At 62.7% G+C, this 56,145-nt stretch carries 53 protein-coding genes (2 of these 53 only partly in view); 42 read left to right on the top strand and 11 right to left on the bottom strand.

Going from position 1 to position 56,145, the window contains the following annotated elements:
• The 7 genes from doeA to BSY16_RS28660 all read left to right on the top strand — a co-directional run.
• Positions 1-153, top strand: the 3' portion of a protein-coding gene (doeA, locus tag BSY16_RS28690) for an ectoine hydrolase DoeA (protein ID WP_069063158.1). It extends 1,029 nt beyond the left edge of the window; the window shows 153 of its 1,182 coding nt (coding positions 1,030-1,182); the start codon falls outside the window, past its left edge; the stop codon is at positions 151-153.
• 3 nt (positions 154-156) lie between these two features.
• Positions 157-1,164 carry a N(2)-acetyl-L-2,4-diaminobutanoate deacetylase DoeB gene (doeB, locus tag BSY16_RS28685; protein ID WP_069063157.1) on the top strand — a complete coding sequence of 336 codons (1,008 nt, stop codon included), beginning with the start codon at positions 157-159 and terminating at the stop codon, positions 1,162-1,164.
• Between the two features lie 612 nt (positions 1,165-1,776).
• Positions 1,777-2,613 (top strand): substrate-binding periplasmic protein, encoded by an 837-nt coding sequence (locus BSY16_RS28680; RefSeq protein WP_069063156.1) that lies wholly within the window; start codon positions 1,777-1,779, stop codon positions 2,611-2,613.
• 57 nt (positions 2,614-2,670) lie between these two features.
• Positions 2,671-3,336, top strand: coding sequence for an amino acid ABC transporter permease (locus BSY16_RS28675; protein ID WP_069063155.1), 666 nt, complete (start codon positions 2,671-2,673; stop codon positions 3,334-3,336).
• Positions 3,333-3,992: an amino acid ABC transporter permease gene (locus BSY16_RS28670; RefSeq protein ID WP_069063154.1), complete on the top strand. Its 660-nt coding sequence runs from the start codon at positions 3,333-3,335 to the stop codon at positions 3,990-3,992. The genes BSY16_RS28675 and BSY16_RS28670 overlap by 4 nt, the downstream gene beginning before the upstream one ends.
• Complete coding sequence (locus tag BSY16_RS28665; RefSeq protein WP_069063153.1) at positions 3,989-4,771, top strand: amino acid ABC transporter ATP-binding protein; 783 nt, start codon at positions 3,989-3,991, stop codon at positions 4,769-4,771. Before BSY16_RS28670 ends, BSY16_RS28665 begins: the two co-directional genes overlap by 4 nt.
• Positions 4,772-4,776: 5 nt before the next feature.
• Positions 4,777-5,481, top strand: a complete 705-nt coding sequence (locus BSY16_RS28660) for a GntR family transcriptional regulator (RefSeq protein ID WP_083243163.1) — start codon at positions 4,777-4,779, stop codon at positions 5,479-5,481.
• 34 nt (positions 5,482-5,515) lie between these two features.
• Here BSY16_RS28660 and BSY16_RS28655 read toward each other — a convergent pair whose 3' ends face one another.
• The 3 genes from BSY16_RS28655 to BSY16_RS28645 form a co-directional block, all read right to left on the bottom strand.
• The gene (locus BSY16_RS28655; RefSeq protein ID WP_286157278.1) at positions 5,516-6,892 is read right to left on the bottom strand and encodes a mannitol dehydrogenase family protein; all 1,377 of its coding nucleotides are present in this window, start codon (positions 6,890-6,892) and stop codon (positions 5,516-5,518) included.
• An 83-nt stretch (positions 6,893-6,975) separates the two neighbouring features.
• Positions 6,976-8,196: a mannonate dehydratase gene (gene uxuA / locus BSY16_RS28650; protein WP_069063150.1), complete on the bottom strand. Its 1,221-nt coding sequence runs from the start codon at positions 8,194-8,196 to the stop codon at positions 6,976-6,978.
• 194 nt (positions 8,197-8,390) lie between these two features.
• On the bottom strand, positions 8,391-9,866 hold the full coding sequence (locus tag BSY16_RS28645; protein ID WP_069063149.1) for an MFS transporter: 1,476 nt from the start codon (positions 9,864-9,866) through the stop codon (positions 8,391-8,393).
• 100 nt (positions 9,867-9,966) lie between these two features.
• On the opposite strand from BSY16_RS28645, the gene BSY16_RS28640 reads away from it, so the two are divergent.
• A complete protein-coding gene (locus BSY16_RS28640; RefSeq protein WP_069063148.1) occupies positions 9,967-10,530 on the top strand; it encodes a TetR/AcrR family transcriptional regulator in 564 nt (187 codons plus the stop codon).
• A 12-nt stretch (positions 10,531-10,542) separates the two neighbouring features.
• Here the strand turns inward: BSY16_RS28640 and BSY16_RS28635 are convergent, their stop codons facing one another.
• The gene (locus tag BSY16_RS28635; protein ID WP_069063147.1) at positions 10,543-11,460 is read right to left on the bottom strand and encodes a GntR family transcriptional regulator; all 918 of its coding nucleotides are present in this window, start codon (positions 11,458-11,460) and stop codon (positions 10,543-10,545) included.
• 134 nt (positions 11,461-11,594) lie between these two features.
• On the opposite strand from BSY16_RS28635, the gene BSY16_RS28630 reads away from it, so the two are divergent.
• The 8 genes from BSY16_RS28630 (at position 11,595) to BSY16_RS28595 (ending at position 20,979) form a co-directional block, all read left to right on the top strand.
• Positions 11,595-12,779, top strand: a complete 1,185-nt coding sequence (locus BSY16_RS28630; RefSeq protein ID WP_069063146.1) for a C45 family autoproteolytic acyltransferase/hydrolase — start codon at positions 11,595-11,597, stop codon at positions 12,777-12,779.
• Positions 12,761-13,702, top strand: a complete 942-nt coding sequence (locus tag BSY16_RS28625; protein ID WP_069063145.1) for an ABC transporter permease — start codon at positions 12,761-12,763, stop codon at positions 13,700-13,702. Before BSY16_RS28630 ends, BSY16_RS28625 begins: the two co-directional genes overlap by 19 nt.
• Before the next feature lie 17 nt (positions 13,703-13,719).
• Positions 13,720-14,532, top strand: a complete 813-nt coding sequence (locus BSY16_RS28620) for an ABC transporter permease (protein WP_502696036.1) — start codon at positions 13,720-13,722, stop codon at positions 14,530-14,532.
• Between the two features lie 4 nt (positions 14,533-14,536).
• Entirely contained in the window at positions 14,537-16,219 is a 1,683-nt protein-coding gene (locus tag BSY16_RS28615) for an ABC transporter ATP-binding protein (RefSeq protein WP_069063144.1), read from the top strand.
• Between the two features lie 22 nt (positions 16,220-16,241).
• On the top strand, positions 16,242-17,093 hold the full coding sequence (locus tag BSY16_RS28610; RefSeq protein ID WP_069063143.1) for a hydrolase: 852 nt from the start codon (positions 16,242-16,244) through the stop codon (positions 17,091-17,093).
• 33 nt (positions 17,094-17,126) lie between these two features.
• Positions 17,127-18,671 carry an ABC transporter substrate-binding protein gene (locus BSY16_RS28605; protein ID WP_069063142.1) on the top strand — a complete coding sequence of 515 codons (1,545 nt, stop codon included), beginning with the start codon at positions 17,127-17,129 and terminating at the stop codon, positions 18,669-18,671.
• A 127-nt stretch (positions 18,672-18,798) separates the two neighbouring features.
• Positions 18,799-20,034, top strand: coding sequence for a cysteine desulfurase-like protein (locus BSY16_RS28600; protein WP_069063141.1), 1,236 nt, complete (start codon positions 18,799-18,801; stop codon positions 20,032-20,034).
• A 123-nt stretch (positions 20,035-20,157) separates the two neighbouring features.
• Entirely contained in the window at positions 20,158-20,979 is an 822-nt protein-coding gene (locus tag BSY16_RS28595; RefSeq protein ID WP_069063140.1) for a helix-turn-helix transcriptional regulator, read from the top strand.
• A gap of 38 nt (positions 20,980-21,017) precedes the next feature.
• On the opposite strand, the gene BSY16_RS28590 is transcribed toward BSY16_RS28595, so the two are convergent.
• A complete protein-coding gene (locus BSY16_RS28590; protein ID WP_069063139.1) occupies positions 21,018-22,130 on the bottom strand; it encodes an aminotransferase class I/II-fold pyridoxal phosphate-dependent enzyme in 1,113 nt (370 codons plus the stop codon).
• Between the two features lie 185 nt (positions 22,131-22,315).
• On the opposite strand from BSY16_RS28590, the gene BSY16_RS28585 reads away from it, so the two are divergent.
• From BSY16_RS28585 to BSY16_RS28565, 5 genes are all read left to right on the top strand, one after another.
• Positions 22,316-23,128, top strand: a complete 813-nt coding sequence (locus BSY16_RS28585) for a transporter substrate-binding domain-containing protein (protein ID WP_069063138.1) — start codon at positions 22,316-22,318, stop codon at positions 23,126-23,128.
• 66 nt (positions 23,129-23,194) lie between these two features.
• Positions 23,195-23,890, top strand: coding sequence for an ABC transporter permease (locus BSY16_RS28580; RefSeq protein ID WP_069063137.1), 696 nt, complete (start codon positions 23,195-23,197; stop codon positions 23,888-23,890).
• Positions 23,887-24,579, top strand: a complete 693-nt coding sequence (locus BSY16_RS28575; protein WP_069063136.1) for an ABC transporter permease — start codon at positions 23,887-23,889, stop codon at positions 24,577-24,579. Before BSY16_RS28580 ends, BSY16_RS28575 begins: the two co-directional genes overlap by 4 nt.
• Complete coding sequence (locus tag BSY16_RS28570; protein ID WP_069063135.1) at positions 24,579-25,316, top strand: amino acid ABC transporter ATP-binding protein; 738 nt, start codon at positions 24,579-24,581, stop codon at positions 25,314-25,316. The genes BSY16_RS28575 and BSY16_RS28570 overlap by 1 nt, the downstream gene beginning before the upstream one ends.
• A gap of 8 nt (positions 25,317-25,324) precedes the next feature.
• Positions 25,325-26,113 (top strand): inositol monophosphatase family protein, encoded by a 789-nt coding sequence (locus BSY16_RS28565; RefSeq protein ID WP_069063134.1) that lies wholly within the window; start codon positions 25,325-25,327, stop codon positions 26,111-26,113.
• Between the two features lie 120 nt (positions 26,114-26,233).
• Here BSY16_RS28565 and BSY16_RS28560 read toward each other — a convergent pair whose 3' ends face one another.
• Positions 26,234-27,118 (bottom strand): sugar phosphate isomerase/epimerase family protein, encoded by an 885-nt coding sequence (locus BSY16_RS28560; protein WP_069063133.1) that lies wholly within the window; start codon positions 27,116-27,118, stop codon positions 26,234-26,236.
• Between the two features lie 30 nt (positions 27,119-27,148).
• Complete coding sequence (locus tag BSY16_RS28555; RefSeq protein ID WP_069063132.1) at positions 27,149-28,114, bottom strand: Gfo/Idh/MocA family protein; 966 nt, start codon at positions 28,112-28,114, stop codon at positions 27,149-27,151.
• A gap of 163 nt (positions 28,115-28,277) precedes the next feature.
• On the opposite strand from BSY16_RS28555, the gene BSY16_RS28550 reads away from it, so the two are divergent.
• Positions 28,278-29,102: a helix-turn-helix domain-containing protein gene (locus BSY16_RS28550; protein ID WP_069063131.1), complete on the top strand. Its 825-nt coding sequence runs from the start codon at positions 28,278-28,280 to the stop codon at positions 29,100-29,102.
• Positions 29,103-29,133: 31 nt separating this feature from the next.
• Here the strand turns inward: BSY16_RS28550 and BSY16_RS28545 are convergent, their stop codons facing one another.
• Positions 29,134-29,823: a hypothetical protein gene (locus BSY16_RS28545; protein ID WP_069063130.1), complete on the bottom strand. Its 690-nt coding sequence runs from the start codon at positions 29,821-29,823 to the stop codon at positions 29,134-29,136.
• A gap of 400 nt (positions 29,824-30,223) precedes the next feature.
• On the opposite strand from BSY16_RS28545, the gene BSY16_RS28540 reads away from it, so the two are divergent.
• From BSY16_RS28540 to BSY16_RS28485, 12 genes are all read left to right on the top strand, one after another.
• Positions 30,224-32,026 carry a thiamine pyrophosphate-binding protein gene (locus BSY16_RS28540; protein WP_069063129.1) on the top strand — a complete coding sequence of 601 codons (1,803 nt, stop codon included), beginning with the start codon at positions 30,224-30,226 and terminating at the stop codon, positions 32,024-32,026.
• 94 nt (positions 32,027-32,120) lie between these two features.
• The gene (gene hisD / locus BSY16_RS28535; RefSeq protein ID WP_069063128.1) at positions 32,121-33,434 is read left to right on the top strand and encodes a histidinol dehydrogenase; all 1,314 of its coding nucleotides are present in this window, start codon (positions 32,121-32,123) and stop codon (positions 33,432-33,434) included.
• Positions 33,435-33,496: 62 nt separating this feature from the next.
• Positions 33,497-34,744: an ABC transporter substrate-binding protein gene (locus BSY16_RS28530; protein ID WP_069063127.1), complete on the top strand. Its 1,248-nt coding sequence runs from the start codon at positions 33,497-33,499 to the stop codon at positions 34,742-34,744.
• A 67-nt stretch (positions 34,745-34,811) separates the two neighbouring features.
• Positions 34,812-35,705 (top strand): carbohydrate ABC transporter permease, encoded by an 894-nt coding sequence (locus BSY16_RS28525; RefSeq protein WP_069063126.1) that lies wholly within the window; start codon positions 34,812-34,814, stop codon positions 35,703-35,705.
• A complete protein-coding gene (locus tag BSY16_RS28520; protein ID WP_069063125.1) occupies positions 35,698-36,573 on the top strand; it encodes a carbohydrate ABC transporter permease in 876 nt (291 codons plus the stop codon). The genes BSY16_RS28525 and BSY16_RS28520 overlap by 8 nt, the downstream gene beginning before the upstream one ends.
• Positions 36,574-36,577: 4 nt before the next feature.
• Positions 36,578-37,678: an ABC transporter ATP-binding protein gene (locus BSY16_RS28515; RefSeq protein ID WP_069063124.1), complete on the top strand. Its 1,101-nt coding sequence runs from the start codon at positions 36,578-36,580 to the stop codon at positions 37,676-37,678.
• Between the two features lie 8 nt (positions 37,679-37,686).
• Positions 37,687-39,189, top strand: a complete 1,503-nt coding sequence (locus BSY16_RS28510; protein ID WP_069063123.1) for an FAD-dependent oxidoreductase — start codon at positions 37,687-37,689, stop codon at positions 39,187-39,189.
• A 14-nt stretch (positions 39,190-39,203) separates the two neighbouring features.
• Complete coding sequence (locus tag BSY16_RS28505; RefSeq protein WP_069063122.1) at positions 39,204-40,835, top strand: GMC family oxidoreductase; 1,632 nt, start codon at positions 39,204-39,206, stop codon at positions 40,833-40,835.
• Positions 40,836-40,943: 108 nt separating this feature from the next.
• The gene (locus tag BSY16_RS28500) at positions 40,944-41,573 is read left to right on the top strand and encodes an HAD family hydrolase (protein ID WP_069063121.1); all 630 of its coding nucleotides are present in this window, start codon (positions 40,944-40,946) and stop codon (positions 41,571-41,573) included.
• Positions 41,570-42,352, top strand: coding sequence for a DeoR/GlpR family DNA-binding transcription regulator (locus BSY16_RS28495; RefSeq protein WP_069063120.1), 783 nt, complete (start codon positions 41,570-41,572; stop codon positions 42,350-42,352). Before BSY16_RS28500 ends, BSY16_RS28495 begins: the two co-directional genes overlap by 4 nt.
• Before the next feature lie 72 nt (positions 42,353-42,424).
• On the top strand, positions 42,425-43,390 hold the full coding sequence (locus BSY16_RS28490) for a glycoside hydrolase family 3 N-terminal domain-containing protein (protein WP_286157277.1): 966 nt from the start codon (positions 42,425-42,427) through the stop codon (positions 43,388-43,390).
• 41 nt (positions 43,391-43,431) lie between these two features.
• Positions 43,432-44,640, top strand: a complete 1,209-nt coding sequence (locus BSY16_RS28485) for an MFS transporter (protein WP_069063118.1) — start codon at positions 43,432-43,434, stop codon at positions 44,638-44,640.
• 25 nt (positions 44,641-44,665) lie between these two features.
• On the opposite strand, the gene BSY16_RS28480 is transcribed toward BSY16_RS28485, so the two are convergent.
• Positions 44,666-45,727, bottom strand: a complete 1,062-nt coding sequence (locus BSY16_RS28480; RefSeq protein WP_069063117.1) for an aldo/keto reductase — start codon at positions 45,725-45,727, stop codon at positions 44,666-44,668.
• Between the two features lie 82 nt (positions 45,728-45,809).
• Positions 45,810-46,895, bottom strand: a complete 1,086-nt coding sequence (locus BSY16_RS28475; protein WP_069063116.1) for a LacI family DNA-binding transcriptional regulator — start codon at positions 46,893-46,895, stop codon at positions 45,810-45,812.
• 196 nt (positions 46,896-47,091) lie between these two features.
• On the opposite strand from BSY16_RS28475, the gene BSY16_RS28470 reads away from it, so the two are divergent.
• From BSY16_RS28470 to BSY16_RS28445, 6 genes are all read left to right on the top strand, one after another.
• A complete protein-coding gene (locus BSY16_RS28470) occupies positions 47,092-48,114 on the top strand; it encodes an ABC transporter permease (RefSeq protein ID WP_069063115.1) in 1,023 nt (340 codons plus the stop codon).
• A gap of 30 nt (positions 48,115-48,144) precedes the next feature.
• A complete protein-coding gene (locus BSY16_RS28465) occupies positions 48,145-49,155 on the top strand; it encodes a substrate-binding domain-containing protein (protein ID WP_069063768.1) in 1,011 nt (336 codons plus the stop codon).
• A 75-nt stretch (positions 49,156-49,230) separates the two neighbouring features.
• The gene (locus BSY16_RS28460; protein ID WP_069063114.1) at positions 49,231-50,799 is read left to right on the top strand and encodes a sugar ABC transporter ATP-binding protein; all 1,569 of its coding nucleotides are present in this window, start codon (positions 49,231-49,233) and stop codon (positions 50,797-50,799) included.
• Positions 50,796-51,830 (top strand): ABC transporter permease, encoded by a 1,035-nt coding sequence (locus BSY16_RS28455; protein WP_069063113.1) that lies wholly within the window; start codon positions 50,796-50,798, stop codon positions 51,828-51,830. Before BSY16_RS28460 ends, BSY16_RS28455 begins: the two co-directional genes overlap by 4 nt.
• 23 nt (positions 51,831-51,853) lie before the next feature.
• Positions 51,854-52,855, top strand: coding sequence for a dihydroxyacetone kinase subunit DhaK (locus BSY16_RS28450; RefSeq protein ID WP_069063112.1), 1,002 nt, complete (start codon positions 51,854-51,856; stop codon positions 52,853-52,855).
• A gap of 10 nt (positions 52,856-52,865) precedes the next feature.
• A complete protein-coding gene (locus BSY16_RS28445; protein WP_069063767.1) occupies positions 52,866-53,507 on the top strand; it encodes a dihydroxyacetone kinase family protein in 642 nt (213 codons plus the stop codon).
• Between the two features lie 54 nt (positions 53,508-53,561).
• On the opposite strand, the gene BSY16_RS28440 is transcribed toward BSY16_RS28445, so the two are convergent.
• Positions 53,562-54,626 (bottom strand): GlxA family transcriptional regulator, encoded by a 1,065-nt coding sequence (locus tag BSY16_RS28440; RefSeq protein ID WP_069063111.1) that lies wholly within the window; start codon positions 54,624-54,626, stop codon positions 53,562-53,564.
• A 170-nt stretch (positions 54,627-54,796) separates the two neighbouring features.
• On the opposite strand from BSY16_RS28440, the gene BSY16_RS28435 reads away from it, so the two are divergent.
• Together BSY16_RS28435 and BSY16_RS28430 are read left to right on the top strand one after the other, a co-directional pair.
• Positions 54,797-55,678 (top strand): ABC transporter substrate-binding protein, encoded by an 882-nt coding sequence (locus BSY16_RS28435; protein ID WP_069063110.1) that lies wholly within the window; start codon positions 54,797-54,799, stop codon positions 55,676-55,678.
• Positions 55,679-55,747: 69 nt separating this feature from the next.
• Positions 55,748-56,145, top strand: partial view of an amino acid ABC transporter ATP-binding protein gene (locus BSY16_RS28430; RefSeq protein ID WP_069063109.1) — the 5' portion only. Its footprint extends 355 nt past the window's final position; the window shows 398 of its 753 coding nt (coding positions 1-398); its start codon is at positions 55,748-55,750; the stop codon falls past the right edge of the window.

Here is a 56,145-nt window from a genome sequence, read left to right as displayed (position 1 = left end):
AGGAGCGAATTGAAACCCGGCATGACCTTCCACTTCATGACAGGCCTCTGGCTCGAAGACATGGGTTTCGAGACGACGGAAAGCATCCTGATCACCGAAACCGGGGTCGAATGCCTGGCCAACGTGCCGCGCAAGCTTCTCGTGAAGGACTGAGCCATGCCGGAACGCACACTCCGCCCCTCACCAATCAGCCCGACGGTCGATTTTTCGGCCGACGGCGTGCAGCACGGCTTTCTGCGCCTGCCTTACAGTCGCGACGATTCCGCCTGGGGCTCGGTGATGATCCCGGTGACCGTGGTGAAAAACGGGGAGGGGCCGACGGCCCTTCTCACCGGCGGCAACCATGGCGACGAGTATGAGGGGCCGATCGCGCTCTTCGATCTCGCCCGGACGCTGAAGGCAGAGAATGTAACGGGCCGCGTGATCATCGTGCCGGCGATGAACTACCCGGCGTTTCTGTCGGGCACGCGCACCTCGCAGATCGACAAGGGCAACATGAACCGCAGCTTTCCGGGATCGCCGGACGGGACCGTCACCCAGAAAATCGCCGACTATTTCCAGCGCACGCTGCTGCCGCTTGCGGATATCGTGCTCGACTTCCATTCGGGCGGCAAGACGCTCGACTTCCTGCCGTTCTGCGCGGCCCATATTCTACCCGACAAGGTGCAGGAGGCAAAGGCCTTCGACCTCGTCCGCGCCTTTGGCGCACCCTGGTCGATGAAGATGCTGGAGATCGACGCCGTCGGCATGTACGACACGGCGGCCGAGGACATGGGCAAGATCTTCATCACCACCGAACTCGGTGGCGGCGGCACGGCCACCGCCAAAAGCGCCGCCATTGCCAGAAAGGGCGTTGCCAATGTGCTGAAGGCGGCGGACATCCTCAAGGGCACGGTCGAAACGGGGCAGACCACCTGGCTCGACATGCCGGACGGCAATTGCTTCTCCTTCGCCGAGGACGGCGGGCTTATCGAGCCACTCTTCGATCTCGGCGATGAGTTGAAGAACGGTGACATCGTTGCCCGCATCTATCCCGTCGGCCGCACCGGTGCCCAACCGCTGGAGGTGAAGGCAAAAATGGGCGGCATTCTCACCGCCCGGCATTTTCCGGGCCTGGTGAAATCCGGCGACTGCGTCAGTGTGTTGGCGACTGTCGTGGCGTGAAAAGCGCAGTGGGCGGCAAGGCGTTGGGTTGACCCTGTACGTCAAGTTGCCCGCTGTCTCGCTTAGCAGAAATGATACTTCGAAGCGCAAACGGCATATCAGCTGGGCAGTCTGATCGGCTGATCCCGTTGCGGGATCAGATCGGGGCTGATGCCCATCATTATTCTCCTTCACCAAGAGGGCCGGAGAATAGCTCGCCTAAACGTCTCGCAGCCTGCATTCGCGGGAAATGCGGTTTGATGGGGACTTTGCGTAAGCACGAAGCTCCGCGTCGTCTATTTTCCCGCTTTTTCGACCAGGATCGACGATTTCAGCTCTGCCGGCGCGGCCTTGCGCCCGGCTTGGTGTTCCCCCGCCAGTAGCAATCCCGTCTCAGCCGAGATGTGAAGGAGTTCGGCTACCGTCGCGTCGCCACCCTCCAGATGGGCAGCCTTTGGCCTTGCGCGGCCTCATTCCGGCACCGCAAAAGGTCGGTTCCGGGTGCCGCGCTTGCAGCCCTAAAACCATCTCCAGTGAATCTTTTCGGCGCAGCTTGCCTTTGTGTTTCATCTTGTATACTAGAAAACATCATGCGCCTGGGGAGGATCCAACAGGCCCCATAGGGAGAGGACTATGACTCATTTGAGCAAGATTCGTATCGTCGCCAGTGCCGCCGCTGGTTTGGCGTTCATGGCGTCTGCGGCTTTCGCGCAGGAAGTTCCGGCCGCCGGAACAAGTGCGCGCATCGACGCGATCAAGGCATCGGGCGAGCTTCGCGTGGGCGTGCTGGCGAACCCGCCGTGGCTCGTCGAAGACACGACCGGCGCAGGCGAGCCCTGGCGTGGCCCGGCCTGGACCCTTGCGAATGCCTATGCCGAAAAGCTGGGCGTCACGCTTGTGCCGATTGCGGTTTCCCACGAAACCAAGGTGCCGGTTCTGGCGGCCAATCAGGTCGACATGACGATCTCCCCGCTGTCGATGACGAAGAAGCGCATGGAAGTTGTCGACTTCGTCACCTATTCGCGCACTTCGCTGTGCGTCTTCGGCAAGGCCTCGAACCCGAAGGTCGCCAATGCCAAGTCAGTGGACGACTTCGACAATCCCGACGTCACCATCGCCTATTTCACGGGCGGCGGCGAAGAGAACTGGGTCAAGGAGCGCTTCCCGAAGGCCACCCTGCGTGGCGTGACGAGCGCCGGGACGGCCGCTCCCGTAGAAGAAATCATGGCCGGCCGCGCCGACGTCGCGCCGATCAACCGTATTCCCTACCTCGCGCTGGTGCGCAAGGTTAAGGGCCTGGAGGCGCTGCCGCGCGAGAACAATTGCCAGGGCAGCACGGAAGCCGTGAACGAGATCGGCCTCGCCGTCGACAAGAACCAGCCAGAATATGTGGAATGGCTGCGCGGGTTCGCCGAAAAGATGCTGCCTGAGCTGCAGGCTGAAGAGGAAGCCGAAGTCGCCAAGATGTAGGCGACTACGAGGCGCGGCCGCTGATAGCACCGGCCGCGCTCCTTTCGGAGAGAGACCATGGAACTGAACCTTTCCGCCGTGCTGGACAGTTGGCGCTTTCTTCTCAGCGGGCTCGGGGTCACCCTTCTGCTCGCTGCCGGAGTGGCGGTGCTCAGCACGGTTTGCGGCACGTTGCTGACGCTTGGGCGGCTCTACGGCCCGCGCTGGCTGAGCGCTGTCATTATCTTCTACATCGACTCGATGCGGGCGATCCCGGTCCTCGTGGTGCTCATTTGGGTCTATTTCGCGCTGCCGATCGCCACGGGCCTCAGCCTTCCGCCCTTCTGGTCGGCCTTGCTGTCGCTTTCTGCCCATCTTGCGGCCTATGTCGCTGAAGTCATGCGGGCTGGCATCCAGTCCGTCCGGCCTGGGCAGGTCCGCGCCGGCATGGCGCTCGGCATGACGCGCGCACAGATCCTGCGCAAGATCGTCATGCCGCAGGCGGTCGTGAGAATGCTGCCGGCCTTCGGCTCGCTGCTCTCGCTTGCGGTCAAGGATACGGCCATCGCCACGGTCATTGCAGTCCCGGAACTCATGCGCCGCGCCGACGCGGTCGCCGGCCAGACCTATGCGCCGGTTGAGGTCTTCACCACGGTGATGATCTTGTATTTCCTCGTAATTTTCCCTCTCACCAGAGGCGTTGACATGATCTATCGCCGCATTTCCTTCCTGGGGCGGTCATGACGTTTGATTGGGCCATAATCTGGCAAAGCATGGGGGCTCTCTGGCAGGGAGCGCTCGTCACCATCGCCCTGACCGTGCTGACGATGGTGATCGCCGTCCCCTGCGGCATCGTCGTGGCGCTGCTGCGGGAATCCCGGTCGAAACCGTTGTCCACGCTCGCGACGGGCTACGTGGAACTGATGCGGAACGTTCCCATCATCCTGGTCGTCTACTGGGCCTTCTATGTGCTTCCGATTCTCACGGGCGTCGGTTTTTCTCCCTTCCTCACCGGGTTGGTGGCGCTCGTCCTCAACAACGCGGCCTACAATTCGGAAACCTTTCGCTCGGGCATCCGCTCGATCCGCAAGGGCCAGACCGAGGCCGGGCTGGCGCTCGGCATGAGCGAGGGCGAGGCGTTCCGAAAGATCGTGCTGCCGCAGGCCTGGCGCCGCGTGCTGCCGATCCTGGCGACCACCTGGGTCACGCTCTTCAAGGACACCTCGCTGGTCTCGGTCATTGCCGTCGGGGATCTCGCGCATACCGCGCTCCAGATCCGCTCGCAGTCCTTCCGGGTCATCGAAATGCTCACCGCGATGGCTGCTATCTACTGGCTGCTCGGCTATCCGCAGGCCAAAATCGTGGATTGGATCCACCGCAAATACGGGGTCACCGAATGACTGACACGCCCGCAAATCTCACGCAGGGCTCCGCGCTTCCCGATGTCGTGATCGAATACCGCGACGTCCGCAAGCAATATGGCGATTTCGTCGCGCTCGCCGGGGTTACTCTGGACGTACGTCGCGGCCAGGTCGTCTGCCTGATCGGCCCGTCGGGATCGGGAAAATCCACGCTGCTGCGCTGCACCAACGGCCTTGAGACCATGACCTCGGGTGAGGTTTATTTCGATGGCATGCCGCTCTCCAAGGACCCGCGAAAGACGCGGTTCATCCGCCAGCGCATGGGTATGGTGTTCCAGAATTTCGAGCTTTTCCCGCACAAGACCGCTCTCGGCAATATCATGATGGGGCCGACGACAGTGCTCGGCCTCAGCGAGGAGAAGGCCCGCGAGCGTGCAGAGGCCCTGCTCGTCAAGGTCGGTCTTTCCGACAAGGCGGACAGCTACCCCGCCAACCTCTCGGGTGGCCAGCAGCAGCGCGTCGCCATCGCCCGTGCCCTTGCAATGGAACCTGAAGTCATGCTCTTTGATGAGCCGACATCGGCACTCGACCCGGAAACGATCGGCGAGGTCCTGAACGTGATGAAGCGGTTGGCGGATGACGGCATGACGATGGTGGTGGTAACGCATGAAATGACCTTTGCCCGCCGGGTCGCCGACCATGTGGTCGTTTTCGCGAACGGGCAGATCGTGGAGCAGGGGCCGCCGCAGCAGATATTCGATGCGCCGCAGACGACCCGAACCCGCGACTTCCTCAGCCATCTAGGTTGGGACGGGTGAACCGCATGCCGGTACAGCGCCAACCAGGCAGGAGCAGCGATGTCGCCGGTATGCCGTCGAGCGTCAACGACATTCACGGCATCATCCGCAACGAAATCATCACCCTGCAGCTGATGCCGGGCGCCAAGGTTTCCGAGAATGAGCTGGCGCGCCGGTTTCATACCAGCCGCACGCCGGTTCGCGAGGCTCTGCTACGGCTTGTCGACGAGGGGCTGGTCGAGGTCTGGCCGCAGCGCGGCACACTGATAACCCCGATATCGCTGCGTGCCGTGTGGCGCGCACGTTTCGTGCGTGAAGCCATCGAGGTCGCCGTGTTCCGCAAGGCCGCGAGTGACGGCCTGCCGGCTGACGTGCTGGCGAAACTCGACGGCATCATCAGGGAGCAGCGCGAGGCCGGCGAGGATCCTGTCCGCTTCACCGAAGCAGACGACGCCTTTCACCAGGCCTTTGCCGATGGAATAGCCGTTGGCGACATTTGGGCCGTGCTCGAGCGCGAAAAAGCACAATTCGACAGGCTGCGCTTCCTCAGTCTCCCGAACGTAACGCCCGTTACGGTCCTGATCGACCAGCATGAACGGATGATCGCCGCCGTTCGCGCTCGCGACCCGGAAGCCGCGGAGAAAGCGGTCCGCAACCATCTCTCGGAAGTTCTGAAGGTGACGGAACAGCTTTCCGCCCGTTACCCGGGCCTCATCATCAACGACATTTGACGCCGGCCTTCCCGTCCGAGCGATTGGGCGGGTCCTATTCGGTTTCGGCGGCAATCGCCTTCACCATGCCGAGCCCGAGAATCCGCTCCAGACGCCCGATTGTCGCTTCGGCAAATTCCCCTTGAGCAAGCTGCTCGGGCAGAAAGTCGGGTATCGCGGCCAGGGCCGAAAAGACCGTCGCCGGGCTTTCTGTCGTGATGCTTGCCAGTGCCGCCTGAATCTCCCCCTCGCGCGGGTCGTTCAACGGATAGGATTGCCCCGCATCATTCCGACCGAGCGCGTAGCGCATCCAGGCGGCCGTGGTGAAGGCGAAGGGAGCAAGGTCTCCACCACGCTGGAGCATCTCGAAGGCGGGTGCGAATATGCGCTGCGGCAGTTTCTGCGTCCCGTCCATGGCGATCTGCCGAGTCTCATGGGCGATGGCCGGATTGGAGAAACGCTCACAAAGCGATGTCGCGTAGGCCGCAAGATCCATCGCGACTGTCGGCAATGTCGCTGCTGCTGCCTCCATATGCCGGCGGACAAGCCTGCTCAGATCGGCATCCGCCATGACGTCGCAGACATAGGTCTTGCCGCTCAGGAAGCCCGCATAGGCGAGCATTGAATGGCTGCCGTTCAGCATCCGCAGCTTCATCTTCTCGTAGGGTGCGACATCCGGCACGAAAATCGCACCGGCGTCCTGCCACGATGGGCGGCCGGACGGGAAATAGTCCTCGATCACCCATTGGCTGAAGGGTTCCGTCTCAATTGCCGCCTGGTCCTCATAGCCGGTCAGCGCGGCGGCATCCGCCCGCGTCCGTGTCGTCGCGGCCGGGGTGATGCGGTCGACCATCGTGGAAGGGAAGGAGACCTCGGCGGCGATCCGCTCGGCGAGGGCCGAACCATGCGCGTGGCGCGCGAAGTCTATCACCGCCGCACGAAGCAATGCGCCGTTTTCCGGCAGGTTATCGCAGCATAGCACGGCGCAGGGCGCGAGGCCGTTTGCAAACCGCAGTGCCAGGCCCTGGGCAATCAGGCCCAGCGCGCCCCGGGGGGATGACGGGTTCAACAAATCGGCAGCGACAGCCGGATGGCTGACGTCGCACCCGCCGCTTCTGAGCAAGCCATAGCCCTTTTCCGTGACGGTAATGCTGACAATCCGGCAGGTGGGGTTCGAGATTGCCTCAAGCACGCGCTTGCTCAGGTCGTTACCGGCAATCACACCGGCAATCGACGCGACGACGCGCGCCGTGGGCGTCTCTCCCCGCTCGATGAGCGTGTAGCGGCCATCCTGCACGTTTAAGGTATTCGCCACGTCCTCGCCGCGCAACGATACCCCCGTGATCCGCCAGTCACCCCCGGCGACCGCAATCGCCCCGTCGGTGTAAGCGGCGATATGGGCGCGCGCGAAAGCGCCGAGACCGAGATGCACAATCCCCTTCCCGGTTTGCTCGGGCCGATAGCTCGGCCAGCGTGCCGGATGGCCCACCAAGGGCGTTGCTGCCGCCGAAAGCCTCACGTAGCCACACCGCGTGTGGACGGGTGATCCAGCGCGGTCATGATGCCGCGAAGTTCGGCCAGCCCCTTCAGGCGCCCAATCGCCGGATATCCCGGCTGCGCCTTCCGCTTCAAGTCGTCGAGAATGTCCTGCCCGTGGTCTGGTCGCATCGGAATTTCCCAGTCAGCCCGGCCGGCGGCCTTTCGGGCTCGCTCTTCGGCAAGGATCGCACCGATCATGGCTACCATGTCCGTGCCGCCTTCGAGATGCCCCGCTTCGTGGAAGGAACCGCCGAAATGCGGCGTTTCGAGGAGGACATTGCGCAGATGCAGGAAGTGCACGCGGCTGCCCAGCCGCTTCATCATGCCCGGCAGATCGTTGTCGTGCCGTGCCCCGAGTGACCCGGTGCACAGCGTGATGCCGTTTGCCGGCAGGTCGACCGCTTTCATGACCCGACTATAATCCGCCTCGGTCGACATGATGCGCGGAAGGCCCAGAAGCGGGAATGGTGGATCGTCCGGGTGGCAGCAAAGCCGTACGCCAAGTTCCTCGGCAAGCGGCGCCACTTCGGCGAGGAAATCGATCAGGTGCGCCCGAAGGCGGTCCTCGCTGATGGTGTCGTATACGGCCAGATGCGCGCTTACGTCCTCGAGCGTGAAGGATTCAGCAGCCCCCGGCAGGCCGAAGACGACATTGCCGGCAAGCTGGCTGCGGCGATTGTCATCCATTTCCGCGAAACGCCGGGCGGCCTCCTCGACGACGGCGGCGGGGAAGCTCTCCGCAGCGCCGGGCCGGGCGAGGATGTGGATATCGAAGGCAGCGAAATCGACGACGTCGAAACGCATGCAGGTCGCACCGGAGGGCAGGCGATACGCCAGATCGGTACGGGTCCAGTCGAGGACCGGCATGAAGTTGTAGCAGATGACCTCAATCCCGGCCCGGGCGAGGTTCGTCATGCTCTCCTTCCAGGCGGCGATATGTGCCTTCCAGTCGCCTATCCGCTTCTTGATATCTTCCGACACCGGAAGACTTTCGACGACTTCCCAGGCAAGCCCTGAAGGCGCACCGTCCGACATCAGCCCGATGACGCGCTGGCGCTCGGCGATCTCCACAGGCGTCCACACCGAGCCGGTCGGCACATGATGGAGCGCCGACACGACCGCCTCGACGCCCGCCTGCCGCATATCGTCGGTTGAGACGAGGTCCTTCGGACCAAACCACCGCCACGCCTGACGCATATCATTCCCCTGTCGAACGCTTGCAATATGTTCGCAGCTCTAGCATTTGGTTTACTAGTATGCAAGTGTGCATGAAAGCGCGACGCTCATGCATTTCCCGAATGCTGAAACGGCCTCGGGAGAGCGTGGTCACATGAATAGAAGCATTGCCAGATGCCTGTGGCGCGGGTTTCGGCCTTCTTCTCTCGGATACGCTACCGTGTTGAAGTCTTCCAGCGAACGATGAGAGAGACGCTGACCAGCAACAGAGCCGCTGCGAAGACCACCCCGACAAAAGCAGAGTCGAATGCACTGCGGGCGAGCGTGATGATCCGGTCAGCCTGTCCGGGGTCGAGCCGGTCGGCGAGCATCAGGGCTTCGTCCAGGCTGTCGCGCGCCTGCGTGGCGTGTTCGGTTCCTGCGGGCAGGATCATCGAGCGTGAATATAGGGCGGACATCAGGCTGCCCAGCAATGCGATGCCGAGCGCGCCGCCGAGTTCGAAGGATACTTCCTCCACGGACGCGGCCATGCCGGCCCGTTCCTCGGGGGCGGAGAGCATGATCACTGTGGATGCGGCCGTCATGGATGCGCCGACACCGAAGCCCATCACCGCGAGTGCAGCGAGCCAGAATACTGTCGGCCCATTGTGAATGGCAAGGAACACGGCGAGCGCGAGGCCTGTCAGCAGAAGGGAGGCCCACAGTACGCGTTCGCCACCGAGACGCGGCAGCGCCAGCCCGGTCAGCGGTCCGGCGAAGAAGGACGCGATGGGGATAGGCAGGATGAGGAGACCGGCCTCGAGCGGGGAATAGCTCAGAACAAGTTGCAGCCGCTGGCTGAAAACCAACTCCACGCCGATCAGCGCCGCCGAGGCGACAAGCGCCGTTGCCACGCCAGCGGAAAAGCGCGGATTGGCAAACAGCGAAAAATCGATCAGCGGCGCGGCACTGCCGCGCTGGCGGCGGATGAACAGGGCCATGGCGACGAGGCCGACAACAAGAGTAAGGCCTGCCGTCTCCCAGGAGGGATCACGCCGGCCGGCTTCCTTGATGGCGTAGGTAATGCCCACGAGGCCGATCATCACCTGAATCGAGCCGAGAAGATCCCACGGGCGGCTCTTGTCGCCGGGGCGTCGGGTCAGCAGCACTCCGCTTGCGGCGAGCGCAACCAGCACCACCGGTACATTGATGAGAAAAACCGAACCCCACCAGAAGTATTCGAGCAACAGCCCGCCGACGACAGGGCCGAGTGCCGCTCCGCCCGACGCGACGGCCGCCCAGATGCCGATCGCAAGGGCGCGTTCCCGTTCATCGATGAAGGTCAGCCGGATAAGCGACAGCGTTGCCGGCATCATCATGGCCGCGCCGATGGCCAGAACCGCACGCGCCGCGATCAACAGCGCGGGCGACGGCGCGAAGGCGGCACCGATGGAAGCCGCGCCGAACACGACGAGGCCCGCCATGAACATCTGCTTGTGGCCGAGCCGGTCGCCAAGCGTGCCGAGCCCCGGCAAAAGGCCGGCCACGACAAGGGGATAAGCGTTGACGATCCAAAGCTTTTGGGATGCATTCGCCGATAGAGCCTGCGTCAGGACGGGCAGGGCCGTGTATAGCACCGTCATGTCGATGACGATCAGGAACAGGGCACTGGAGACGACGGCGAGAACGAGCCAGCGTTTACCGCGAGACATAGATGTAATCCTTGGGTTTTGATCCTTCGCATGGCTTTTACGGTTGCCCTGCGCTCGGGCAGCTATATAAATACGATCGTATTGAAATGGAAGAGGCAAAATGGCGGGACGACCGCGCAGCATTGATCGCGACAAGGTTCTGGATGCCGCAGAGAGCATCGTGGTGGAAAGCGGCGCTGCCGGCCTGTCCTTCGAGGCCGTGGCGCGCGCCGCCGGCATCACCAAGGGCGGCGTGCAATATTGCTTCGGCACGAAGGAAAATCTGATCCGGGCGATGATCGAGCGCTGGGGTAACGGCTTCGAGGCTGAAGTGACGGCGCATGCGGGCAGCGACCGGTCGCCGCGCGCCATCATCCGCGGGCATCTGGCAGCAAGCCGCGACAGCGATGAGGCCGAACATTCCCGCTCTGCAGCCATGATGACGGCGCTTCTGCAAAGTCCGGATCAAGTGGCTTCCACCCGGGTCTGGTACACCCAACGCCTGGAGGGGCTGGACATGGAGAACGAAGCCGACAGGAAGGCGGCTCTTGCCTTTCTCGCAGGCGAGGGAGCCTTTCTGCTGAAGGCCTTCGGTCTCATCGACCTGACGCAGGCCCAGTGGGCAGCGTTGTTTTCCGACATGCTCGCACTCGCGGGCGAGGGGAAGGACAAGGCGCCGCTCTAGGTGCGCTGACCGTCAGCCATTGTCGTCGCGCCCGCCTCCATATTCCAGAGCCTGCTTCAGGTGCTGGCGCAGCAGGGCTTCGGCCCATTCAAGATCAGCGTTCTCCACCGCGTCGAGGATGGCGAGGTGCTCGCGACAGGATTGCTCGATGCGTTCGGCGGGCAGTTCGAAGAAGGCGGCGGATTCCTGCATGCGGCGCAGGTTGTTCTGGTGGCGCACCGAATCGGTCAGGAAGCGGTTGCCTGAAAAACCAGCCAGGTTTTCATGGAAGAAGGCGTTGACGCGGAACCATTCGTCGCTGCCCGAGCGGCTGGCGGGGTCGCTGAGGATGCGTTCATGCGCGCGGCGAATCTGCCCGGCTATGTCCTTGTCCACCTTGAAATTCGGTGTGCGCAGTGCCGAACATTCGACGATGGCGCGGAATTCGTAGCTTTCGCGGTAAGCCTCCTCGCCGACCAGCGTATCGACGAAGCGCCAGCCGTGGCCGGGCAGGCGTTGCGCCAGGCCTTCGGCGGCAAAGCGCATCAAGAGCTTGCGAACGATGCCGCGCGACACGCCGTAGCGCGGCATGAGTTCGGCTTCCGAAACATCCTGCGGCAGCGCGCCCTGAGCCCGCTCGCGCAGCATTTGCCGGTAGAGATCCTCGATCGGTGAATTCGGCAGGATTTCGCTCAGGTTGAGCGTCGAGACGTCGCGCGCGACGCGAAGCCCCCGTGTTTCCATCGGCTGGAGCACACCCTTTTCCACGAGCAGGTCGAGCGCGCCGGTAATCGGTGAGCGCGATACGCCGAAGATCCGCGCGAGTTCCGGCGCCGACACGCGGGTGCCGACGCTCAAACCCGCATCACGGATCCTGTCGATGATCCGGCGGGCCAGATCGAGCTGCAAGGTGCTGGGGCCGTCCGAGGGGTCGGCGTCCGAATAGTCCATGTCATCCTCATCTCTGTTCGCATTATAGCGATAACACAACGCAACGCGATCTCATAATTTCCCGAAATTAGTGCTTTTCATTTATACAAAATGCATTACGCTGCAATCTAAGACGGACATCAAGGCACAGGCATATGGCAGAGATCACCCCCTTTCCCCTTATCGAGATCAGTGGCGTGCCGCGGGAGCGTGGCCGGATGTACGGCGAGAAGGCGCGGGAACGCATCCGCCTCTCCGCCGGCCTCTATACCGAGCAGCTCCACCGTCTCGGCTTCGACGACGCCAATATCGAAAGGCTCGTTACCCTCTTCCTGCCGCGTATCCGCGACTGGGCACCGGATCTGGTGACGGAAATGGAAGGCATTGCCGAGGGAGCAGGCATCGGCCTGTCGGCCATCGTCCTGGTCAATGCGCGCACCGAGGTGCTGCAGCTTGCCAGGCTCGAAGCAGGCGTTGCCGATGACGAGCCGGACGGCTGCACCGGCGCCGCGCTCCTGCCGGAGGTGACGCGGGATGGCACCGTCATCCATGGCCAGAACTGGGACTGGCGCGCGGAATGCGCCGACACCTCGGTCGTGCTGCGCATCCTGCGCGACGACGGACCCGATATCCTCACCTTTACCGAGGCCGGCGGTCTTGCGCGCAGCGGCTTCAATTCCGCCGGCATCACCATCACGGCCAACTATCTGGAAAGCGACCGCGACTACCGGGAGATGGGCATTCCGCTGCCCTTCATCCGTCGCCGGGCGCTGGAGGCACGGCATTTCGCCATGGCGCTGCGCGTCGTCGCCATCACGCCGAAATCCGGTTCGAACAACATGATGCTGAGCACCGCGGAAGGCTACGCGGTCGATCTGGAATGCGCGCCCGACGAAGCCTTCCCGATCCATCCGCAGGGCGGGATGATCGTGCACGCCAACCATTGGCAGAGCGCTATCGCGCTTTCGAAGCTGAAGGAAACCGGCCTCGCCAACGTGCCGGACAGCCTCTATCGCGATCATCGCGTGCTGAAGGTCTTGCAGGAAAACGGCGGCAAACTTGGTGCGGATGATCTGAAACGCGCGTTCTTCGATGATTTCGGCGCCCCATTCTGTGTTTGCCGCGCGCCGCTTGCCAAGGATGGCGGCAACCTGTCGGCGACGGTCGCGATGATCGTCTGCGAACCGGCGAAGGGCGTGATGGAAATCGCGCCGCTGCCGGCGATCAACCGCACGTTCACGCGTTACGAACTGGCGATGGACGAGGACGCTTTGGTTCGGGCGGCCGGCGCTGCCAGTGAAACGCTTGGGGGAGGGAAACGATGGTCCGCTTCATCCTGACCCGGATCGCCACGGCGATCCCGACGCTGTTTCTTGTCTCCATCGCCGTTTTCGCGCTGATGCGGATGATCCCCGGTGATCCGGCAGCACTGATGCTGGGCGATCTCGCCCAGCCGGGCCAGTTGGAAGCCTTGCGGCACGAAATGGGCTTCGACCAGCCGATCGTGCTGCAATATTTCTACTGGCTCGGTAATGTGCTGACCGGCGATTTCGGCCAGTCAATCTCGACGCGCCAGCCGGTCCTGCCTTTGATGCTGGAGCGTTTCTCGGTTTCGGCGACCATCGTTGTCGTCGCCGTCTTCTTCGCGACGGTGATTGCCGTGCCGGCCGGCATGTTCGCCGCCTGGCGGCAGAACCGCGCCGGCGACATCGCGGTCATCGCGACCTCGACGCTGCTTCTTTCCATCCCCAGCTTCTGGCTCGGGCTGATGCTGCTGCTGATCTTCGGCCTGCAACTCGGCTGGCTGCCCGTGGTCGGCTACGTGCCGTTCAGCCGTGATTTCAGTAGCGCACTGCTCTTCATCATCCTGCCGGTGGTGACGCTGGTTCTGGTGGAGTCCGGCTCGATCACCCGCATGGCACGGGCGAGTACCATCGAGGTGACGCGGCTGGAATACATCACCCATGCGCGGGCGAAGGGACTGTCGGAAGCGACCGTCATGTGGCGGCACGCGTTCAAGAACGCCTTTGCACCCACCATGACGCTGATCGGCCTCGTTCTCGGCAGCCTGCTTGCCAACATCGCCGTCATCGAGATGGTTTTCACCATTCCCGGCATCGGCCGTCTGATGGTGGATGGCATCTATGCCCGCGACTATCCCGTCGTGCAGGGCTGCATGCTGTTCACCGCTTTCCTCTATGTGCTGGTCAACCTTCTGGTCGATCTCCTCTATCCGCTTCTCGATCCAAGGGTGACGGCATGATTGCGCGGGCGCTCGGCATTCCTGCCATGCGATTCAACGGCCAGATCGGCATTGTTTTCGTCGGCCTTCTGGTTCTTATCGCGGTGTTCGGCCCCTGGCTTGCGCCCTACGATCCGCTGAAGCTCGACCTGCTCGCCCGGTTGAAGGGGCCATCGTCGGCGCACCTGCTCGGCGCCGACGAGTTCGGCCGCGACATGCTGAGCCGGCTGATGTACGGCGCGCGGACCAGCGCCTGGATCGCCTTTGCCACGGTCGTCTTCGCCATCGTCTTCGGCACGATCGTCGGTGTCCTCGCCGGCTTCCTGCGTGGCTGGACGGACCGCATCCTGATGATGGTCAACGATGCGCTGCTTGCCTTTCCCGCCCTTCTGCTGGCGCTTGGCTTCATGGCCGTGTTCGGTGCCAGTCGCAACGGTATCATCATCGCCCTCGGCATCGCCTACATGCCGGTCGCCGTGCGTGTCGTGCGTGGCACGGTCCTGTCGATCCGTGAGCGGGAATATGTCGAGGCCTCGCGGGTCATGGGCAACAGCGGCATCGTCACCATGCTGCGGCATGTGCTGCCCAATTGTCTGGCGCCGATCATGGTGCTGGCGACGACGATGTTCGGCTGGGTCGTGCTCTCGGAAAGTGCGCTTTCCTTCCTCGGCCTCGGCGTGCCGCCGCCGGCCCCGAGCTGGGGCAATATGCTCTCCACCGGCCGTCCCTATATCAACCAGGCGCCGCACATCATCATTCTGCCCGGCCTTTGCATCTCGATCACGCTGCTCGGCGTGAACCTTCTCGGCGATGCGGTGCGCGACTGGCTCGACCCGAAGATGCAGGATTGAACCGATGGCTGTTGCGAACGAAACTGCGCCCGTTCTCGCCGTCGAGAACCTCTCCGTCCGCATGGGGCCAAACGGCCATGTTGTGGTCGATAACCTGAACTTTACGCTGCCGGCCGGCGAAATGCTGGCGCTCGTCGGCGAATCCGGCTCCGGCAAGACCATGGCGGCACGCTCCGTGCTCGGCCTCCTGCCGCCGCCTTTCGAACCGACGCCGGAAAGCCGCATCCGTTTTCGTGGAACCGACCTCACCACGTTGCCGCCAGCCGGGTTGCGCGAAATCCGCGGCGCCAAGATCGGCATGGTATTCCAGGAGCCGATGGTCTCGCTCAACCCGGCCATGACCATCGGGAGGCAGATGGCCGAGGGGTTGGCGCTGCACCACAAGCTCGGCAGGCACGAAATCCGCGACCGAAGTCTCGCCATGCTGGAGCGCATCGGCATCCAGGACCCGGCCCGCTGCCTTGCCGCGTATCCGCATGAGTTCTCCGGCGGCATGCGCCAGCGCATCATGCTGGCCTCGGTCATGCTGCTGAAGCCCGTACTTCTGATTGCCGACGAGCCGACGACGGCGCTCGATACGCTGATCCAGCGCGACGTGCTCGACCTAATGGTGGAACTGACGCAGGAGAACGAAACCGCCGTCCTGTTGATCAGCCACGATCTTGGCATGGTCTCGCACTACGTGCGCAACGTCGTCGTCATGCACAAGGGCAGCGCGGTCGAGCAGGGCGAGGCTGCCCAAGTGCTGCATGCGCCGAAACATGACTATACCAGGCGCCTCGTCGACGCCCTGCCGCGCCGCAGCGCCGGCGGTGGCCGTTCGGTGAGCGCGTCCGCCGAGCCGCTGATCACGCTCAAGGACATCGTCATCGATTATCCGGGCCGGCCGAAACTCTTCGGCAGGGCGGCGGGCAAACGCGCCGTGCAGGGCGTCGACCTGACGATCAACCGTGGCGAGACGCTGGCGTTGGTCGGGGCTTCCGGGTCCGGCAAGACGACGCTTGGCCGGGCGATCGTCGGGCTCGTCACGCCGTCCGCGGGCGCGATGGCCTTCCGCGGCACCCCTCTGGCCTTTGGGCACGATGCGGCAAGCCGTGCGTTACGACAGCAGATCCAGATCGTCTTCCAGGATCCCTATTCCTCCCTCGATCCGCGCCAACGCATCGCCGATATCGTCGGCGAGCCGTTGAAGCTCGACCCACGACTGGATGCTCGGCAGCGGCAGGCCCGGGTGGAGGAAGTATTTGCCGAAGTGGGGCTTGCGCCGGAATTCGCGCAGCGCTTCCCCCACCAGCTTTCCGGTGGCCAGCGCCAGCGCGTCGCGATCGCCCGGGCCATCGTCAGTCGCCCGGCCTTCCTGGTCGCCGACGAGCCGGTGTCCGCGCTCGACATGACGGTCCAGAAGCAGATCCTGAAACTCTTTCGCGACCTGCAGGCGCGCTACGGTTTCGCCTGCCTGTTCGTCTCGCACGATCTTGGCGCCGTGGAGCAGGTGGCCGATCGCGTGGCGGTGATGGAGAACGGCCGCATCGTCGAGATCGGCACGCGCGACGAGATTTTTGACCGCCCGCGACACGCCTATACACGCCGCCTTCTCGACGCGGCCATGCTGCTCGACCGGACGTTCGCAGGCGCTTCGTCCAGCGTGGTTAAGCACCCCATCCTGCCGAGCGCGGCAGTTTTGTGAATGATCGGAGAGGAGACTATTCATGCGTAATGTCAGCGGTCACGGCCAGAAACTTTCCTACTATGATTTCGGCCATACGACCGTCTATGCCTCGCGGCTCGACCAGCGCTTTGCCTATTGCGCCTATGTTCCCAATGACTACGAGGAGGACGGCGACAAGACCTATCCGCTGGCGGTGATCGTCCACGGCACCGAGCGCGGCATGCAGGCCTACCGGGATGCCTTTGCCGATTTCGCCGAGGCCAATGGCGTCATCATCCTGTGCCCGCTGTTCCCGACGAACATCTGCTTTCCCGGTGATCTTTCGTCCTACAAGATGCTGCGGGCTGGGGACCTGCACTATGATGCGATCATACTCGATATGATCGCCGAGATGCAGGAGAAATACCGCATCGAGGGCGACCGGGTGATGATGTACGGCTTCTCTGGCGGCGGGCATTTCACCCATCGGTTCCTCTATCTCCACCCCGAACGCCTGCTCGCCGCCTCGATTGGTGCGCCGGGCGTCGTGACGCTGCTCGATTTCGACCACGACTTCTGGGTCGGCGTGCGCGATTTCGAAAAGGTCTTCGGCAAGCCGGTCGATCTGGAGGCGATCCGCAAGGTCGCGGTGCAGATGGTGATCGGCGGCGATGATCTCGAAACCTGGGAAATCACCATCACTCCGGACGACGCCTGGTACATGCCGGGCGCCGACCGCGCCGGTGCCAACCGCAACGACCGCATGCGCTCCCTGAAACAGAGCTTCGAGCAGCACGGCATTCAGGTGCGTCACGACATCGTGCCGGGCATCACCCATGACGATCATGAGCTTATCGGCAAGGTGAAGGACTTTTTTGCAGAAACGCTGGGCGCAATCCGCGAGCGCTCCTGACGATAACAAAGCGGGGAACAATCGGAGATCACCATGAAGCGCACATTCCTGATTTCGACGGCGCTGGCAGCGGGCCTGCTGTTTGGCGCCGCGGCCGAGGCCGCAACGCTCAACATCCGCATCAATGCCGATATTCGCGGCACGGAGGGCATCGACCGCGATGCCAACACCGACACCGTGCTGCACCACATTTTCGAAACACTGGTGGGCTTTCGCGCCGATCTGAGTATCGGCCCGGCACTTGCCGAAGCCTGGACTGTTTCGGATGACGGCAAGACCTACACCTTCACGATCCGCGAGGGTGCGACCTTCCACAACGGTGATCCAGTCACCTCGGCGGATGTCAAATGGAACTGGGACCGCCGCGTTGCCACCGGCGTCGAGTGGTTCTGCAATGCCTTCTTCGACGGGTCGCAGGGCCTGAAGGTGGAGGCCGTGGAAACGCCCGATCCACGCACCGTGGTCTTCCGCATCAACGAGCCGAGCGCGCTGTTTCTTGCCCAGCTTGCCAACATCCAGTGCAACGGCTGGGTCGCCAGCCCGAAGAATGCCGGCCCGGACGGCAAGTGGATCGCCGATACCGCAATCGGCAGCGGCTCCTTCAAGCTGAAGGAATGGGTGAAGGGCCAGTACATCACGCTGGAAAAATATGACGGCTACAAGCCCTCGAAGGAAAGGGCGAGCGGATATGCCGGCGACCGCACGGCGCTGGTCGATGAAGCCAAGTTCATGATCATCCCGGATACGTCTGCCGCCGAAACTGCGCTCTTTGCGGGTGAGGTCGATGTGCTGCCGAACTTCGAATCCCAGCGCATCGAGGACGCCGAGTCGCGTGGTCTCCAGGTTCTGACGACGGCCGGGCTTTCGCTGACGCCGATGCTGATCCAGACGACCGATCCACTGATGTCGAACGTCAAGCTGCGCCAGGCGATCGCCCACGCGGTCGATTTCAAGCAGATCGCGGCCGCGCGCACGGCGGGTCTCTCGGAGTTCAATCCCTCCGGTGTGCCGCAGGCGAGCGCCTATTTCGACGAGGACTTTTTGAAGTGGCCGGAATACGATCCGGAAGCCGCCAAGGCGCTGCTCGCCGAGGCCGGCTACAAGGGCGAAGTGATCAAGATCCAGTCCAATACCCGCTACCAGGGCATGTATGAGAACAGCATTCTGGTGCAGGCCATGCTGGCGACCGCCGGCATTAATGCGGAACTGGAAGTGCTGGATTGGGCAGCGCAGCTCGACAACTATCTGGCCGGGAAATTCCAGATGCAGTCCTTCGGCTATTCCGCCCGCCTTGATCCCTCGCAGTTTTACGGCGTCATCATGGGCGACAAGGATGTCGAGCCGACAGCGCAATGGGACAATCCCGAAGCCTGGGAACTCTACATCAAGTCGACCAAGACCACGGATTTCGAGGCTCGCAAGGCCGTCTTCAAGGAAATCCACGCCCTGATGGCAAAGGACCTGCCGATCTTTGGTCTCTACTACGAACCGGTTGTTGCGGCCGTCGGCGCCAAGATCGAAGGCTTCGACGTCTGGGCTGCCGACAAGGAACGGGCCTGGGGCGTAAAGAAGAACTGAGCCCTATCGTACGGGTGGGGGCGGGATGGCCCGGCAGGCCGTTTCGCCCTCATCTTCTAGGAGGATAGCGACGCTTTGCAGAAGGCTGCACAAAGATGCAACAACAGCATTCTGCAAAGAGGCCCCTATGACCGCCTATCCCATCGAGTTGATCCGCGCCTCCTTCCCCGCATTGGAGAATTCCAGCACCGCCTTTCTCGACAACCCGGCCGGAACGCTCGTTCCGAAGGTGGTCATCGATGCCGTAGCCGAGGCCATGGCGACGGCATCGTCCAATCTCGGCGGACGGTTTGCCGCCTCGCAGCGGGCGGATGCGGTCTGGCGCGCGGCGCATGAGGCGGCGGCGGAATTCGTCAATGCCAACTCCTGGCAGGAAATCGTCATCGGCCCGAACATGACGACGCTGGCCTTCCAGATGGGGCGGGTCATCGGCCAGACCTTTGCGCCCGGTGACGAAATCATCGTCACGCGCATGGACCATGAAGGCAATGTCTCGCCCTGGCTCTCGATGGCAGAAGCTTATGGTCTTGTTGTGAAATGGCTGCCGTTCAACAAGGAAACCTGGCGCATCGAGCCAGAAGATCTCACCGCCCTCCTGACGCCGCGGACAAAATTCCTCGCCCTCAACTATGCCTCGAACATGACCGGCAGCATCAACGACGTTGCCGCGCTGACGGCCGTGGCGCGGGCGGCGGGTGCGCTTGTCTGGATCGACGCGGTGCAGCTTGCGCCGCATCGCCTGCCGGACGTGCAGGCGATCGGCTGCGATTTCCTCGTCTGCTCATCCTATAAATTCTTCGGCCCGCATCTCGGCGTGCTCTGGGGACGCGAGGCGCTGTTGCGCTCGCTGCCGCCGCACCGCGTGCGCTGCCAGAGCGACGACATTCCAGACCGCTTCTGTACCGGCACGCCGCAGACCGAGCTTCTCGCCGGCCTCACCGCGACGATCGACTATCTCGCCTGGGCAGGCGAGATGACGGGGAGTTCAGGCACGCGGCGCGAGCGGATGGCGGGCGCCTATCAGGCCTTTGACGCCTATGAGGCGGGCCTGACCCGGCGGCTGATCGGCGGGCTGACGGCGCTGCCGGGCGTGCGGCTGGCTGGCATTGCCAATCCCAACCTCTTCGCCCATCGCGTGCCGACGCTCTCGTTTACGCATGACCGTATCTCGACCCATCGTTTCGCCGATGCGCTGGCGGCTGAGGACATCAATATCTGGTCCGGCCACAATTACGCGCTGGAACCGGCCCGCCATCTCGGCCTGTCCGAGGAGGAAGGCGTGGTCCGCATCGGTATCGCCCACTACAACACCGCCGATGAGATCGAGCGGACGCTTGCGGCGATCGACAAGCTTGTCGCGTGAGGTTGGCTGTCGTAAGGGGTGTTACAGCGCCGCGCGACATTCATAACGCGCAAAGGTCGCTGTAACGCTTTAAAATTATGCAGTAAGCAGCCGTTTTCCTTCGGGGAAATATCAGATGGACTCATGACCGAAACCGCCGCCGCCAGTTGGATCGAGCCCTTTGCACACGCGCTCGACCGCTACGACCAGCCTGACGGCGTTGCGGCGCTTCTGGCGGCCATCGGCTCGGTTGCACGCTTCCAGCTGGCTTTGTCGGTGGTTCATCGCAAGAATGGCGGCCCGAGCTACGTCTTCGACACATTCTCCGGCCAGCGGGCGAAGCGGGCAGTCCAGCTCTTCATCGCCGGCACCTATCTGCTCAATCCGTTTTACAATGCCTATCTCGCCGGCCTGCCGGCGGGCATCTACCTGATGCGGGATCTCGCGCCCGACGACTATCTCGGGTCCGACCTCTATCGCGGCCTCGACATTCGCCGCCATGAGGATGAGGAGCTGGGATACCGTACCCATGGCTGGCCGGAGGGCATGGAGGAACTGCTGATCGCCATGGATCTGCCGGGCGGCGAAATGGCGGAGATCAGCCTGTCGCGCATCCGCAGTGAAGGTGGCTTCGACGCGGCGGCCGTCGCCCGGCTGCGCGAGGCGCATCCGATGATTGCCGCGGTCTTCCGGCGGCTCTGGGGCCATCTTTCGCGCGGAGAAACCCCTCCGCAGGCCCGCCCGATCGACCATCTCTTCAACGATTTCGGCCGCGACCTTTTAAGCCCGCGGGAGCGCGAAGTGGCCCTCCTGATCCTCAAGGGGCATTCCAGCGAGTCGATCAGCTATCACCTCGGCATTTCGATCGCGACAGTGAAGACGCATCGCCAAAAACTCTATGCCAAGCTCAACCTGTCCACGCAGCAGGAGCTGTTCTCCACATTCCTGCGCAGCCTCAATCTTTGAGGCGAAGGGGGCGAACCGGGTTCGCCCCCCACCGTCGTTCAAGCCTTGAGGTTTTCGCGGATGGCGGCGGAGATGGCGGCGAGGCCCTTGCGCAGTTCGTCTTCCGTCGGCCAGGCATAGCCGATGCGGAAATGCCGATCGCTCTGCTCGAACCAGCTGCCGCGGCCGACATAGGCCTGGTGGCGGCCGTAGAGGCTGTCATGGAAGCCGGCGAGGTCGATATTCGCTGACGGCACGATGCGCGGGAAACAGACGCAGCCGCCCGACGGCTCGATCCATTCGACGAGCGGTTCGGAAGCGATCCAGTCCTTGACGATGGCGAAGGCGCTGGCGATGCGGGCATTGTTGAAGGCAAGCCATTCCGTGCGCTGGCTGAGCGCGACATAGGCGATGTACTCGTCGACCATGCTGCCGGAAATGCCGATCTGTTCGCGGGCAGCAAGGAAGGTTTCCATCAGTGCCGTGTCGCGCGTAATCAGCCAGCCGATGCGGATACCAGGAATGCCATAGGTCTTGGAGAGCGAAGAGACGCTGATCACCCGATGCGAAAGGCTTGCCGCGACCGGAAGCATCGCGCCCGAAGTCATCTCCCGATAGGTCTCGTCGAAGAGGAGACGCGTGCCCTTGCGTTCGACGAGGGCGACCAGCGCCTTCAGTTCGTCCTCGGAAATCATCACGCCGGTCGGGTTGTGCGGATAGGTGACGGAAACGTATTTCGTTTCCGGCCGGATCGCCGCCTCGATCGCCGCGAGGTCGAGCCGGTAGCCGGTCTCGAAGGTGAGATCGACGATGCTCATGTCGGCGCCGATGGTGCGCGGCGTTTCGAGGTTCGTGGCATAGTTCGGCCGTACCACGACGATGTGGTCGCCTGCGTCGAGCATCGAGGTCGCGATGATGAAGAGCGCGCCCGCAGCGCCCGCTGTGACGAGCACGTCGTCGGCCGCGAGGCCTTCCCCAGTGCCGGCGATCTGCGCGCGCAGGTCCGGCGCGCCGCGGTGGTCGCCGTAGCACAGCAGGATGTCATCCAGCTTGAGGTTGAGCTCACCCAGGCGCCGGTCGGCGACCGAACTTTCCGACAGGTTGTAATGGATCGTGTCGTAGCCAAGCTGTTCGGGCGATTCCAGCTCGATGGGCATGCGGACATATTTCATGGGGCTCTCCTCTGGCCTGTATAGGACAGGGCTAGATCAACCGCGCGTCACATTCTATCCACCCCGAGGGTGATGGCTGCCATCATCCCTTGGGTGGATTTCCTCCCCATGCTTGCCGGCGCATCGTTCCCCCTCGCCGGTGTGAGGACCGTCGCAAGGACTGACCAAACAAAAAGGGGAATGCCATGAAAATCGTAATCGGCCTGTTGTCTGCCGCAATCGTCGGACTTGCCGTTGCCATGCCCGCCCGTGCCGAGACCCTGCGCGTCGGCATGGAATGCACCTATGCGCCGTTCAACTACCGGACGCCGGAGGGCGAGATGGCCGGCTATGACGTCGACGTCGCCAAGGGTATTGCCGAGCGTATCGGCGTTGACCTCGACTATGTCTGCCAGGAATGGGACGGCATGATTCCGGCACTGCTTGCCAGCAAGTTCGACCTCATCGTGGCCTCGATGTCGATCACCGAGGATCGCCAAAAGAAGATCGATTTTTCTATCCCCTACCGCGTGTCGGTCGGCCGCATCCTCGGCTCGAAGGACGCGGCTCTGAAGCTTTTCGACGATGCCGGCAAACCGATCCCGGATGCCTTCAACGGTCTGCGCTTCGGTGTGGAGCGGGCCTCGACCTACGCGAAATGGGTGGAAGCGAAACTGCCGGGCGCGGAAGTCGTGCTTTATGACGGTGCCCAGCCGATGCTGCTCGATCTCCAGAACGGACGTGTCGATATCGCCATCACCAATCCGATGAAGGCCTATCTGGACTTCCTCAGCAAGGAAAACGGCGCGGGTTTCCAGTTTGTCTCGCCGCCGATCGACGAGGTCGAATATTTCGGTCCGGGCGTTGGCGTGGGCCTGCGTAAGGGCAATGACGCGTTGCTTGCCAAGATCGACACGGCGCTCGCGGAGATGATCAAGGACGGCTCGCTCGAAAAATACAGCCTGAAATACTTCCCCTTCTCCATCCAGCCGGCAAACTGGAAGGGCGTCGGCCAGTAAACATGACCTCCGGGCGCCGCGCGAGCCGCGGTGCCCGATCTACATGCAGATTATGGAGGTATCGCTATGTCGCCACTTGACGGCTGGTGGGATGATTTCTTTTTCGGCCTGGTGACGGTGTTGCAGGTCTTTTCGGTGTCCCTGGTGATCGCGGTCGTCTGCGGCCTGCTCGGCGCTTCGGCAAAGCTTTCCAAAAGCCGCATCCTGCGCGGCATCGCCCAAGTCTACACCATCGTGTTTCGCGGCGCGCCGGAGCTGCTTTTGCTGTTGCTCTTCTATTTCGGCATGGCGATCGCGCTGACCCAGGTGGTTCAGCTTTTCGATCCCTCGGTGAAGTTCATCGATCTTCCGCCGTTCTGGGCAGGGTCCATCGCCATCGGGCTGATCGTTGGCGCCTATATGACGGAGACGTTCCGCGGTGCCTTTCTCGGCGTCGACCGCGGCCAGATCGAGGCGGCGCGGGCGCTCAGCCTCAAGCGCCACCAGATCTTCCGTTATGTGCGCCTGCCGCAGATGTGGCGGCTTGCCCTGCCGAACTTCGGCAACCACATGCTTTCCATCATGAAGGATACGGCCCTCGTCTCCATCATCGGCCTCGAGGAAATCCTCTTCGTCGCCAAGATGGCGAACTCCCTCATACACCGCCCCTTCCTGCTCTACATGACCGTGGCCCTGATCTATCTCGCGATAACGACGGTAATCACCTTCGTCGTCGGATGGCTGGAGGTGCGCGCCAACCGCCATCTGAGAGGTGCCCGATGAGCTTCGACCTGTCGCTGATCGCCTCCAGCCTGCCGAAGATCCTGCAGGGGCTCGGACTGACGCTCAACCTTCTTGTCGTCTCCACCCTGTTCGGGTTGGTGCTCGCCGTCGGCATCCTCTTGATGCGGTTGTCCCGCCGTGCCTGGCTGGTCTGGCCGGCGAGGGCCTATATCTACTTCTTCCGCGGCACGCCGCTGCTCGTGCAGCTCTTCGTCATCTATCACGGCCTGCCGCAGTTTGGCTTCATCCGGCAGAGTGTGTTCTGGCCGATCCTGCGCGATCCTTACTGGTGCTCGGTGATCGCGCTCTCGCTCAACACGGCCGCCTATGTCTCGGAAATCCTGCGTGGCGGGGTGCTCGGCGTCGACAAGGGGTTCATTGAGGCGGGCAAGGCGCTCGGCCTTACCAAGTTCCAGAGGACGACCCGCATCACCGCCCCGCTCGCCGTCCGGTTGGCGCTTCCCGCCTACAGCAACGAGATCGTCTCGATGCTGAAGTCGACCGCGCTCGCCTCCACCGTCACGCTGATGGAAATGACGGGCGTCGCCCGCACCATCGTCGCCGACACCTTCGCCCCTTACGAGATCTTCATCGCTGCGACGATCATCTACCTCGTGCTGGTCTGGATCATCCAGACGGCCTTCACGCTGATCGAAACCTACGCGAACCGCCATGTGAGAAAGACCTGATGGCCGATATCATTGTCCTCGAGAAGATGAATAAGTTCTACGGCACCTACCAGGCGCTGAAGGACGTCAATCTGACGATTGCCAAGGGGGAGAAGGTCGTGGTCTGCGGGCCTTCGGGTTCGGGCAAATCGACCATGATCCGCTGCATCAACCGGCTCGAAGAGCACGACAGCGGCCGCATCCTCGTCGGCGGCGAGGAGCTGACCAACGACGAGAAGAAGATCGATCTCGTGCGCCGCGAGGTCGGCATGGTGTTCCAGAGCTTCAACCTCTTTCCCCACATGACCGTGCTCGAGAACCTGACGCTGGCGCCGCGGCTGGTGCGCAAGATGGCAAATGCGGAAGCTGAGCAAATCGCCATGAAGTACCTCAATCGCGTGCACATTCCCGACCAGGCGCACAAATATCCCTCCCAGCTTTCCGGCGGCCAGCAGCAGCGCGTCGCCATTGCTCGGGCGCTTTGCATGAACCCGGAAGTCATGCTCTTCGACGAGCCGACGTCCGCCCTCGACCCGGAAATGATTTCCGAGGTGCTCGACGTCATGACCGACCTCGCCCGCGAGGGCATGACGATGGTCTGCGTGACGCACGAAATGGGTTTTGCCCGTTCGGTCGCCGACCGCATCGTCTTCATGGACAGGGGCGAGATCGTCGAGGTCTCTACCCCGCCCGAATTCTTCGCCTCCCCGAAATCCGAGCGGGCCCGCACCTTCCTCGGCCAGATCCTTGCCCATTGAGAGCCGCCATGACCGATAGTACCGAAACCTTCCTCGCCTTCTCCGAAAAGCTCGCCGACAGCTCGCGTGCCCTTCTTCTGGCCGCCGCTGCGGACGTGCCGAGGGTCGATCTGAAACAGGATGCGAGTTTTGTCACCGCCACCGACCGTGCCGTCGAGACGCGGCTGCGCGAACAGATTCGCGCCGCCTTCCCCGATCACGGCATCATGGGCGAGGAGTATGGCAGCGAGCAGCTCGGTGCCGAATTCGTCTGGGTGCTCGATCCGATTGACGGAACCGCCGCCTGGGTCGCCGGCATCCCCGTCTATGGCACGTTGATTTCTCTGGCGCGTGGTGGCAAGCCGCTTCTGGGCGTGATCGACCTTCCCGCCACCACCGAGCGCCTGACCGGCATTTCCGGCCGTGGCGCGTGGCACAACGGAAAACCGATCCGCTGCCGCAAGGGTACGGCGCTTTCCGATGCCTACATGACCTCCTCTAACCCCCGCTTCGTGCCTGAGGCGGACCAAGCGCCCTTTGCCCGCCTCGACGACGCGGTGCAGTTCACCCAGTACGGCGGCAGCTGCTACAGCTATGCCTGCCTTGCCCGCGGCCGCACCGACCTTGCCGTCGATGCCGGTTTCGACGCCTACGACCTCTTCGCCCCGACCGCGATTATCGAAGGTGCCGGCGGTATCGTGACCGACTGGCAAGGCCATCCGCTCGATCTAGCCTGGCAGGGTCGTGTAATTGCGGCCGGCGACCAGGCGTTGCACGCCGCTGCACTCGAACGCCTCGGTTCTCGAACATCTGGCTGAGGACTTCGGAAGGTTCTACTGTTCTCTGTCTTCACCGAGACCCTGTTGGGTTTCGGTCTGGGGCGCGCTATCGACGGCACCCGTATCGGTGCGGGCCTGATCCCTATGCCAACGATCCCGTCATGCCGGGATCAGGCGCTCCATGAGGGTCCTGAGGTCCCTGGCGACGGCGAAGCTGTTGTCCTGATGTTGCCGGTTGCAGAACAGTTCGCAGCTCCACCAGCCGTCATATCCGGTCGATTTTACGGCATCCACCCAGCTCTGCAGGTCGAGAACGCCCTGTCCGGTGGGAACGTCGCGCAGCACCGGTTCGTTCGGGATGCCGCCGGCATAGGGCAGGGAATCACACAGATGCACGCCGTAGATCAGGTCCTTATCGAGGCGTGCGATCCGCTCCGGCGTGTCTCCAGATGTGTAGGCGTGCCAGAAGTCGATGACGATCCGCACATTGTCGCGCTTGCACCGGTCATGGATGCGCAATTGCGCGTCCATGGTGTTGAGCGGTGTCCAGGACAGCGCCTCAAGGTAAACGAGCAATCCATGTGACGCAGCGATATCCGCGACCGCCTGAAGATTGGCCGCCGTCAACTCGCTCTGGTCGTCCGTCGGCAGGTCGACAAGGCCTCGGTAAAGCTCGGGATAGCGTGTTGAAGCACCGGCCTCGAAGACCCGGATGTCCAGCGGACCCGTAATGGCTTCTATGCCTTTCGCGCCAGCCGCCGAGGCGAGTGCACAGAGGTCTTCGGCCTCGCGCAGCATCTGTTGACGGGCATCCCCCTGCCGTTCGAGGTCGATCAGGAAGCCGATGCCGGGCAGGAAAAGGTGACCAAGACGCGCCTTCAAATCCTGCGCCGCGAAGCCGGCATCGAGAAATGCCTTGATCTTGTTGCCGGAGGTTTCGAGGCCGTCGAAGCCAAGGCTTGTTGCGATCTCGATATCGATCGCCAGCGTGTTCGGCTTGGAAGCCATCGAATGTAAGATGAGCTGGTTCTGGGTGCGGGGCATGGCTTTGGATCTCTCGTGTTCGGGGGTGCGTCACTCGCCGCCGGCGGCGAGAGGACGTTTTTTTTGTGCCGCCCGGACCGCCTCTGCGGTGCGCAGAGCGATGACGTTGTCGTCGCCGAGCGACATCCATGTCGCGGGGTTCTGCGGCAGGGCGAGGAAGGCCTCTATCGTCGGGACGTGCTGGTCGCGGTCGCGCACCGGGATGAGTTCGTTGCGGCCGTTCCGCCGGCGCACCAGTGTGCCGGAGCCTTTCCCGCTGAGTGTCCCGTGCGCGATGAGCGTTCCGCGATCGCCGGCGAGCATGACGGTGCTCTCGAATTCCGCGGTGGTGAAACTTTCATAACATTGGAAGATCGCACCACCGGACATCCCGATCGCATAGGACGACTGGCCGGCCTCGGTGCCCGGTGGCGTGGCCGAGAGGGCTGCGACCGTCGCCGGCTCCTGGCCGGTCAGGAACCGCGCCAGGTCGATGCTGTCGACGGACAATTCGAGAAGCGCATCGCTTCGATCGGCACTCTCGTCGAGGTGGCGGTTCGGCGGGGGCTGGTAGGGCGCGCCGCGGGCGATGACAAGCGACTGCAATGTGCCGATCTCGCCGTCCTGCAGCAGCCGGCGCATGGTCTGATGGGGCGCCAGCGTGCGAAAGGGCTGGTTGAGCGCGAGAATGATGCCCGCCGTCTTGCACCCGTCGACGAGGCTGGTGGCCAGGCGGCTCGTGCCGGCAATCGGGCCGTCGCAAAGAACGTGTTTACGTTCCGCCGCGGCCGCCAGGATGTAGTGCTTGCGACGGTCGCGAACCGCGCTGACATAGGCAAATCCGACGCGCGGATCCTGCAAGGACCGCCGGGCGTCGACCGCGATGCCGGGGATTTGCATGTCCTGCGAAAAGTCCGTCGCATAGTGCCTGTTCCGGCTGACGACCCACAGGGGCTGATGTCCGGCCGAACGGATCGCCGCGACCATGTGCTCGGTTGCGATAGTGCCGGTACCCATGACCGACCACCCAAGTTCTCGCCTGGAATGCACGTCGCGTCCTCCTCTTTGTCACCTCGAGATTGAACTGCCGCCGCGCGCTCTACAACTTCGCAGGCGATTGAAGTCATTAGCGATATGAAGTAAGTTGAGCGTCACAATGCGTCACATATCGGGGATTGGAATGGATCAGCTGGGACGAGACGGCGCTGCGCTGGCGGCAAACCTGAAAACGCTTTGCGAGCAGCACGGCTCGGTCGCGGCCGTCTGTCGCAAGATCAACGTCAACAGGCAGCAGTTCAACAAGTACCTGTCCGGCGCCCATATCCCGTCGGCCACCAATCTGCGGATCATCGCGAACTATTTCGGCCTCAGCGTGCCGATGCTGTTTACGGACCCGGACGAGTTCCGCACGCTGGTGGAAGGCAATTTCTTCCATGCCATGGCGACCGCGCGCCAGTTGCCGGAGTTTTCGCGTTTCGTCTCGGAGATGATCGTCGAGAACAATGCCGACCACAATGATATCGTGGGGATTTACGACCGCTACCAGTTCTCCTCGATCTACAAAGGGTTTGTGTTGCGGTCCGCGCTCTGCATCTATCGCAACAAGGAGTTTCTGCAGCACTATTACGTCGAGCGGTTCCCGAGCTTCGACGACCCGAAGAAGACGGAGTATGTCTTCAAATATTACGGGTTCTGCTTCCCCTTGGCCGATCGCCTCTTCACAGCGGATTTCGAGGGCATCCAGTCGAACGAACTGACGTTCGGCGTCTATGCGCAGGTCAAGCGGAACTCCAAGAAGTTCATGTTCGGCATTTCCAGCGGCATTGCCGCGACGGTCTTTCGCCAACCCTATTCCACGAAGGTCGCGCTGCACTACCGAGGTCCAGGCTTGCTGCGCCGCGAGCATCTCAAGGACCTGACGGTCTTGGACCGCAATGACCCCGCGATCCCGCGCGAGGCGTTGCAATATCTCGGTGACGGATCGGATATGATCCAGATGAGCTGAGCCGAAGCGCCGGCATCGGCCGGCGCTTTCATCAGGGGTGAAGCTCGACGGCGAGCCAGACGCTGTCCGTGTCCGCATAGTAGCGGTGCCACGGATAGGTCCACTGGTTTTCACCTGTCACCCGGCAGAAAGGATCGTGCGAATAGCCGATCGGCATCACGACATCCTCATAAAGGGTCGCCGCGTCACGCTGCTTGAACTTCTGCATGCGGCCCAGCCCGTGGATCTGCGTGTGCGTTTCCAGGAAGGGGTGCTCGTTGTGAATGAAGCAGTCGGTATCGCCGGGTGACCACCAAAGATTGAGCTTCATCGTGAAGGTTTGCGGTGCCTCGGCGCTAGCGCGCTCATTGGTGAAAACCCGCGGATCGATGGTGACCGTTCCGATTTCGTCCTGCGGCGATATGTAGAGCGGGGTGTCGCGCGGGAAGCTGCGGATCCTGTTACCCAGCCAGTCCCAGCCGCGGAACATGCAGCCGCCGAGATTGGTCGGCTTGATGACCTTGATGATCACAACACGCTCCGCCGACCGGATGCGGCCACCCTTCAGCCAGGTGGACTTCCACGCCGGAACGATCGCGGGATGCTCATTGCCCGTTATCATCGGGGACGGGCTGATATTGACCACGACGGCATCGGCCACATCGTAGTCGGAAACGTTCTCAACCAGCTGAGCGGAAATGAAGTCGTCCGCGAAGGCGAGGTCTCTGGTAAGGTTCTGCACGGTGGTGCCCCTGAATTCTGCAAGTGTCCCGGTAGAGCAAGCCACAGGGTGCGTCCGGGAGAAAGTGCGCGGCGCATTTTATTTATTCGCATCTTGGCGCGATGGCTGCTTCATAGTGCGAATGGACATGTGTTTCACTCGGGATTTCGGCCGCAAGCGTCGGCGGATAATCGTTCCTGTTTCACTTTCTGAAATCGGCCGAGCGAGCCAGGGCACGGCCTAGCCTTCAGCGGGTTCTGAAGCGGAAGCACGCGTGTTCTGCGTCAGGTCGCGTCAGCGTTTCGATTGATGCGAACTTGCGGCTTGCCCCGTCCCATCGAACAATAAGCCCATCGCTGGAAGAGCTCCAATCGTTTGGTCTCCGGCACAGAACGATAACGAGATTAAAGAGGGTCGATCCATGAAACTGACAGGTGGCCAAGTCGTCGCGAAGGCGCTCAAGGAATATGGCGTCGAGTATGTTGCCGGCGTGCCGGGTCACGGCATCTGGTCGTTGTTCGACGCGTTCCTGCAGGAGGGATCAGAGATCCCGTTCATCCAGGTGATGCATGAACAGAGCGCCGTCCACATGGCCGACGGCTACTACCGCGCCTCAGGCAAGCCGATGGCATGCTCGACCTCTGTCGGTCCGGGTGCCGCCAACACGATCATCGGTCTGGCGACCGCCTATTGCGACTCCACCTCGCTGTTTTATGTCTCCGGTTCGCCGCAGACCTATATGCATGGCCACGGCACCATGCAGGAGCTGGAGCGCCAGCAGGATAACGCCTTCCCGCGCATCACCGAGCAGGTGACCAAGCGCGCCTGGCAAGCAAATTCGGTGCAGGTCCTCCCAAGCATTATGCATCGTGCCTTCAGCGAAATGCTGACGGGCCGTCCCGGCCCGGTTCATGTCGAAGTGCCGATGAACGTGCAGGTCGAGGCCGCTGACGTCACCATTCATCCGCTCCAGAAGCGGCTGCCGGTCGGTATCGCCTATCCGGACCCGAAGGCCATCGAGGCCGCGGTGAAGGTGCTGATGAGCGCCGAGCGTCCGGTCATCGTCGCGGGTGGCGGCGCGATTACCGCGAATGCGTCCGCTGAACTGACGCGTCTCGCCGAAAAGCTCGGCGCCGCCGTCTCGATCACCTGGAACGGCAAGGGCGCCATTTCAGAGGATCACGCGCTGTTCATCGGCGCCGTCGGCCAGACGGGCACAACCTGTGGCAACACGATCACCGCATCCGCCGACGTCGTCGTTTCCGTCGGCTGCCGCTTCACCGACTGGTCGGCGTCGTCCTATGCCAAGGGCGTCTCCTTCTCGATCCCGTCGGCCAAGCTCATCCATATCGATCTCGACCCGCGCGAGATCGGCAAGAACTACGAGACGGAAGTCGGCATCGTCGCCGATGCGAAGGTGACGCTGGAGGCGATCCTGTCGCTGATTTCCGACGCGGACTCGCAGAAGATGCTGTCGCGCCGGGAAACATTCGTTGCCGATGTGCAGAAGGCGAAGGCCGATTGGCGCGCGCTGGTCGAACCGCGCGAAAACAGCCAGGAAACGCCGTTCACCTCGCAGCGTCCGCTGATGGCGCTGCGCAAGGTTCTCGATCGCAACGGCATCGTTGTCGTCGGTTCCGGCAACACGCAAGGGGCGGTCAAGCAGAGCTTCCCGATCTACGAGCCACGCACCCACCTTACCTCCGGCTCCTATTCGCCGATGGGCTGGGCGGTGCCGGCTGCACTCGGCGCCAAGCTCGCCTGCCCGGATCGCCAGGTCGTCGCCATCGTCGGCGACGGTGACTTCATGATGTCGCTGCCGGAAATGGGCACGGCCGTCATGAACGGCATCAACGTGGTGTTCCTGGTGCTCAACAACCAGGGCTACATGTCGATCCGTGGTGGGCAGCGCAAGTTCATGGGGCGCCACATCGCCTCCGAGTTCAATCATCACGCCGGCAACGGTGCGCCCTACTCGGCCGATATTACAGCCTCTGCCCGTGCCTTCGGCCTCCAGGCGTGGAAGGTCGAGAAGAACGAGGACCTTGAAAGCAGCCTGAAGGCGGCGCTGGAATGCGGCGGCCCGGCCCTCGTGGAAGTGATCGTCTCGCGCGATGCCGCCGGCCCGTTCGCCACCGGCTGGTGGGACTTCCCGTCGCCGGCCTACTACGAAAAGGAGCAGGCCGCATACGAAGACATGCGCGCCCGCGAACAGCACCTCTAAACATCCCGAGCAGGGGAGGCGCGAGCTTCCCTTGCCCTCCCAAGACCCTTGATAGCGCGGCGCCGACGGCGGCCGTGAACGAAGAGACTTTGTCATGATCCGGCACATCAAAACAGCCAAGGCTTCCATCGAACAGGGCGGTGCCGACAGCGCAGTCACCAAGGCGGTCGAGGGCCTTCTTGCACAGGTCCGGGACGGTGGCGACAAGGCGGTTCGCGCGCTTTCAGTGCAGTTCGACAAGTTTGACCGCGACTCCTACCGGCTGACGAAGCAGGAGATCGAGGCCTGTATCAACGCGCTGACGGTCCGGGAGCGAGAAGACCTTGATTTCGCGCAGGACCAGATCCGCCGGTTTGCCGAAGCGCAGAAGGCCGCTCTGAAGGATATCGAGATCGAGACGCTGCCGGGTGTCGTGCTCGGTCACAAGAACGTGCCCATCCAGAATGTCGGCTGCTACGTGCCGGGCGGAAAATACCCGCTGCTGGCATCCGCCCATATGACAGTGCTGACGGCGCGCGTTGCCGGCTGCGAGCGGGTGATCACCTGCGCGCCGCCCTTCCAGGGTAAGATTGCCGACAAGATCGTGGCTGCGCAGGCGCTTGCAGGCGCTGATGAAATTTACTGCCTTGGTGGCGTCCAGGCGATCGCCGCAATGGCCTACGGGACTGAAACGATCGCTCCGGTCGATATGCTGGCCGGCCCCGGCAACGCCTATGTCGCGGAAGCCAAGCGGCTTCTCTTCGGCCGCGTCGGCATCGACCTCTTCGCCGGCCCGACAGAAACTCTGATCATCGCCGACGACAGTGTCGACGGCGAACTGGTGGCGACCGATCTGCTCGGCCAGGCCGAACACGGTATCAACTCGCCGGCGGTTCTCATCACCAATTCGGAGAAGCTGGCGCGCGATACGCTTTCCGAGATCGAGCGCCTGCTTGACATCCTCCCCACAGCGGCCGTCGCCGGCAAGGCCTGGGAAGATTTCGGCGAGATCATCCTCTGCGACACGATCGAGGAGATGCTGGCGGAAGGCGACCGCGTGGCCTCGGAACATGTCCAGGTCATGACCCGTGACCCGGACTACTTCCTCGACAACATGAAGAACTACGGGGCGCTGTTCCTGGGTGCCCGCACGAACGTCGCCTTCGGCGACAAGGTAATCGGCACCAATCATACGCTGCCGACCAACAAGGCCGCCCGCTACACCGGTGGCCTCTGGGTCGGGAAATTCCTGAAGACCTGCACCTATCAGAAGATCCTGACCGACGAGGCGTCCGCAATGATCGGCGCCTACGGCTCGCGGCTCTGCCTGATGGAAGGTTTTGCGGGACATGCCGAGCAGGCCAACATCCGCGTGCGCCGCTACGGCGGCCGGAACGTCGGCTACGCGATGCCCGCTGACCCTGTTTAACAACCGCGCACAAAAGCCCGCCAAGGGCTGCGCTCAAAAACCCAACCAGAGAGGACCAACTCATGTCGAAATTTATAGCTGCCGTTCTTGCGGCGACCATGCTCGTGCCCGTTGCGGCCCGTGCCGAAGGCGAGATCGAAGTTCTGCACCACTGGGTCTCGCAAAGCGAGGTCGACGCCCTCAACGTCATTCGCAAGGAACTCGAGGCCAAGGGCTTCACATGGAAGGATTCCGCCGTCGGCGGCATGAGCGGTGCGAACGCGCAGCAGGCACTGCGCTCGCGCCTTACGGCGGGCAACCCGCCGGGCGCCATGCAGTTTCTCGGTTGGGAAGGCGTGCAATGGGCGGAGCAGGGCGTTGTTCGCGACCTGAACGACCTCGCCAAGGCCGGCGGCTGGCGTGAAGCGCTCGCGCCTCAGCTCCTGCCGTTCGTGACGTCGGGCGACGCCTTCATCGCGGCCCCGATCAACATGCACCGCCAGAACTGGGTCTGGGCCAACAAGAAGATCTTCGACGATGCCGGCATCGCCGTTCCCAAGTCGTGGGCGGAACTGATCACGGCCGGCCAGAAACTTCAGGAGAAGGGCATCGTTCCCATCGCGATGGGCGATGAACCGTGGCAGATCGGGATCATCTTCGATGCCCTCCTGTCGGACGTCAACGGCCCGGAATTCTACCAGAAGACGGCGATCGACCTCGATCCGGAAGCGCTCGGCAGCCCGGAGATGGTCAAGGTGTTCGACACGCTGCGCGAAGTGCGCGGCCTCGTCGACAACAACTTCGTCGGCCGCGACTGGGCGGTTGCGACCGGCATGGTCATCAACGGCGAAGCCGCCATGCAGTTCATGGGCGACTGGGCGAAGGGCGAGTTCCTCGCAAAGGGGCTGAAGCCCAACCAGGATTTCTACTGCTTTGCGACGCCCGGCGAGGTTACGTCCTTCCAGTACCTGATCGACAGCTTCGGCACGTTCATCGTCAAGGATGAGAACGTGCAGAACGCGCAGACAGCGCTTGTCGAAACCATCATGGATCCGAAGGTCCAGAAGGGCTTCAACCTGATCAAGGGCTCGATCCCGGCCCGTAGCGACGTCTCGGTCGACGATTTCGACGATTGCGCAAAGCTCGGCTACCAGGAGCGTGCCACCGCAATCGAAAAGGGCAGCATGCAGGGCGCCATGACGCACGGTTTTGCCGCCAAGCCGGAATTCGCTTCCGTCTTCAGCGACGTCGCCGCGCAGTTCTTCGTCGGCACCATGAGCTCGGAAGATGCCGTCAAGATGCTGGTCTCCGGCATCGACAACGCTCGATAAGCCATACAGCCAATCGGAGGAGCCGCACCGCGTGGCTCCTCCCCATTACCGCCATCGGAGCTGACCCATGAGCGCCTCTACGCGCATGTCATCGCGATTGGCAGCCTGGCTTCCGCGCCTCGTCGTCGCTCCCAGCCTGCTCGTCGTCATCGTCACCGTCTACCTGTTCATTCTCTGGACGGGACTGATTTCCGTCACCTCGTCGAAATTCGTGCCGACCTACGATTTCGTCGGCCTTGAGCAATATATCCGCCTGTGGGCCACGCCCCGCTGGCACACGGCTGTCGCCAACCTGTTCATCTTTTCCGTGCTCTTCCTCGCGCTGTCGACGGGCCTGGGCCTGCTGATGGCGATCCTTCTCGACCAGAATATTCGTGCCGAAGGCGCTCTACGAGCGATCTACCTCTACCCGATGGCGCTGTCGTTCATCGTCACGGGAACCGCTTGGAAGTGGATCATGAATCCCGGCCTCGGCATCCAGCGGGTGGTAAACGACCTCGGCTGGATGGACTTCCGTTTCGATTGGATCACCAATCCGGACATGGCGATCTACACGGTCGTGGTGGCCGGTGTCTGGCAATCCTCGGGCTTTGCCATGGCGATCTTCCTCGCCGGCCTTCGCGGCATCGACAACTCCGTCATCAAGGCGGCACAGATCGAGGGCGCCACGCTGCCGCGGATCTATCGCCAGATCATCATCCCGATGCTGCGCCCGGCCATGCTGAGCGTGATCGTCCTGCTCAGCTACATCGCCATCAAAAGCTTCGACCTGGTCCTGGCGCTGACAAACGGCGGCCCCGGCACCGCAACCGAACTGCCATCGACCTTCATGTTCTCCGCCACCTTCCGGCGGAACCAGATGGGCGTCGGCGCGGCAAGTGCCGTGATGATGCTCATGACCGTCGCGGCGATCATCATTCCCTACCTCTATTCCGAGCTTCGGGAGAAAAACGATGGCTGAAGCACTCTCCCAATCCGGCAAGATGCGGCTTGGCCGTATCGCCATCTATGCCTGCCTGGTCATCGTCGCATTGCTTTACCTGATGCCGCTCTGGGTGATGGTCACGACATCGCTGAAACCACTCGACGAGATCTATGGCGGCTCGTTCATCGGCCTGCCCAAGGTGGTGACGCTCGATGCGTGGCGGGCAGCGTGGTCGCAGGCCTGCATCGGCACCGAATGCACAGGGCTGAAACCCTATTTCCTCAATTCGTTGCTGATGGTGATCCCGGCCGTGGCCCTTTCGACGGGCATCGGCGCCATTAACGGTTACATCCTGACGAAATGGAAATTTCCAGGCGCCAACTTCGTTTTCGGACTCATGCTGTTCGGCTGCTTCCTGCCGTACCAAGCGATCCTCATCCCCATGGCACGCACGCTCGGGCTGCTGGGTCTCGCCGGGTCCATTCCCGGGCTTGTCTCCGTCCACGTCTCCTATGGTATCTGCTTCACGACGCTGTTCTTCCGCAACTATTTCGTCTCGCTGCCGGATGAACTGACGAAGGCGGCGATGGTCGATGGTGCCGGCTTCTTCCGCATCTTCTGGAGTGTCATCCTGCCGACCTCGATCCCGATCATCGTCGTGTCCTGCATCTGGCAGTTCACGCAGATCTGGAACGACTTCCTGTTCGGCGTGTCCTTCACCTCCGGCTCCAGCAGCCCCATCACCGTCGCGCTCAACAACATCGTCAACGTGACCACCGGTCGCAAGCAATACAACGTCGACATGGCCGCCGCCATGATCGCCGCCATCCCAACCTTGGTCGTCTACATCGTCGCAGGTCGATATTTCGTCCGCGGCTTGACGGCCGGCGCCGTGAAAGGCTGAGGCTATGTCCACTCTAGAAATCGATCGCGTCCGCAAGGCTTACGGCCATCTCGAGGTTCTGAAGGAGGTTTCGATCTCCATCGGCACCGGCGACTTCCTCGTGCTGCTCGGCCCTTCCGGCTGTGGCAAGTCCACGCTTCTCAACATGATCGCCGGCCTGGAAACCATCTCGGGCGGCGAGATCCGGATTGCAGGGAAGGCCGTCAACGACCTCTCGCCGAAGGACCGGGACATCGCCATGGTGTTCCAGTCCTACGCGCTGTACCCGACGATGACCGTGCGCCAGAACATCGAATTCGGCATGAAGATCCGCAAGGTCGCCCAGGCCGATCGCGCCAAGGCCGTGAAAACCGCGTCGGACCTGTTGCAGATCACGCATCTGCTCGATCGCAAGCCGTCGCAACTGTCCGGCGGCCAGCGCCAGCGCGTTGCCATGGGCCGCGCGATCGTCCGCGAGCCAAAACTGTTCCTGTTCGACGAACCGCTGTCGAACCTCGATGCCAAGCTGCGCGTGGACATGCGCACGGAGATCAAGCGCCTCCATGCCCGCCTCGGCACGACGATCGTCTATGTCACGCACGACCAGATCGAGGCCATGACGCTCGCTACCCGCGTGGCGGTCATGAAGGACGGCGTCGTGCAGCAGCTCGACGAGCCCCAGGCCGTCTATGACCGGCCCGCCAACGTCTATGTCGCGCGCTTTGTCGGTTCTCCCGCCATGAACATCGTGCCGGCCGTTCTGGAGGCACAGGGCTCGACGGTCACCGCCGTCGTCGACATCGCCAACCGGCAGCCAGCCCGCATCGCGGGCATCGCCCTCTCGCCGGAGGCCGTGCGGCGCTACGCCGGCAAGAAAGTGCTCGTCGGAGTACGACCCGAGAATTTCTCGATCGCGAGTGGCGATATACCTCCGTCGCTGACCATCGATTTCGACGTCGTCGAGCCGACGGGGCCTGACACGCTCGCCGTCTTCCAGCTCGGCGGCGTTGAAGTGACGGCCCGTCTTCCGCCCAAGCAGGCGCATGCAGGCCAGGAAGCCGCCTTGTCCGTCGATACGTCGAAGACCGTGCTGTTCGACATCGATACCGAAACGCGCATCGACTGAAAGACATCATGACTCAGACCGCAGACATCGTCATCATCGGCTCCGGCATCGGCGGGGCGTCCCTGGCGCACAGTCTGGCGCCCTCCGGCTTGCGGATCGTCATCCTCGAGCGTGGCGATTACCTGAAGGACAGTCCAGAGGCGCGCGATGACCGTGCGATCTTCCAGAAGGGTTTCTACCGGCCTTCGGAGGAGTGGCTGGGCACGGACGGCGAGGGCTTTCTCCCCGGCAATTACTACTATGTCGGCGGCAATTCGAAGTTCTTCGGCGCCGTGATGTATCGTTACCGCCGCGAGGACTTTGCACCAAGGCCGCACATGGATGGAGCATCCCCGGGCTGGCCGATGTCCTATGAGGAGTTGTCACCCTGGTATGATGCAGCCGAGAGCATTTTTCGGGTGCGCGGTTCGGTTTCCGGCGATCCGACGGAGCCGGCGCATGCCAAGCCCTACGTCTATCCATCGGTGCCTGACGAACCGTCGATCGCCGCCGTTCGTCGCCGGCTGGAAAAGGCTGGAATCCACCCGGCTGCCCTGCCGCTGTCGATCGATATCGACGCGTGGCTGAAGCAGGCGCCGACGGGCTGGGATGCGTTTCCGAACACCGGCACCGGCAAGATCGATGCGGAGGTCGGTCCGCTTGCCAGCGCGCTCACCCATCCGAATGTCAGCCTCGTGACCGGCGCTTCCGTGACCCGCCTCGAAACGGACGAGACGGGCCGTCGGGTCGTGTCCGTCGTCTATGTGAAAGACGGCGTGGAGCAGCGCATCTCGGCAGATCGCTTCGCGGTGGCGGCCGGCGCGGTGCAGAGTGCAGCACTTCTCCTGCGCTCCGCCAGCAAGGCGCATCCGACCGGCCTCGCCAACGGCTCGGATCAAGTTGGCCGCAACTTCATGAACCACAACACGACTGCGATGCTGACGATCGATCCCTTCGCCGCCAACACTTCGGTCTACCAGAAGACCATCGCCTTCAACGATTTCTACAACGCGGACAACGAATACGGTGCCCCCCTCGGCAACGTCCAGCTTCTCGGCCACATCACAGGCAACATCCTCAAGGCCAATATACCGTTTCCGGCGCCGACTTGGGTCGCCAGGCTCATCGCCCGCTACGCCTATGGCTGGTTCCTGACGAGCGAAGACCTTCCCAATCCTGAAAGCCGGGTGATGGTGCGCGACAACCGCATCGTCATGCACTGGATTCGCTCGAACATGCGTGCGCACGAGGTGCTGATCGCCAAGACGCGCGCCGTCATGCGAAAGGCCGGTTTCCCAATCGTGCTGACGCATACCTTCGGCCGCAAGACGACGTCGCACCAATGCGGCACGGCCCGCATGGGCAGCGACCCGAAAACCTCGGTCGTCGATCTCGATTGCCGCAGCCACGATGTTGAGAACCTCTACATCACGGATGCGTCCGTGATGCCGACTTCGGCTGCCGTCAACCCGGCTCTGACCATTGCTGCCTTGGCGATCAAGGCCGGCAGCGCCATTTCAAGGGGGCAATGATGGGACTTCGAGACATGGGATCGGCGCGCTACGGCATTTCTCCCCGGCATCCGGATGAGATAACCACATTCGACTATATCGTGGTCGGTGGCGGCTCGACGGGCTGCGTCGTTGCTGCCCGGCTTTCGGAAGATCCTGCCGTCAACGTTCTCCTGCTGGAGGAGGGACCACGCGACCGCAGCCCCTACATCCACATTCCCGGCGCCTACTACAAGACCGCGCAGGGCGACCTGTTGAAGCGCATTCCCTGGGAGCCGATGGCCGAGCAGGAGCGCACGGAAACACCGACCATGGTGCAGGCGCGGGTTCTCGGCGGCGGCAGTTCGGTCAACGCGATGATCTACATTCGCGGCGTGCCGTCGGACTATGAGCAATGGGTCGATATGGGTGCCGAAGGCTGGGGCTATGCCGACGTCCTGCCCTTCTTCAAGCGTGCAGAGGACAACAACCGCTTCTGCAACGAAGCCCATGGCGTCGGCGGCCCGCTCGGCGTTTCCGACATCGACTATATTCATCCCTTGACCCGCGCATGGCTGCAAGCCTGCCAGCAGGCCGGGCTGCCCTACAACCCGGATTTCAATTCCGGCGATCCGGAAGGCTGCGGCCTCTACCAGATAACGGCCCGCAACGGTCGCCGCAGCTCCGCAGCGGTCGCCTATCTCAATCCTGCCCGCAAGCGGCGCAACCTGCGTGTAGAAACCGGAGCCATGGTCACGCGCGTACTCGTTGAGAATGGACGCGCCGTCGGTGTCGAGTGCGTGAGGGGCAAGCGCACCGTTGTGTACCGGGCCGATCAGGAGGTCGTCCTTTCCACGGGCGCGATCGCCACGCCGAAGCTCCTGATGCTGTCGGGCATCGGGCCGGCGGACCAGATCCGTCGGCAGGGTATCGACGTCAATGCCGATTTGCCGGGCGTTGGCCAGAACCTGCAGGATCACATCGAGATTTCGCTGGTCTACCAGCTCAATGGCCCGCATAGCTACGACAAGTACAAGAAGCTGCATTGGAAGGCGCTTGCCGGCCTGGACTATGCACTGTTCCGCAATGGTCCTGCATCCTCCAACCTTATCGAAGGCGGTGCCTTCTGGTGGGGCAACAGGGGCGAGGCGAGCCCGGATATCCAGTATTTCATGGTTGTCGGCGCCGGCATCGAGGAGGGCGTCGATGCGGTTCCCGGCGGCAATGGCTGCACGGTCAATCTCGGCCAGATCCGGCCCCGCTCCAGGGGAGAGGTCACACTCCTGAGCGCCGACCCGGCGACACATCCGCGTGTGGCGCCGCGCTATTTCTCCGATCCTTACGATCTCGACGCGATGACCGAAGGGGCGATGGCCGCCATCGACATCATGGCGCAGCCGGCGATCGCGAAATTCGTGACGGCACGGCACGCTCCATCGCCGTCCCTCAAGACGCGCGAGGATATCAGGGCCTTCTGCGTCAAGGACGCGCATGCCGCCCTTCATCCTGCCGGGACATGCCGGATGGGTGGCGATGACATGGCGGTTGTCGATCCGAAGCTGCGCGTGCATGGCGTCGAGCGGCTTCGCATTGCCGATGCGTCGGTCATGCCGACGCTGATTTCCGGCAACCCGAATTCCGTCTGCATCATGATCGGCGAGCGGGCCGCGGAGTTCATGCGTTCCTAGCGTGGTGAGGTTGCCGCACAAACTCATGCGCGCGCGATGCTTTTTATTGCGTATATCTGCCTGTTCGTGCATAGTAAGAATCAATTAACGCACAAAAAGGCAAATTGAATGAAACCGAATGTTGTGGTCTTCGATATCGGCGGCGTCCTGATCGACTGGAATCCCGCCTATCTCTATCGCAAGCTGCTGCCGGACGATGCGGCCGTGTCTGCCTTCTTGAGCGAGGTCTGCACGTCGGCGTGGAACGAGCAGTTCGATGCGGGCGTGCCGTTTGCCGAAGGTATCGCAGAGCTTGCGGAGCGCCACCCAGAGCGGGCGGCCCTCATTGAAGCCTACTGGCTGCGCTGGCATGAAATGTTGGGGGGCGAGGTGCCCGGGACGGCCGATATTCTCTGGCGCCTGAAAGACGCGGGTGTTCCGGTGCACGCCATTTCGAACTGGTCGGCCGAGACCTTCCCGAGGGCAAAGGACATCTATCCATTCCTGGGCGCGTTCGACGTTCTCGTCGTTTCCGGCACGGAGAAGCTGGTGAAGCCGGGTGCCGCGATCTTTGAGCGCTTTCTGGAGCGGGCGGGTGTGCGTGCCGAAGAGTGCATCTTCATCGACGACAATGCCGCAAACATTGCCGCAGCCGCAGCGCTCGGCTTCCACACCGAGCATTTCCGCACGGCCGAGGCGCTGGAAGTGCGGCTGTCCGAGCTTGGACTTCTCGCGCAGGCAGAGAAGGCGAGGGCATGAGCGCGGACAAGGCAGAACTGTCGGCGCTTTCTCCGGAGGAGCGGCAGGCTGTCATCCTCGACAAGGTCAATGCGGCAGGGCGGGTTCTCGCCACCGGGCTCGCGCAGGAATTCGGCGTGTCGGAAGATTCGATCCGTCGCGATCTGCGCGACCTCTCGGATGCCGGCCTGGTGCAGCGGTTTCACGGCGGCGCGGCGCGGCTCGTCACGCCTGCGCTCGATTTCCACCGCCGTGAGACGCTGCATGCGGGAGAGAAAGAGCGGATCGGCCGCGCTGCGGCGGCGATGATCCCGGACGGCGCGACGCTGCTTGTGGATTCCAGCACGACGGTCGTGCAGTTCGTACGCAGCCTGTCGCCGGCGCTCTCGTTGCGCATCATCACGACCGCCGTCGACGTTGCCGCTGCCGCGCTCGACCATCCGCTTGCCGAGGTGATCATGCTGGGCGGCCGCCTCGGCCGGCTGACGCGCAGCGCAACCGGCGCCGGTGCAATCGATGCGATCCGGGCGTTGCGGGTCGACTATTGTGTCCTCGGCACCTGTGGAGTCGATCATGATCTGACGCTCCGCGCCGACGATTTCGAGGATGCCCACCTGAAGGCCGCGATGATCCGGGCTGCAAACAAGACCCTGCTTCTGGCGACGGCCGACAAGCTTGGTCAGGCCGCAACCTACGAAGTGGCCCCGATCACCGCCGTATCAGCGCTTTTCACCAGCAGCACGGATGCTGCCATCCTCAAATCCATTCGCGAAGCCGGTGTCGATGTCGAAACCGTCTGACAACGCCCAGTTTCTCATCGCACGGAGACAATGATGACTTTTTCACCGGATCAGGACGCCAGGGCGATCCTTTTGCCCGCCTTCGACACGTTCGACTTCATGGATGTCATGGAACCCTTTCTCGAAAAGGGCGGCTGTTCCGTTCTGATCGGGGAAAACCGGGCAGAATATGTCGCGCGGGCCATGTCGGCGGAAAGGCTTGCCGGCGAGACGGCGGATGTTTTTCGCGGTCACGTCGCGCGCCTGAAAGCCATTTGCCCTCAGTTGATCGTTGCCGTGGATCAGGAACTGGGCGGTATCCAGAGGCTCCAGGGGTTGGTTCCATCGCTCCCCTCGCTTGATGAGGCCCATGCTCTTTCCGACGAGGCCCTTGAAGAGCGATGCCGGGTGACGGCCGTGGCTGCGCGCGAACTCGGTGTGTCGATGTTCCTCGCCCCGATCGCAGACGTGATCGACGGCCAGAACCCCTGGCTGCGCGGCCGGACAATGGGGACCTATCCGGAAGCCGTTGCAAGGCTGGTGTCGGCCTTCGTGAAGGGTGTCCAGAGCGCCGGGGTCACCGCGGTGACCAAGCATTTTCCCGGCTTCAACGATCTGGAACATGACCCGGCGCTGGTGGATGTTTCCCTGCACACGCCGCTGGATCGACTTCTGCACAATGCGCTGCCATTCAAGGCCGCGATTGCTGCCGGAACCAGGGCGGTCATGACAGGACCGGCGCCCGTTGCCGCAATCGATCAAGAGAATGCCGCCAGCACGTCGCCTGCGGTCATGACCATGCTGCGGGATGCTTTCGGGTTCAAGGGCCTGATCGTCAGCGACGACCTCGACGCTCCGGCCACCATGCGCGGTCGATCGCTCCTTGAAACCGCCATTTCTGCGGTGAATGCCGGGGCCGATTTGCTGCTCGTGGGAGGAGGGCTGCACCTTGAGGCCCTGTGCGACGGCATTGCCGCGGCGGCGCGATCCGGGCGGATACCGCCGGACCGCCTGGCGGAGGCTGCAATGCGCGTAAGGCGCAATGCTGTCGGTCTCTAAGAGAGCGACGGCTAAGATCAGGCACAGGAAACCTTCTTGAAATGACGAACCCCATCACGATAAGCGGGCTTTGCAGATCGAGCCGGCTGCATTGCAATCTGTTCTTCCTTGCCGCCGGCATCGGCATTGGCGCTTGGGCGTCCAGCCTGCCGCTTCTTGCTGCTGGCATGGGGCTGAACAAGGGGCAGCTCGGAACGGTCCTTCTCTGCTTTGCCTTCGGCGCCATCGTCCTGATGATCAATGTCGGCCGCTATATCGACCGGGTGATCAGCAACCAGGTGCTGAGCCTCTGCGGCAGCGTGGTCTTCGGCGCCGCCTTTCTGGTCATCCCCTTCATCGAAAATCCGATGGTTCTCGGTGGCTGCGTATTTGTCGCCGGCGCGGCATTCGGGACGCTCGATGTGGCGATGAACACCGAAGCATCGCAAATCGAACTGGAGACCGGCCGGCACCTGATGTCGTCCTTTCATGCCGTCTTCAGCATCGGCAATCTTGCCGGCGCATTCCTCGTGGGCCAACTGATCGGCCACGGCGGCGGCCTGCAGGCGTGCCTTGGGGTGGCCGGCCTCCTCGTCGTGGCCCTTGCGCTATCAAGCCGGATGATCGCGACGAAAGCGGCTCATCGATCATCGAGCCTGAATCCCGAAGGCATGCCAGCCGCCAGCACATCGCTCAGCGCCGCACAACGCACCCTCATCTTCGTGCTCGGAAGTATCGCGTTTCTGGCTTTGCTTGCGGAAGGCGGCATGATGGATTGGACGGCGATCTACATGATCGACATTCTCGGTGCATCCGAAAGCCATGGCGCCTATGCGTTTGCCATCTTTGCCGGCGCCATGGCGTGCGGGCGTCTTGTCGGGGATGCCGTGACGCGGCGCGTCGGGCACGTGCCGCTGATCAGGATCGGTGGTGTGCTCTGCGCGATGTCGGTCGCCATCCTTCTGTTCGCAGACAGCGCGGTATTGTCCCTGGCCGCTCTCGCTCTGTGCGGCCTCGGCGTCGCGAACATGGTGCCGGCGGTGTTTGCAAGTGCTGGCAATGTCGGCGGAGCGGCCGCCGGCAGGGCGATCTCCATCGTGACCACGATGGGGTACAGCGGCCTGTTGCTCGGCCCGGCTCTGCTCGGCTTCCTCGCACAGGCAACCAGCCTTGTCGTCAGCTTCGTTCTGATCATGCTGGCGTTCCTGCTCATCGCAGCCGTTACCTTCCAGCTGGGCCACCGTCTGAAGCAGCGTCAGGCGGGCCTTTGAGACGCCGCCCGGCGGGTTCGGATCGTTAAACCAGGCCGAGATCCGAATAGCTGTCGTGCAAGGCCCAATCGGCCGGGCTGAAGCGGTCCTTGGCAAAATTGTGCTGGTGCCAGTAGGGGTAGAGGTAGGCGGGGCGGCTGACCCTGTTGAGGGTATCCAGCTCCTCGTCCCTAAGCTTCAGGTCGACAGCGGTGATATTGTCGCGAAACTGGGCTTCGCTAAGGCCGCCGACGACCAGGCTTGCCACGGCGGGGCGTGATAAAGTCCAGGCCAGCGATACCTGCGCGACGGAGACGCCATGAGCCTTTGCAATGACGTCCAGAGCATCGACGATTGTCCAGAGACGCTCGTCGTCGCGGATCGGCGGCTCGCTCCAGCCGGCTGCCTGGCGCGAACCGGCCGGTGACCTGTCGCGGCCGAAGGCGCCGGACAGGAGGCCGGCCGCCAGCGGGCTCCAGACCATGGCGCCGAGGCCCTGGTCGACGGAGAGCGGCAGGAGTTCGTATTCGGCCTCGCGGGCTTCCAGGGTGTAGTGGATCTGCTGGGTGACGAAGCGAGGCAGGTTTTTCGCTTCGGCGACCCCGAGCGCCTTCATGATGTGCCAGCCGGAATAGTTCGAGCAGCCGATGTAGCGGATCTTCCCCTGCTGCCGCAGCGTGTCGAGGGCAGACAATGTCTCCTCGACCGGCGTCACGCCATCCCATTCGTGCATGAAGTAGATGTCGATGTGATCCCGGCGCAGGCGCTTCAGGCTGCGCTCGCATTCGCGGATCAGGTGATACCGCGACAGGCCCTCGTCGTTCGGGCCGTCGCCGATGCGCATGCGCGCCTTCGAGGAGACGAGCACCTGGTTGCGCTTATCGCCGAGCGCCTCGCCGAGGATTTCCTCCGACCGGCCGAGCGAATACATGTTGGCGGTGTCAAAGAGATTGATACCACCATCGATGCAGCAATCAACGAGGCGGCGGGCCTCCTCGACGCCCTGATTTGCGACGCGCGCGAAGGCGCCGACGCCGCCGAAGGAGAAGGTACCCATGGCTATGGCCGAAACCTTGAGGCCCGAACGGCCGAGTGTCCTGTATTCCATATGCATGCTCCTGCTGGAAAGGATGGTCGAATTGGGCGATCGTCAGGCGGCGCGCGGGTAGTGCCCGGCACGCCGGCAGAGGCTACTCCGCTGGCTGCTTGACAGTCTTCGGCAGCCGGTTCCGGGTCGGTTTCCAGAGGCCGCGTTCATGGCTTGCCCGCAGGACGAGATCAGCACCGACGAGAATCTTGACCGGTGGTTGCGGCTCGGCCGCAGCAATAAGGTCGTTGAGGACCGTGACGGCGAGATTGCCGATCTTGCGCTTCGACACGTCGATCGTCGTGAGGCCGGGCTCCATCGTGGCACTCTGCGGCAGGTTGTCGAAGCCGATGATCGAGACGTCGTCGGGAATGGCAACACCGTGCTCGCGAAGCGCGCGGATAAAGCCGTAGGCGATGATGTCGTTTGTGCAGAAATAGCATTCGGCAAGGTCGAGACCCGTCGACAGCAGGGCGCGCGTATCGAGATAGGCGCCGTCATAGGTCGATTCCACCGAAAGGATGTCGGCTTCGTTCACCGACAGGCCAAGCCGCGCCATGTTCTTGAAGAAGGCCTCGCGGCGCAGGCGGAAGTTCGTCGTATCGACATGGGACGCAACGAAGCCGATGCGCTGGAAACCCTGCTGCTGGAAGCGGGACACCACCTTGTAGACAGCGTCCTCGTTGTTCATGTCGACGAAGTTGGCATCGAGGACATCGTAGAACGTGTCGATGAAGACGGTCGGCAGGCCAAGGCCCTGGATCAGCCGGATATCGGCTTCCGTCAACTCCGTGCCGAGCGCAATGACGCCGGAAATGGGCGCACCCGCAAGCGATTCCGCAACCGTGCTGATCGGCTGTCCCTCGAAACTCACGACTTCTAGCGTGTAGTTGCGCCGCGTCGCCTCCGCGGACATGCCGTCGATGTAGTCGGAGATGAAGACGCTGTGGTCGCGATTGACGGTATGGCCGTGCTTGGCGATCTTCAGGAAACGCAGCGTTTCGCCAGGCTCCGCGCTGCTTCTTGCCGCGCGTGGCACATAGTTCAGGCTCGCCACCGCCTCCAGCACGCGCGCCCGTGTCACGCCGGAAATTTCCCCCTTGCCGTTCAGCACGAGCGATACGGTTGCCGGCGATACGCCGGCGGCCTCCGCGATGTCCCTGATGGTCAGTTTTCCCGGTTTCTTCATGCGGAAGTGAAGGCCTTTTTATGCTGCGGCTGCGAACAAGTTTACTAAACGATTTAGGTCGTCTTTGCGAGACCTAGGCCAATTTCAGGGCGTTCGCAACCGATATGCTGTGCAAACAGGGCTTGTCATCGCAAAAATCCTTTGCTAGCGTTTTAGTGAAGTCAAGGTTTGTTTAGTAAACAAACGGGAGGGGAACATGCGAAAAACCGGCGGACAGCTGGCGATGCTGGCTGTCATAAACGGCCTTCTGCTCGTCGTGGGAGCAATGATCTCCGGCGGCTCCTTCCTGTCGATTTTCAATCTTCAGTCCATGGCAAGCCAGGTGCCGGAAATCGGTCTTCTGGCCATCGGCGTTATGCTGGCAATGTGTGCCGGCAATGGCGGCATCGATCTGTCCGGCATTGCGCTTGCCAATCTTTCCGGCGTGCTTTCCGCCGTCATCGTGTCGTCCTTCCTGTCGGTGAACGACAACGGAACTGCCTTCAGCCTCGCCTTCATTGCAGGCGCCATCCTCACCGGCCTTGCGGGCGGGGTGATCAACGGCCTTCTCATCTCGCGGCTGAACATCACGCCCATTCTCTGCACGCTCGGCACGCAAATGGCCTTCATGGGGCTTGCCGTCGTGGTGTCGGGCGGCAAGGCCGTGATGGTCGGTAGCCCGGCGTTGCTCTCCAGCATCGGCAACGACATGCTGTTCCAGATTCCGATCAGTTTCCTGCTCTTCGTGGTCGTTGCAGGCGTGGTCGCAGCGCTGCTGAAGTTCACGCCCTACGGTCTGTGGCTGATGTTGATGGGCACCAATCCCAAGGCCGCAGTCTATGCGGGCTTCCCGAAGAATGGCGTGCTTGTCGCGACCTATGCGATCTCCGGCATGCTGTCGGGTCTTGTCGGTGTCATCATCGCGGCGCGCAACGTCAACGTGAAGTACGACTACGGCAGCACCTACCTGCTCATCGCGATCCTCATCGCCGTGATGGCCGGCGTGAAGCCGGAAGGTGGCTACGGCCGCGTCATCTGCGTCGTGCTCAGCGCGATTGCCCTGCAGCTCATGTCGAGCCTGCTCAATTTCGGCGGCCTCTCCAATTTCGTGCGCGATTTCGCCTGGGGCCTGCTGCTGCTCACCTTTCTGGCCGTCGGCCGGTACGACATCGCGGGCTTCCTGTCGCCGGGTCGCCGCTCTCCAAACCCTTCGGTGCCTGTCCCTCAAACGCCGAAGTGAAACAGCGAGGGAAAATTAGTGGAGGAAAACATGACGTCATTTTCGAAGAAGATGCTCGCGGGAACCGCGGTTGCCGCCGTTGCACTCGTTGGTTCCATCGGCACGCTGGTCGCGCAGGAAAAGCCGGTCATCGCCACCGTCGTCAAGATCAGCGGCATTCCGTGGTTCGACCGCATGAACACCGGCGTCGTCGCCTACCAGGAAGCCAACCCGGATGTCGTTGCCAGCCAGAGCGGCCCGGCGACGGCGGATTCCGCCCAGCAGCTCCAGATCGTCAACGACCTCGTCGCCAAGGGCGTTAACGCATTGGCCGTCGTGCCGATGGATCCGGCCGTTCTCGAAGGCACCTTCCAGCGCGCCATGGAGCGTGGCATCGTCGTCGTCACCCATGAGGCCGACAACCAGACGAACACGCATGCCGACGTCGAAGCCTTCGACAATGCCGATTACGGCGCGGCGCTTAATGAACGCTTGGCCGAATGCATGAACAAGGAAGGCAAGTGGACGACCTTTGTCGGTTCGCTCGGCAGCCGCACGCACATGCAGTGGGTCGGCGCTGGCGAGGAGAATGCCAAGAAATATGCCGGCATGGAGCTCGTCGATCCGAACAACGAATCCTTCGACGATGCCAACGGTACCTATGAAAAGGCGAAGGAAGTGCTGCGCAAGCATCCCGACCTGAAGGGCTTCCAGACCTCGGCCGGCAACGACGTGCTGGGCGTCGGCCGCGCGATCGACGAAGCGGGCCTCAGCGGCAAGGTTTGCCTCGTCGGCACCGGTCTTCCGAACCCGTCCGCCGATCTTCTCGAATCCGGCGCCATCACGGCAATCGGCTTCTGGGATCCGCAGAAGGCCGGCATGGCGATGAACGCCGTCGCCAAGCTGCTGCTGGAGAAGAAGGAAGTGACCGACGGCATGGACCTCGGCGTCGAGGGCTATAACAAGGTCTCGGTCAAGCAGGGTCCCGGCAAGGGCCTGCTCATCCTCGGCAACGGCATGGTTCTCGCCGACAAGGCGACCTACAAGGAACACATGTTCTAGTCCGATATCCGTCAAGCCGGCCGGGGGCTTTGCCCTCCGGTCGGAACCGTCCGGCACGGCAGCGTGCCGGTCAGCATGAGGACAATTTCCGTGGCGGCACAGACAAATCCCGCGCAGCATCCGGCGGCGCTCCTTGAACTCAGGAACATCCAGAAATGGTTTGGCGGCGTCCATGCCCTGCGCGGCATCGACCTGACGCTCCAGCCGGGTGAGGCCTATCATCTGCTTGGTGAGAACGGCTGCGGCAAGAGCACCGTCATCAAGATCATGTCGGGCGCGCATGCGCCGACGTCCGGAGAAATCGTTCTTGGCGGCGAAACCTTCGCGTCTCTGACGCCGATCCAGTCGCTGGCCGCCGGCATAGAGACCGTCTACCAGGATCTGTCGCTGCTGCCCAATCTGACGGTCGCCGAAAACGTCGCGCTGAATGAACAGCTGGTCAGTGCCAATGGCCGGCTGGCGCGTCTTTTCGATCGTAAGAGACTGAAGGAGACCGCGGAAAAGGCGCTCGCCGCCGTCGGACTTCCAATCGACCGCACCTTTCTCAACACGATCGTGTCCGACCTGCCGCTTGCCTCCCGTCAGCTCGTCGCCATCGCGCGGGCGATTGCGACCCGCGCCAAGCTCGTCATCATGGACGAGCCGACCACGTCGCTGACGCGCCGCGAGGTCGACAATCTCATCCACGTCGTTGAGCGGCTGCGCTCCGAAAACGTCGCCGTGCTCTTCGTGACGCACAAGCTGGACGAATGCTACCGCATCGGCGGGCATGCCGTGGTCTTCCGCGACGGCCAGTGCGTCGCCCAGGGACCGATCGAGACATACAGCAAGAAAGCGCTTGCCGAGCTGATGACCGGCCGGTCCATCGATGCGCAGCGTTACCGCACCGGCAAACCGTCTGATGCCGACCGCCTCAAGGTCGATCGTCTCGTCGCCGATGGCGTGCGGGAGATCAGCTTTTCCGTGAAGAGGGGCGAGATCCTCGGCATTACAGGCCTCGCGGATTCCGGCCGAAACGAGCTTGCCATGGCCTTGACCGGCGTCGTCCCGGCAACCGGCGGCGTGCTGACGCTCGACGGCAAGGTCGTCTCAGTGCGCTCGCCTGCCGAAGCGATCCAGCAGGGCATCGGTTATGTGCCGGAGGACCGGCTCGCCGAAGGCCTCTTCCTCGACAAGTCGATCTTCGAGAACGAAATCGCGCTCATCGTCGCGCGTCTCAGCAATTCGTTCGGCGTCGTCGACCAGGAGGAGGGGCGCAAGATTGCCGCCCGCCTTTCCGAAGAGATGCGGTTGAACACCAGGGATATCGACCTTCCCGTTGGCGCGCTTTCCGGCGGCAACCAACAGCGCGTGCTGATCGGCCGCTGGCTGAGCATCGCACCAAAACTGCTCGTGCTGCACGGTCCGACCGTGGGGGTCGACGTCGGATCCAAGGATACCATCTACCGCGTCATCCAGACGCTTGCCGAAGCAGGCATGGGCCTCGTCATCGTCAGCGACGACCTGCCCGAACTCCTTCAGAACGCAGACCGCATCCTCGTCATGAACAGCGGCCGGGTGGTCGCCGAAATGGATGCGGAGCAGGCGACCGAAGACCAGCTTTACAAGGCGATGCTGACCACCATGACGGAGACTGTGCAATGAGCGCTTCACGGACCGAAGACCTTCCCGGGGCCGCCGCGCAGTCTCGTTCCTTCAGCCTTGGCGAACTCGTGCGCCGGCGCCCGGAAACCATCACCTTCACGCTTCTGGTCGCCATCTGCGTGATCGTCACGATCGTGAACCCGGCTTTCCTGCAGCCGTCGACCCTCATCGACATCGGTCGCGCGAGCGTGGTCATGGGGCTTTTCGCGCTCGGCGTCTTCATCATCCTGGCAGCGGGCGGCATCGACGTATCCTTCACGGCGATCGCTGCCTTCACCATGTATTCCATGACCGTGCTGGTGCAAACCTACCTGCCCAACCTGCCGATCGCCGTCGTCATCCTCATGGCGATGTTCGGGGGCGCGGCGCTTGGCATTATCAACGGCCTGCTCGTCCATCACCTGAAGGTGCCGTCACTGATCGTCACGATTGGCACGCAGTATCTCTTCCGCGGCTTCCTGCTTTCCTTCATCGGCACGGTCTGGATCATGTCGCTGCCGCCGCAGATGGGCGCTTTCGGCCGTATGCCGCTGTTCCAGATCGAAGCCGCCAATGGCGCGCTCATCACGCTGCCGTTCTACTTCCTCGTCCTGCCCATTGCGGCTGGCGTGACTTGGTGGATCCTCAATCGCACCCTGATGGGCCGCGCCATCTTCGCCGTCGGCGGCAATGCCGATATCGCAAGCCGCCTCGGCTACAGCCTGCGTACCGTGCATGTCTTCCTGTTCGGCTATGCGGGCGCGCTCGCCGGTCTGGCCGGCATCATCCATGTCTGCGCCAACCGCCAGGCCAATCCCTTCGATCTGGTCGGCACGGAAATCAACGTGATTGCCGCCGTCGTGCTCGGGGGCGCGCGCATCACCGGCGGCACGGGCACGGTTCTCGGCACCATTCTCGGCGTGCTCCTGATCGTCGTCATCAACAGCGTGCTCGTCATGGTCGGCATTCCCAGTACGTGGCAGCGGCTTGTCGTCGGCAGCTTCATCCTGTTGGCCGCCGCCTTCTTCGTCACAGGCCAGCGCAAGAAATAACCACCCATTTCCGGAGAAAACCCATGAAGAAGTTCCTGAACGATCCCGTCAGTTTCGTCGACGAAATGCTGGAAGGCATCTACAAGGCGCATCCGGCCGTCACCTATACGGCCGGTGACTTGCGCTGCCTCGTCACGGCAAAGACAAAGCCCGGCAAAGTCGGCATTGCCACCGGTGGCGGTTCCGGCCATCTGCCGACGTTCCTCGGCTTTGTCGGCGATGGCATGCTGGACGGTGCTGCCGTCGGCGGTGTCTTCCAGTCGCCCAGCGCTGAACAGATGTACCAGGTGACCAAGCATATCGATCAGGGTGCGGGCGTTCTTTACATCTACGGCAATTATACCGGCGACATCATCAATTTCGACATGGCGGCGGAACTGGCCGATCTCGACGGCATCGTGGTGAAGCAGGTCGTCGGCAATGACGACGTCGCCTCCTCGGTGGTCGGCGAAGAACACAAGCGCCGCGGCGTCGCCGGCATCTTTTTCATCTATAAGGCTGCCGGCGCGGCGGCGGCCGAAGGCCTCTCCCTCGACGAGGTCACACGCCTCGCCGACAAGGCGCGGCTGCGCACCCGCACCATGGGCGTTGCCCTTTCGAGCTGCGTTGTTCCGGAAATCGGCCATGCCACCTTCTCGATCGGCGAGGACGAGATGGAAATCGGCATGGGCATCCACGGCGAGCCCGGCATCAGCCGCAAGAAGCTGGCGCCTGCAGATGCGGTCGTCGACGAGATGATGGACCGCATCTTTGCGGAAACGGACTACAAGCAGGGCGACACCGTAGCCGTGCTGATGAACGGTCTCGGCGGTACGCCGCTGGAAGAACTCTACATCCTCTTCCGCCGCGTCTCGCAGCTTCTCGAAGCGCGTGGTGTCACGGCCAAGCATGTCTGGATCGGCGAGTTTGCCACCTCGATGGAAATGGCCGGCGCCTCGATCTCGATCCTGCATCTCGACGAGGAACTTGACCGTCTCGTCGCCGCCCCGGCCAACACGCCATTCTTCCAGCACGTAGTCGGGTGACGGCATGACCATGCAGACATTGAACGCAGCCGGCCTGATCGATCTCTTCAAGAGCTGGAAGGAACTTTTTGCCGAACAGCGCGAGTTCCTCATCGCGCTCGACGGCAAGGTGGGCGACAGCGACCTCGGCATCACCATGAGCAAGGCCTTCGCCGCCGCCGCAGAGGCACTCGACGCGGAAGGCGCGGAGGCCGGCATTTCCAAGCTCCTGCGCACCGCCGGGGCGACGATGGCGCGCACGGCACCCTCCACCATGGGCACGTTGACGGCGACCGGTTTCCTGCGCGCCAGCAAGGCTGTCGAGGGCAAGGATGCGCTCGGGACGGCGGAGATCGCTGCTTTCTGGCGCGCCTTCCGCGATGGCGTGGCCGAGCGTGGCAAGGCCAAGGTCGGCGACAAGACGCTGCTCGATGTGCTCGATCCCATTGCCGTGACGCTGGAGGCACAGGCGGCAAGCGGCGCGACCCTCTCCGATGCGCTGGCGGCAACGGCGCAGGCCGCCGAGCAGGCGCTGGAAGCCACGAAGTCCCTGGTTGCGCAACACGGCAAGGCGGCTGCATTCCAGCAAAAGACGGTTGGCCTGCAGGATGCCGGGGCAACGGTCGGCTACTTCCTCATCCGTCGCATGGCGGAATTCCAGGACGGCCGATAAATCGTCAAAAGTGGACGGGGCTTCAAGTCAAAGCGGAGCCCTGTCCCGCCGGATTCATCGGCGACGGTGTCGGAATTCGCTTGGCGAGCTTTGGTATTTCTTGCGGAATGCCGTTGCGAGATGCGCTGAATCGGAAAAGCCCGTTTCATGGGCGATCGCGGTGACGGGCAGCACGCTGTTGTCGAGCAGGAAGCGCACGTAGCGCAGCCTTGTCTCCAGAATGAAATGTTTCGGCGTCATGCCGATATGCGCCTGGAACAGGCGTATGAACTGGCGGGGCGACAGGCCGATCGTACCGGCGATGCGCTCGGGCGTTACGTCCCGGCCCTTGCGGCTCTCGATCAGCACGATGGCTCTTTGCACGCGGGCATCCCCGACATGCCGGAACGCGGAGGCGCGTTCGTGGTCGAAGGCACTCATCGTCTTCTGATCGGTCAGGGAGAGCTGGTAGACGGCCTTCGCCGCGCGGTCCGGACCGCAGTGCTTGCGGATGAGTTCAGTCATCAGGGAAAGCACCGATACGCCCCCCGGCACGGTGATGCGGCCGTCTTCGGCGAGAAAATCGTCCCGCGTGGAAAAGAGCTGACGTGGAAACGCCACCCGGAAATCCTCCGCATGAAAGGGGTGGATGGCGGCCCTGCGCCCCATAAGCAATCCCTCCTGGGCAAGGACGAAGGAGCCGGTGCAGGCGCCGATGATGGGAACGCCTGCGGAAGCGGCGACGCGGAGGTAGTCGCGGTGCGAGGCCGGGGCCGCCTGGAGATGTGGAAGCAGACCGCCGATCACGACGATATAGTCGAAGTCGGTGGGGTTGATGTAGGGCGCGTCGGCGTGGATGCGGATGCCGCAACTCGCTACAGTCGCGTCGCCTGGCTTGCCCATGATCGACCAGCGGCAATGGAGCGGGCGGGAATTGTCCGCGAAATCCGCCGCGTGGCGGAGCGGCTCGACGACACCGGTCAGCGACATCATCGGAAAGGTCGGCCACAGAAGGATGCCGACCGAAATGTCCGGTTTGCGGTCGCGCGCCGCCAGCAGCCTCTCCGTCCAGAGGCTATCCAGCCAGCTGATGTAGTCGGCCTCGGTCTCCGTGCGTGCAACATCGTCCTGTACAGCCATTTTCGCCCCTTCCGTGGCTACTATGAATGGCTCGTGTCATTTTTCAAAGAAAAAGTCCGTTTTTTAAAATCCAGCAAGTCCCATCAGTGGCAACATCCTTTGCGTTGAATGCAACACCGGTCCGCGAACGTGGCCGGTCAGGGGAACCAATAACTTCAAGGATCGAACAGATGACACTTTCTCTTTCGAGAAGGCTGGTGGTGTGCGCGCTGCTGGCAGGCGGGAGCTTTTCGCTATTTTCCTCCACGGCGCAGGCCTTCGACCTCGCCGAGCAGGGTAAACTGACGGTCGCCTTCACCGGCGACATGCCCGGCTCCGGCTGGCAGGACGGCAAGCTGATCGGCTATGACGGCGAGATCATGCAGAAGGTGGCCGAAAAGCTCGGCCTCCAGGTCCAGCCGGCGCTGATGGAATGGTCAGGCACCATCGCTTCGGTCGAGGCGGGCCGCGTCGACGTGATGCTCGGCACGATGGGGTGGACGGAAAAGCGCACGCAGATCATGAGCCTTTCCGAACCGATCCACTATTTCAAGAACGGCATCATGCAGTCCTCCGGGACGAACTGGGACAAGCTGTCGGATCTCGAAGGCAAGAAGGTCGGCACGATCACCGGCTTTTCATTCGTGCCGGAGCTGAAGAAGATTTCGGGCCTGGAACTGTCGCTCTACGACACGTCCGATGCCGCCGTGCGCGACCTGACCGCCGGCCGCATCGATGCCGTCATCGGTGATCCGCCGGTGGTGTCCTATGCGATCAAGCAGAACCCGGACTGGAACATGCATTTCCTCGCCTTCACCGACACGAGCTCCGACTTCCCCCTGCTGACGGGTCTAGGGCAGGTGGTCTACGGCTTCAACAAGAAGAACGACGACCTGCGCCAGAAGGTGGACGGCATCATCGCCGAGATGTGGAAGACCTGTGAGATGAAGGCGATCGGCGAGCGCTACGGCCTTTCCGCCGATGTCTGGTACACGCCGGCCGGCGAGAATTTCCGGGCCGGCGTCGACCGCGCGGCGGATTACAAGCTGCCATCCTGCGCTGCTGGCGGCTGATATGCGATCCGGGCGGTTGCGACACCGTGGCCGCCGCCCGGCGCTCTCTCAATCATAAAGGGGAATGCCATGAACCCGCTGCTGAGCGTGACGGGCCTGACGAAGAGCTATGGTCCGGTCGAGGTGCTGAAGGGCATCGACTTCGACGTGGCTGCGGGCGAAAAGATCGCCCTGATCGGCCCCTCCGGGTCGGGCAAGTCGACCTGCCTACGCTGCCTGAATTTCTTGGAAAAACCAAGTGCCGGCGAAATCCATCTCGATGGTGAGCGGATCGGCGTTCGCCTCGACCGGCCGATGACCGACCGGCAGCTTGCGCCGCAGCGGGCCGAAATGGGCATGGTCTTCCAGCTCTTCAATCTCTGGCCGCATCTCTCCGTCACTGAGAACGTCGCGATCGCCGCGCGCAAGGTGCGGGGATTGTCGGCACGGGAGGCGCGGGAGCTGGCGCTCGACATGCTGGCGAAGGT

Source organism: Sinorhizobium sp. RAC02 (genome assembly GCF_001713395.1).
In the GTDB taxonomy this organism is placed as follows: domain Bacteria; phylum Pseudomonadota; class Alphaproteobacteria; order Rhizobiales; family Rhizobiaceae; genus Shinella.
The sequence above is the reverse complement of the archived record's forward strand: the minus strand, read 5'-3'. Positions and strand labels throughout refer to the sequence as shown.

What these genes read in the sequence shown, in the direction of transcription:
- BSY16_RS28460 (WP_069063114.1), top strand. Translation starts at nt 49,231, where the DNA reads ATGAGGACAATTTCCGTGGCGGCACAGACAAATCCCGCGCAGCATCCG.
- BSY16_RS28610 (WP_069063143.1), top strand. Translation starts at nt 16,242, where the DNA reads ATGCGTAATGTCAGCGGTCACGGCCAGAAACTTTCCTACTATGATTTC.
- BSY16_RS28645 (WP_069063149.1), bottom strand. Translation starts at nt 9,866, where the DNA reads ATGTCTCGCGGTAAACGCTGGCTCGTTCTCGCCGTCGTCTCCAGTGCC.
- BSY16_RS28630 (WP_069063146.1), top strand. Translation starts at nt 11,595, where the DNA reads ATGGCAGAGATCACCCCCTTTCCCCTTATCGAGATCAGTGGCGTGCCG.
- uxuA (WP_069063150.1), bottom strand. Translation starts at nt 8,196, where the DNA reads ATGCGTCAGGCGTGGCGGTGGTTTGGTCCGAAGGACCTCGTCTCAACC.
- BSY16_RS28600 (WP_069063141.1), top strand. Translation starts at nt 18,799, where the DNA reads ATGACCGCCTATCCCATCGAGTTGATCCGCGCCTCCTTCCCCGCATTG.
- hisD (WP_069063128.1), top strand. Translation starts at nt 32,121, where the DNA reads ATGATCCGGCACATCAAAACAGCCAAGGCTTCCATCGAACAGGGCGGT.
- BSY16_RS28485 (WP_069063118.1), top strand. Translation starts at nt 43,432, where the DNA reads ATGACGAACCCCATCACGATAAGCGGGCTTTGCAGATCGAGCCGGCTG.
- BSY16_RS28465 (WP_069063768.1), top strand. Translation starts at nt 48,145, where the DNA reads ATGACGTCATTTTCGAAGAAGATGCTCGCGGGAACCGCGGTTGCCGCC.
- BSY16_RS28580 (WP_069063137.1), top strand. Translation starts at nt 23,195, where the DNA reads ATGTCGCCACTTGACGGCTGGTGGGATGATTTCTTTTTCGGCCTGGTG.
- BSY16_RS28455 (WP_069063113.1), top strand. Translation starts at nt 50,796, where the DNA reads ATGAGCGCTTCACGGACCGAAGACCTTCCCGGGGCCGCCGCGCAGTCT.
- BSY16_RS28525 (WP_069063126.1), top strand. Translation starts at nt 34,812, where the DNA reads ATGAGCGCCTCTACGCGCATGTCATCGCGATTGGCAGCCTGGCTTCCG.
- BSY16_RS28635 (WP_069063147.1), bottom strand. Translation starts at nt 11,460, where the DNA reads ATGGACTATTCGGACGCCGACCCCTCGGACGGCCCCAGCACCTTGCAG.
- BSY16_RS28665 (WP_069063153.1), top strand. Translation starts at nt 3,989, where the DNA reads ATGACTGACACGCCCGCAAATCTCACGCAGGGCTCCGCGCTTCCCGAT.
- BSY16_RS28480 (WP_069063117.1), bottom strand. Translation starts at nt 45,727, where the DNA reads ATGGAATACAGGACACTCGGCCGTTCGGGCCTCAAGGTTTCGGCCATA.
- BSY16_RS28560 (WP_069063133.1), bottom strand. Translation starts at nt 27,118, where the DNA reads ATGCCCCGCACCCAGAACCAGCTCATCTTACATTCGATGGCTTCCAAG.
- BSY16_RS28605 (WP_069063142.1), top strand. Translation starts at nt 17,127, where the DNA reads ATGAAGCGCACATTCCTGATTTCGACGGCGCTGGCAGCGGGCCTGCTG.
- BSY16_RS28575 (WP_069063136.1), top strand. Translation starts at nt 23,887, where the DNA reads ATGAGCTTCGACCTGTCGCTGATCGCCTCCAGCCTGCCGAAGATCCTG.
- BSY16_RS28540 (WP_069063129.1), top strand. Translation starts at nt 30,224, where the DNA reads ATGAAACTGACAGGTGGCCAAGTCGTCGCGAAGGCGCTCAAGGAATAT.
- BSY16_RS28435 (WP_069063110.1), top strand. Translation starts at nt 54,797, where the DNA reads ATGACACTTTCTCTTTCGAGAAGGCTGGTGGTGTGCGCGCTGCTGGCA.
- BSY16_RS28585 (WP_069063138.1), top strand. Translation starts at nt 22,316, where the DNA reads ATGAAAATCGTAATCGGCCTGTTGTCTGCCGCAATCGTCGGACTTGCC.
- BSY16_RS28595 (WP_069063140.1), top strand. Translation starts at nt 20,158, where the DNA reads ATGACCGAAACCGCCGCCGCCAGTTGGATCGAGCCCTTTGCACACGCG.
- BSY16_RS28495 (WP_069063120.1), top strand. Translation starts at nt 41,570, where the DNA reads ATGAGCGCGGACAAGGCAGAACTGTCGGCGCTTTCTCCGGAGGAGCGG.
- BSY16_RS28675 (WP_069063155.1), top strand. Translation starts at nt 2,671, where the DNA reads ATGGAACTGAACCTTTCCGCCGTGCTGGACAGTTGGCGCTTTCTTCTC.
- BSY16_RS28625 (WP_069063145.1), top strand. Translation starts at nt 12,761, where the DNA reads ATGGTCCGCTTCATCCTGACCCGGATCGCCACGGCGATCCCGACGCTG.
- BSY16_RS28500 (WP_069063121.1), top strand. Translation starts at nt 40,944, where the DNA reads ATGAAACCGAATGTTGTGGTCTTCGATATCGGCGGCGTCCTGATCGAC.
- BSY16_RS28515 (WP_069063124.1), top strand. Translation starts at nt 36,578, where the DNA reads ATGTCCACTCTAGAAATCGATCGCGTCCGCAAGGCTTACGGCCATCTC.
- BSY16_RS28590 (WP_069063139.1), bottom strand. Translation starts at nt 22,130, where the DNA reads ATGAAATATGTCCGCATGCCCATCGAGCTGGAATCGCCCGAACAGCTT.
- BSY16_RS28670 (WP_069063154.1), top strand. Translation starts at nt 3,333, where the DNA reads ATGACGTTTGATTGGGCCATAATCTGGCAAAGCATGGGGGCTCTCTGG.
- BSY16_RS28660 (WP_083243163.1), top strand. Translation starts at nt 4,777, where the DNA reads ATGCCGGTACAGCGCCAACCAGGCAGGAGCAGCGATGTCGCCGGTATG.
- BSY16_RS28530 (WP_069063127.1), top strand. Translation starts at nt 33,497, where the DNA reads ATGTCGAAATTTATAGCTGCCGTTCTTGCGGCGACCATGCTCGTGCCC.
- BSY16_RS28550 (WP_069063131.1), top strand. Translation starts at nt 28,278, where the DNA reads ATGGATCAGCTGGGACGAGACGGCGCTGCGCTGGCGGCAAACCTGAAA.
- BSY16_RS28445 (WP_069063767.1), top strand. Translation starts at nt 52,866, where the DNA reads ATGCAGACATTGAACGCAGCCGGCCTGATCGATCTCTTCAAGAGCTGG.
- BSY16_RS28450 (WP_069063112.1), top strand. Translation starts at nt 51,854, where the DNA reads ATGAAGAAGTTCCTGAACGATCCCGTCAGTTTCGTCGACGAAATGCTG.
- BSY16_RS28565 (WP_069063134.1), top strand. Translation starts at nt 25,325, where the DNA reads ATGACCGATAGTACCGAAACCTTCCTCGCCTTCTCCGAAAAGCTCGCC.
- BSY16_RS28555 (WP_069063132.1), bottom strand. Translation starts at nt 28,114, where the DNA reads ATGGGTACCGGCACTATCGCAACCGAGCACATGGTCGCGGCGATCCGT.
- BSY16_RS28510 (WP_069063123.1), top strand. Translation starts at nt 37,687, where the DNA reads ATGACTCAGACCGCAGACATCGTCATCATCGGCTCCGGCATCGGCGGG.
- BSY16_RS28520 (WP_069063125.1), top strand. Translation starts at nt 35,698, where the DNA reads ATGGCTGAAGCACTCTCCCAATCCGGCAAGATGCGGCTTGGCCGTATC.
- doeB (WP_069063157.1), top strand. Translation starts at nt 157, where the DNA reads ATGCCGGAACGCACACTCCGCCCCTCACCAATCAGCCCGACGGTCGAT.
- BSY16_RS28615 (WP_069063144.1), top strand. Translation starts at nt 14,537, where the DNA reads ATGGCTGTTGCGAACGAAACTGCGCCCGTTCTCGCCGTCGAGAACCTC.
- BSY16_RS28680 (WP_069063156.1), top strand. Translation starts at nt 1,777, where the DNA reads ATGACTCATTTGAGCAAGATTCGTATCGTCGCCAGTGCCGCCGCTGGT.
- BSY16_RS28475 (WP_069063116.1), bottom strand. Translation starts at nt 46,895, where the DNA reads ATGAAGAAACCGGGAAAACTGACCATCAGGGACATCGCGGAGGCCGCC.
- BSY16_RS28440 (WP_069063111.1), bottom strand. Translation starts at nt 54,626, where the DNA reads ATGGCTGTACAGGACGATGTTGCACGCACGGAGACCGAGGCCGACTAC.
- BSY16_RS28640 (WP_069063148.1), top strand. Translation starts at nt 9,967, where the DNA reads ATGGCGGGACGACCGCGCAGCATTGATCGCGACAAGGTTCTGGATGCC.
- BSY16_RS28470 (WP_069063115.1), top strand. Translation starts at nt 47,092, where the DNA reads ATGCGAAAAACCGGCGGACAGCTGGCGATGCTGGCTGTCATAAACGGC.
- BSY16_RS28570 (WP_069063135.1), top strand. Translation starts at nt 24,579, where the DNA reads ATGGCCGATATCATTGTCCTCGAGAAGATGAATAAGTTCTACGGCACC.
- BSY16_RS28505 (WP_069063122.1), top strand. Translation starts at nt 39,204, where the DNA reads ATGGGATCGGCGCGCTACGGCATTTCTCCCCGGCATCCGGATGAGATA.